Here is a 56,238-nt window from a genome sequence, read left to right on the forward strand (position 1 = left end):
CGTGCGAGGTTGCGCCGACTCGGCAGTTACTCCGCGTCCTTGGCCTGGGCGGCCAGCGCGCGGGCAGCGGCGTCGCGGCCCTCACGCACGTAGCGCTTGGCGGCGGGCTCGGCCGAGGAGCTCTCCAGCCACGCGTCGGCCTTCTCGAGCAGCGCCGGCGAGGCGGCGTACTTCGGGAAGAGGCCGGCGAGCGCGACCGACGCCTTGTGCGTGCCGAGGTGCTCCCAGATGGACTCGGCCGCCTCGAAGTAGCGGTCGACGTACGGCGCGAGGAGGTCGTCCTGTCGCGGCTGCTGGAAGGCCAGCGAGATCTCGCGCGAGGTCTCGTTCGGCGTGCCGGTGCTGACCATGACCGCCTCCCACGCCGCCGCCTTCGCGTGGGCGTCGGGCCGCGAGGCGCGGGCGGCGGCCGCCTTCTCCTGGCCGGCGATCGTGTTGTCGCGCTCGAGCTCGGCGGCGATCTCGGCCTCACCGAAGGCGCCGGCGCGAGCCAGGCCCACGATGAGCGACCAGCGCATGTCCTGGTCGACCTCGAGGCCGTCGAACGTCAGGCTGCCGTCCAGCATCGCCTTCAGGTCGGCGACGGCACCGTCGGTGTGGGCGGCGCCCGCGAAGGCCCGCACGAACGTGAGCTGGTGGTCGCTCGCCGGCGCAGCGCCGTCGATGAGGGCGCGCAGGCCCGACTCCCACCGGTCCGCGAGCGCTGCACGCTTCGCCGGCGCCGAGTACGTCGACACGGCCAGCGCCGTGTTGGTCGGGATGCGGGTGACGCCCCACGCGTCGGTCTCCTGGCCGATGTTGGCCAGCACGAGCTCGACGTAGTCGCTGACCGCCAGCTCCGCGTCCCGGGTCATGTCCCACGCGGCGCTCCAGATGAGGGCGCGGGCCAGTGAGTCGGAGATCTTGCCGAGGCTGGTCAGCGCCGTGCTGAGCGAGCGCTCGTCGAGGCGGATCTTCGCGTAGGTGTGGTCGCTGTCGTTGAGGAGCAGCAGGTCGGGCTGCGCCTTGCCGACGAGCTCCTTGATCTCGGTGAGCTCGCCCTCGACGTCGACCTCGACGTAGTCGGTGCGGGTGATCGCGCCGTCCGCGCCGGACGCCGAGTAGAGGCCGATGCCGACGCGGTGACGCCGCAGCGTCGGCCAGTCCTGGTGCGCGGTCTGCCGGATCGCCAGCGACTCGTAGGTCCCGTCGGCGGCCAGGGTGAACTCCGGCGTCAGCGTGTTGACGCCGGCGGTCTGCAGCCACTCCTGCGCCCACCCCTGCAGCTCACGCCCCGAGGCGGCCTCGAGGTGGCGGAGCAGGTCGGAGAACGAGGCGTTGCCGTACTCGAACTCCTTGAAGTAGGTGCGCAGGCCCGCGAGGAACGGGTCGAGGCCGACCCAGGCCACGAGCTGCTTGAGCACCGACGCGCCCTTGGCGTAGGTGATCATGTCGAAGTTGACCTCGACCGCCTGCAGGTCGTAGTTGTCTGCGGCGATCGGGTGGGTGGTCGGGAGCTGGTCCTGCGTGTAGCCGGTGATCTTGCGGGCGTTGGCGAAGCCGGTCCACGAGTCGGTGAACTCGGTCGCCTCGACCTCGGCGTGGTAGCAGGCCCACTCGGCGAACGACTCGTTGAGCCAGAGGTCGTCCCACCACGTCATCGTGACGAGGTCGCCGAACCACATGTGCGCCATCTCGTGGAGGATCACGCTCGCGCGGAACTCGTAGAACGAGCGCGGCTGGCGCGAGCGGGGGAGGTACTCGTCGCGCAGCGTGACGGCGCCGGCGTTCTCCATCGCGCCCATGTTGTACTCCGGCACGTAGAGCTGGTCGTACTTGCCGAACGGGTAGGGGTAGTCGAACGTCTCCTCGAAGAACTCGAAGCCCTGCTTGGTGAGCTTCACGATCTCGTCGCGGTCGAGGTAGGGGACCAGGGACTGGCGGCAGTAGTGGCCGAGCTCGATCGGGCCGTTCTTGCCCTCGTAGGTGTCGAAGACGCCGTGGTACTCGCCGGCGATGATCGCGGTGATGTACGTCGACATGCGCTTCGTCGGCGCGAAGTGCCAGACGGCCGAGCCGTCGCCCACGGTCTCCGGGGTGGGCGTGGCGGAGTTGGACACGACCGTCCAGCTCTCGGGCGCGGTGACGTGGAAGGTGAAGGGGGCCTTCAGGTCCGGCTGCTCGAAGGTGGTGAAGACGCGGCGGGCGTCCGGCACCTCGAACTGGGTGTAGGTGTAGACGCGGTCGTCGGCGGGGTCGGTGAAGCGGTGCAGACCCTCGCCGGTGTGGCTGTAGGCGCAGTCGGCCTTGACGACGAGCACGTTCTCCGCGGCGAGGTCGGGCAGCGTGATCCGGCTGTCGGCGTACGCCGTGGCGGGGTCGAGCGAGGTGCCGTTCAGCGTGATCTCGTGGACGGTGGCGCCCACGAGGTCGGCGAACGTCGTCGCTCCGGGTGTGGTCGCCGTGAAGATGAGGGTGGTCGTCGAGGCGAAGGTGGTGGGACCGGTGGTGAGGTCCAGCTGGACGTCGTAGGAGGTGACGTCGAGGAGGGCGGCGCGTTCGGCGGCCTCGGCCCGGGTGAGGTTCGTTCCTGGCATGACGCGCATCCTTGCACGCGCGCGAAAGGGTATTTTCCGGGCCCCTGGAACCGGATCCGTGCTGCGCGGGCAAACTACAAGATTGTAGTTCTCCCGTCGGCGTGTCGCGTTGACATTTCTTTCCCTAGAGTGCTCGCGTGCCACTCCAGTCACATCGGTATCAGCGCTCACTCCAGACCCTGGCGATCCTGCTCGCCGGGGTGCTGATGGCGTTCGCGCTGCCGGCGGGACCGGGCATGGCGGCGCAGACCGATGCGGGTGCGCCGGCCTCGCAGGTGATCTGCCAGGGCTTCGACAACTGCCAGAGCCGCGGCTACTCCCACCAGGGGTACAAGACGGCCAAGAGCAAGATGTACTGGAACATGTACTCGGGCATCAACTGCACCAACTACGTGGCCTATCGGATGATCCGCAACGGTGGCTCGGCCACCCGCCCGCCCCAGCTCAAGACCGGCAGGGGCAACGCGGAGTACTGGGGGCCGTCCTTCGGCTACAGCTCGACGCCGATGGTCGGCTCGATCGCGTGGTGGAAGGCGAACGTCCCCGGCGCGGGCTCCGCCGGCCACGTCGCCTACGTCGAGCAGGTCGTCAGCGCCACCGAGATCGTGATCTCGGAGTCCAACTACGGCAGTGAGTTCTCCTGGCGCCGCATCACCACGAAGGGGCCGTGGCCGTCGGGGTTCATCCACTACCGCGACGTCCCGGTCAAGGCGACCGTGGCCCCGACCGTCGTCGGCGCCGCCAAGGTCGGCGTCGCACTGCGCGCGACGTCGGGCACGTGGACGCCCGCGGGCACCTACGCCTACCAGTGGTACGCCGCCGGGGTCGCCGTACCCGGTGCGACCGCCACCACGTTCACGCCGGGAGCGGCCCAGCTCGGCAAGGCGATCCAGGTGCGGGTCACGGCCGCTCGGGCGTCGTACGTCTCCGGTGTGGTGATGAGCGCCGCCACCGCTGCCACCGCGCCCGGCACCCAGACGGTCGTCACCGCGCCGAGCATCCAGGGCACCGCCCAGGTCGACCAGACGCTCAGCGTCGACCCCGGCTCCTACGCGCCGAAGCCCGGCAGCCTGGCCGTCCAGTGGCTCGCCGACGGCGTCGCGATCCCCGGTGCGACCACCACGACCTTCAAGCCCGGCCAGGACATGGCCAACAAGCGGCTCAGCGTGAGCGTGACGACCGCGACCGCCGGCTACACGACGCTCGCGACGGCCTCCGCGCCGACCGACCCTGTGCTGGCGCCCGACATCGAGATCACCCAGCCCGGCGGCGTCCAGGGTGCCGCACTGGTCGGCCAGACGCTGACCGCGGACCCCGGCCAGCTCGAGCCGAAGGACGCTGCGGCGACCTACGTCTGGATGCGCGACGGGCAACCGATGCCGGCGTTCACGGGGCCGACGTACGTCGTCAAGCCGCTCGACATCGGTGCGCAGCTCTCGGTCCGGGTGCAGCTCACCCGGTCCGGCTACCGGAGCAAGGCGCTGGTGCTCGGGCCGGTCCACGGGGTGAAGGCGCCGTCCGCGCTCCAGGTCAAGGTCGCCAACGGGACCGCGCGGCAGGCGTTGGTCAAGGTCGTCGTCACCTCGCCGGACCCGCACCAGCCCGCCGGTCGGGTCTGGATCAAGTTCCAGGGCAAGCGGCACCTGGTGCAGCTCGTCCGCGGTGTCGGCAAGGTCCGTCTCACCGGGCTGAGGCCGGGTGCGCGCACGATGGTCGCCCTCTATGTCGGCGACGCGCGCACCACCACGGTCAAGCAGAGTCTCAAGGTCACGGTGAAGGGCGCGCGTCCGGTCAAGAAGCGTCACTGACCACCTCGCGGCATAAGTGTCGGCGGGCCGGTGTTGGGTTAAGACATGACCAACGCTGACTTCTGGTTCGATCCCGCATGCCCGTTCGCCTGGATCACCTCGCGGTGGATCCTCGAGGTCGAGAAGGTGCGCGACATCCAGGTGACCTGGCACATCATGAGCCTGGCCTACCTCAATCAGGACAAGGACATCCCCCAGGAATACCGCGACTTCCTCAAGGACGCCTGGGGTCCCGTCCGTGTGCTCGCCGCCGTCGAGCAGGAGCACGGCAAGGACGCGCTGCTACCGCTCTACACGGCGCTCGGCGCCGCCCGGCACCTCGACAAGCAGGAGTTCACCCGCGAGGTCATCGCCGACGCCCTGGCGACCGCCGGGCTGGAGCGCGAGCTGGCCGACGCGATGGACGACTCGTCCTACGACGAGTGGATCAAGAAGTCCCACCACCTCGGCATGGACCAGGTCGGCAACGAGGTCGGCACCCCGACCATCGCGTTCGAGGGCCAGGCCTTCTTCGGGCCGGTCATCTCCAAGGCGCCGAAGGGCGAGGCCGCGGGACGGCTCTGGGACGGCTTCGTCATGGTGGCGGAGTTCCCCTACGTCTACGAGCTCAAGCGGGCCCGCACGCACGACCTCGACTTCAGCTGATGCCTGTCGACCAGATGGGGGTGCTCGCCCTGCAGCGAGCGCTCACGCAGGCGGCCGCGCTCCTCGACGAGGTGCGGCCCGAGGATCTCGAGCTCCCCACGCCGTGCGCCGACTGGGACGTGCGCGACCTGGCCAACCACCTGATCGCGCAGCCGCGGATCTTCGTGACGATGCTGCAGGGCGCTCCGCCGGGGTGGAACGGGCGGGAGGACTACTCGGCCCGACTGGGCGAGGAGCTGACCACCCGAGGCAACGCGCTGATCAACCTGTGGCGCGAGGTGGGGGACGCGGCCATGCTCGACCCGGACTGGCAGGCGGCGGAGATCGCCGTGCACACCTGGGACCTCGCGACGGCGCTCGGGCGCTCGACGGACGACCTCGACGAGGCCCTCGCCGAACGCTCGGTGGTGACGATGGACCGCATCCTGGGGCCGATCCGGAAGGGGCGGGCGTTCAAGGACGCGCGTCAGGCGCCACCGGGATCGAACGCCTACGAGCACCTCGCGGCGTACGCCGGCCGCGAGGTGCCCTGGCGTCCGCCGTCCGCCGCGCCGTCCGCCGCGGAGGCTTCCGGGACCTGACACGCCCGGGCGCTGGACTAGACCAGTTCTGTGACTGGTGTGACGCATGATGTTGGACTATGCGTCCCACGAGCTCACGTGTCACGCCGTGGAGGGTGCGTGCCTGTCGGCGGTCGGTGATGGCCGCCCTCGCACTGGCACTCGCCCCACCCGTCGTCCTCCTCGGTCCGTCCGCCTCCGCGCCCGCCGGAGCCGCTGGTGCTGCCGCGGCGACCGCCACGACCGTCCGGCTCCGGCCGGTCGCCGGTGGTGTGTCGCAGGCGACGCTGGCGCTGCGCCGCCGGACGACCACGTTCCGAACGACGGGCTACTCGATGGCGGGGGTGACCTGGACGGGCGTGCGTGCACCGGGTCGCGTCGCGGTCCGGTGGCCCGACGGCCACGGAGGATGGGTCCGCTGGCGGACCCTGCCGCGGCAGGCCGACCTGCCCGGTGCGAGAGAGCAGCGTGCGACCCGCGGCACCCAGCCCGTCTGGACCGGTCGGCACCGGCAGCTCCAGGTGGAGGTGCTCGGGCACCGTCCCCGGGGGCTGCGACTGTCACTCATCGACACCGGCCCGACGGAGCAGGGTGAGATGGCGTCCGCGCAGCCGTCGGCCGCGCGGGGCGCGGTCGCAGCCAGCACAGCCCGTCGTGCGACACGCGCTCCGCAGCCCGCCCTGCTCAGCCGGCGGGCCTGGGGAGCCGACCCCTCGTGGCGCAACGGCCAGCCGTCGTACATCCGGCAGATCAAGCAGGTCCACATCCACCACACGGCGACCGCGAACGACTATGCGCCGGGGGACGTGCCGGGGCTGCTGCGGGGCATGTACTACTACCACACCCACTCGCTGGGCTGGTTCGACATCGCCTACAACTTCCTGGTCGACCGGTTCGGCCGGACGTGGGTCGGGCGAAGCGGCGGCGCGGACCGCGCGGTGCGCGGCGCTCACACGCTGGGCTTCAACCACGAGTCCGTCGGGATCGCCCTGATCGGCCGGTTCGGCAATCAGCGGCCCACCGCCTCCGCGATGAAGGCCGTCGTCGACCTGGCGGCCTGGAAGCTGGACATGTACGGCGGCCACCCGCGCCGCACGGTCGTCGTCCGGTCCGAGGGCAGCGACCGATTCCCGACGGGTGCGTGGGTGCGCCTGCCGACCATCGACGGTCACCGCGACACCAACGAGACCAGCTGTCCCGGCACGAAGCTCTACGACCTGCTGCCGAGGCTGCGCAACCGCGTCGGCAAGCGGGTCAACCGCTACGACCCCTGACCGGTCGTCCGATGGCCCGTCCTCACTAGGATCCGCCTATGAGCTCTGTACTGTCCGCCGTCGCCTGGCCGTACGCCAACGGTCCGCGCCACATCGGCCACGTGGCCGGCTTCGGCGTGCCCTCCGACGTGTTCAGCCGCTACATGCGGATGGCAGGACACGACGTGCTCATGGTCTCGGGGTCCGACGAGCACGGCACGCCGATCCTGATCGCGGCCGACGAGGTCGGGGTGACCCCCCAGGAGCTGGTCGACCGCAACCACCGGCTGATCATCGAGGACCTGGTCGGGCTCGGCCTGACGTACGACCTCTACACCCGCACGACGACGCGCAACCACCACGCGGTCGTCCAGGAGCTGTTCCTCGGCGTCTACGAGAACGGCTACTTCGTCGAGCGGACGGCGTACGGCGCGATCAGCCCGTCCACCGGGCGCACCCTGCCCGACCGCTACATCGAGGGCACCTGCCCGATCTGCGGCTACGACGGCGCCCGCGGCGACCAGTGCGACAACTGCGGCAACCAGCTCGACCCGCAGGACCTGATCAACCCGCGCTCGAAGATCAACGGCGAGACGCCTGAGTTCATCGAGACGAGCCACTTCTTCCTCGACCTCCCCGCGCTGGCCGACGCGCTCGGGAAGTGGCTCGACGAGCGCGAGCGGACCGGCCTGTGGCGGCCCAACGTCATCAGGTTCTCCAAGAACATCCTCGACGAGATCCGTCCGCGGGCGATGACGCGCGACATCGACTGGGGCATCGCGGTGCCCCTCGACGGCTGGCGCGAGAACCCCACGAAGAAGCTCTACGTCTGGTTCGACGCCGTCATCGGCTACCTCTCGGCGTCGGTCGAGTGGGCCCGGCGGTCGGGCGACCCGGACGCGTGGCGCAAGTGGTGGAACGCCTCGGCCGACCAGGCGGAGAGCGCGCTGTCCTACTACTTCATGGGCAAGGACAACATCACCTTCCACAGCCAGATCTGGCCGGCTGAGCTGCTGGCGTACAACGGTCAGGGATCGAAGGGCGGCTCGCCGCGCGAGCTCGGCGAGCTCAACCTGCCGACCGAGGTGGTCTCGAGCGAGTTCCTGACCATGGAGGGCAAGAAGTTCTCCTCCTCGCGCAAGATCGTGATCTACGTCCGTGACCTGCTGGAGCGCTACCAGCCCGACGCGTTCCGCTACTTCGTGGCCACGGCCGGCCCCGAGAGCCAGGACAGCGACTTCACCTGGGCGGAGTTCGTCCGGCGTACCAACGACGAGCTTGTCGCGGGCTGGGGCAACCTGGTCAACCGCACCGCCAACCTGGTCGCGAAGAACTTCGGCGAGATCCCGGAGCTCGGCGCGCCGACCGACGACGACCAGGCGGTGCTCGACCTCGTCGAGGGCGCGTTCGACAGCGTCGGCGACCTCATCGGCCGGCACCAGCAGAAGCGGGCGATCGGCGAGGCGATGCGCGTCGTCGGCGAGGTCAACAAGTACGTCTCCGACACCGAGCCGTGGAAGATCAAGGACGACGAGGCCCGGCTCGGCACCGTCCTGCACGTGATGACGCAGTGCGTGGCCGACCTCAACATCATCCTCTCGCCGTTCCTCCCGTTCTCCGCGAACGCGGTCGACCGGGCGCTCGGCGGACGAGGTGAGGTGGCGCCGCTGCCACGGATCGACGAGGTCGAGGACCTCGACGGTGGACCGGGCTACCCGATCATCACCGGCGACTACAGCGGCTTCCCCGACTGGCGGCGTCACCCGGTCGTTGCCGGCACGCCCGTCGCGAAGCCGACGCCGGTCTTCACGAAGCTCGACCCGTCCGTGGTCGACGAGGAGCTGGCCCGCCTCGGCACCTGAGCGGGACGTCATACGAGCTGGTGGCTCTGACAGCCACCTCGTATGACGTCAGGTGCGGGTGACCTCCAGGCCGAGCCAGGTCGCGAGGGAGTCGATCTCCGCCTCGACGGCGTCGCCGGTCTCCGCCGGCCACGCGCCGTCCTCGTGCACCGCGAAGACGCGCAGCAGACCGGCCTTCCGGTCCGCCTTGGCGTCGAGCTTCCCGACCAGCCGGTCGCCGTACAGGATGGGGAGGGCGAAGTAGCCCCACCGCCGCTTCGCCGCCGGCTTGTACATCTCCAGGACGTATTCGAAGCCGAACAGGTCGAGCGCACGGGCTCGGTCGTAGACGAGCCTGTCGTACGGCGACAGCAGCGCCGTCCTGCCCTCGACCGGCTCGCCCATCGGGTCCGGTGCGTCCAGCGCCGCCAGCGCGTCCGGGTCGACCTGCCACTCGCCGTCGACGCCGTCGACGGTCACCGCCTCGCCGAGGCGGCCCGCGCCGAGCTCCTCGCCGTTGGCCTTGGACGTCGCACGGGCGATGCCGAGCGAGCCGAACCGCCTCCGGTCGAGCTCGACGCGCGCGACCTCGTAGTCGGGGACCTCGAGGTCGGGCGGGTAGACCCGCTCGGCCAGGTCGTAGACGCGCAGCCTCTCCTCGCGTCCCGCGATCGCGACGTCCCCGATCCGGGTGAGCATCTCGAGGAGCCGGTTGACGGATCTGTCGTCGTTCCACCCGCTCGAGGTCCACGGCACCTGGCAGGTGTCGGGGATCCCGGCGGCGGTGAGTGGTCCTTCTGCGTCCAGCCGGGCGAGCACGTCGGCCCGGAAGCCCTCGTTGGCCGCCAGCCACTCGACGGCCGTCGGGTGCATCTCCCGTGGGGCAGTGGCCAGCACCAGGCCGATGTCGTCCATCGGCCGCACGAACGAGGAGTGCTCGACCACCGAGCGCTCGGTCTCCAGTGCGAAGGTCAGGTCGGAGTGCTCGTACTCCTCCCCGAGCCGGGACCACAGCACGAGGTCCACGCTGGGCGCGATCGCCGCCGTCGGGTCGACCTGCACGAGGGTCAGCTCGTCGACGACCTCGGCGACCGAGAGCTCGCGCCGAGCGTCGAGCAGCTGCGCGCGAACGGCGATCCTGCGCGCCTCCTCGCCGCTGAGCCGGCGCATCAGAGCCGAGCGAGGGCCGTCTTCAGCGGATCCAGCCCGAGCGAGCCGAGATCGAGTGCGGCGGTGTGGAACGCCTTGAGGTCGAAGGCGGCGCCGTGCCGCGCCATGGCGTCGGCGCGTGCCTCGAGCCAGATCCGCTCACCCACCTTGTACGACGGCGCCTGACCCGGCCAGCCGAGGTAACGGTTGACCTCGAACCGCAGCGAGCCGTCGTCCATGCGCGAGTGCGCCCGCATGAACTCGTAGACCTTGTCGGCGTCCCAGACCTCGCCCGGCCGCCACCCGTAAGGGTTGTCGGCCGGGACCGTCAGCCCGAGGTGCACGCCGATGTCCACGATGACGCGCGCGGCACGGAAGCCCTGCATGTCGAGGAAGCCCAGCCGGTCACCCGGGTCGGCGAAGTAGCCCAGCTCGTCCATCAGCCGCTCGGAGTAGAGCGCCCAGCCCTCGCCGTGGCCGCTCACCCAGCACATCAGCCGCTGCCAGCGGTTGAGCAGGTCGGCGCGGTGCACCGCCTGCGCACACTGCAGGTGATGGCCGGGCACGCCCTCGTGGAAGACGGTGGTGGTCTCGCGCCAGGTCGAGTAGATCCGGTGGTCGTCGGTGAACGAGAACCACATCGTGCCGGGCCGGGAGAAGTCCTCCGAGGGGGGCGTGTACCAAGCGCCGCCGTCGTTGATCGGCGCGACCTTGCATGCCAGCGTGCGGATCGGCTCGGCGATGTCGAAGTGGACGCCGTCGAAGGTGCGCAGGATGTCGTCGGACTTCGCCTGCATCCACTCCTGGAAGGCCTCCCGGCTGCCGCAGTCGCGCGCAGGGTCCGCGTCGAGCGCGGCCACGGCGTCGGCGACAGTCCCCCCGGGCACGATCCGCTGGGCGGTCGCGGCCATGTCGTCCTCGATGCGCTTGAGCTCCTCCCAGCCCCACGCGTAGGTCTCCTCGAGGTCGACGGCGGCGCCCAGGAAGCCGCGCGAGGCGAGCGCGTACTGCTCACGCCCGACACCGTCGGCCTCGCGTCCGCGTGGTGCCAGGTCGGCCTCGAGGAAGCGCCCGAACTCGGCGTACGCCGCCGAGGCCAGCTCGGCGCGAGCACTCACCCGCTCGCGCAGTGCCTCCGGCGCCTTGCCGGCCAACGTCAGGAAGTAGTTGCCGCCGGCGCCCTGCTGGCCGGTCCAGCCGCGGATCTGGTCGGCGTGCTCGACGTACTGCCGGCGGGCGGCCAGGCGGCCCGCGGCCGCCTCCTCGAGCAGGGTGCGCCGGTAGCCGTCGAGGGCCGCCGGGACCCCGGCGAGGCGGGCGTCGATCGCCTCCCAGTCGTCGGCCGTGGCGGTCGGCATCAGGTCGAAGGCCTCGCGCAGGGCGTGGGTGGCGCCGGCGATCACGGAGAGCTCGTAGCGGGCCAGCCCGGCGTCGACCCGCTCGACCTCGAGCCCGGTGCGCTCGAGGAAGGCGTCGCGAGCGACCGCCTCCCGCCCGTCGCTCGGCGTCAGACCCGTGACGTCGGCGAGTGCCTCCCGGGCGAGGGCCTCGCGGGCGGCGAAGCCGTCGGGGGAGAGGTCGGGCAGCTCGTGGTCGTGGCCGGCGATCCCGACCTGCGTCGCGGTGAGCGGATCGAGAGCGGCGTAGTCCTCGACGAACTGGTCGGTGCGGGTGTCGACAGGTCGGGTCACCCTGCCGACCCTAGGACACGGCGCGTCCGTCGTGCGCGGTCAATATCCTCCCCGCCCGACCCGCGGCCCTTCTTCGCGCACGAGCGTCATGACCCGGGTGCCCGGGTGTCTCTCATGTGGGCAGGACGGGCGAGCCTGCAGCCCGCCTCCTTCGCGGAGGATCGCCCGGCCCTCGACCGACCCTTCGACCGACCAGGAGCGAACACATGTACCCAACGCACCCCTTCCTCAGGTCCAGCCTCAGGTCCAGCCTCAGGTCCGGCCCCAGGACGGGCCCGGCGCGTGCACTCCTGGCCGCCGTCACGCTCGCCGCGTCGCTGGGCGCGGTCGCTGCCACTCCGGAGCCCGCGCGCGCCGCCGGGAGCTGCGTCAGCTACAACTACGGCTACGGCGGATATGCGACCTGTGTCGGCCGCATCCAGGTGCTGCTCAACGCGTTCCGTCCGCAGATCGGGAGTCCGTACGCGAAGCTCGCCGTCGACAACTCCTTCGGCCCGGCGACGCGCGCAGCCGTCATCGCCTTCCAACGGTTCTGGAGGCTGACGCCCGACGGGATCGTGGGTCCCCGGACCTGGAACGAGCTGTGCTCGCCCCACATGGGCCCCGGCCCGATCAGCTGGTACCCGTACTCGGCCGCCCGGGCCGCCGGCTGCGCGATCTGAGCGCCGCTCAGTCGGGTGCGAATCCGCCGTCGTCCTCGTCCTGGGCGTGGAGCACCTCGCGGGCGACCTCGAGCACGCTGACGCCGGCCTGGGTGGCCGCGTCGTGGAGGATGGCCTCGCCGGTCTCGAGATCGACGTCGCGGTCGATGGCGATGACCGCAGCGGCTGCCTCGATCACTCCGGTCTCCCGCACTCGCTGGGGTGCTGCCTCGGCCTCACGACGGGTGGTGAAGGACAGGTCGGCGTTGGTGATCGCTCCGGCGGGCCAGGCGCCGAAGACGTCGGCCAGCTCCTCGTGGTGCCCGACGAAGGCACGGCGCGACGCGGCGTAGAGGTTCACCGTCCCGATGACGCCTTCCGCGTCCATGACGGGGAGGGTCAGCGTCGTGCGTACGGCGCGAGCGGCGGTCGCCTGTGCGAACAGCCGCCATCGCTCCTCGTCCAGCGCGTCCGACTCTTCGAACTCGCGGACCTGCTCGTGACGGCCGGCGTCGACGCACGGGCCGCCCGCGGCGTACTGGATGGCGTCGAGCATCGCGACCTCGGGCGCCGAGGCCACCACGGTGAAGGTGAGCTGGGGGTCCGTGCGGGCGATGCTCACGCCGACCAGGTCAGGCACGACCTCCTTCGCGCGGGCGGCGAGCGCCAAGAGCTGTTGCAGGCGTACGCCGGCGTCGGCCGGCGACTCGAGCTCGCGCAGGGCCTCGACGGTCTGCGGCAGTGGCTCCATGGGTGTCACAGCTGCGGTCTCCTCTCTCCGGGGCTTGGAGATGAGGTACCCGATCCGGCGCGTAGGTCTCGGTCGTGTCAGCGCGGCAGGCCGCTGGCGCGCCACGCGCCGCGACCGTGCGGGAGTGTACGGCCGGGTGCTGCCCGTACGCCGCGAGCGGGGCTGGCCCACTCCGACCTGGGCGGCTCAGGCGCTGCCTCGCCGCCCCCGAGGGAGGCGAACACCGCGACGATCGCAGCGATCTCCTCGGGCGTGGCGTCGGGGTTGACGATCCGGAGGAGGGGCGTCGTCTCAGCGGAGTCGCTCATCGTCCTTTGCCTCTCGGGTGCAGGTGGTCTGGCGTGTCGAGTCGGTGCATCCTCGCGGCTCGCTGCGCTCGCGCGCGAGGATGCGCCGACTCGACGCGACGCGAGAAGAAGCAGGCACCAGCCCGCTTCCGCTCGCTGCGCTCGCTACAGCGGGATGTTGCCATGCTTCTTCGGCGGCAGGGTCTCGCGCTTGGTGCGCAGCAGGCGCAGGGCGCGGGTGACCTCGGCGCGCGTCTCGTGCGGCGGGATGACCGCGTCGACGTACCCGCGCTCGGCGGCGATGTAGGGGTTGGCGAGGGTGGTCTCGTAGTCGTCGATCAGCTCCGCGCGCTTGGCCTCGACGTCGCCGCCCTCGTCGGCCACCTTCTTGAGGGTGCGGCGGTGGACGATGTTCGCGGCGCCCTGGGCGCCCATGACCGCGATCTGCGCAGTGGGCCAGGCCAGGTTGATGTCGGCGCCGAGGTGCTTGGAGCCCATCACGTCGTAGGCGCCGCCGTAGGCCTTGCGGGTGATGACGGTGACCAGCGGGACGGTGGCCTCGGCGTAGGCGTAGATCAGCTTGGCGCCCCGGCGGATGATGCCGTTCCACTCCTGGTCGGTGCCGGGCAGGAAGCCGGGCACGTCGACGAAGGTCAGCACCGGGATGTTGAAGGCGTCGCAGAATCGGACGAACCGGGCCGCCTTCTCGCTCGCGTCGATGTCGAGCGTGCCGGCGAACTGCATGGGCTGGTTGGCGACCACGCCGACCGAGCGGCCCTCGACCCGGCCGAAGCCGACGATGATGTTGGGCGCGAACAGCGCCTGGACCTCGAGGAAGTCCCCGTCGTCGACCACGGCGGCGATGACGTCGTGCATGTCGTAGGGCTGGTTCGGGCTGTCCGGGATGATCGTGTCCAGGGTCCGGTCGAGGTCGGTGAACTCCAGCCCGGTGGGGGCGTCGAAGGACGGCGCCTCGTCGAGGTTGTTCTGGGGCAGGAACGAGAGCAGCGCCTTGACGTACTCGATCGCGTCCTCCTCGTCGGAGCCCATGTAGTGGGCGTTGCCCGACTTGGTGTTGTGCGTCCGCGCGCCGCCGAGGTCCTCCATCGAGACGTCCTCGCCGGTGACGGTCTTGATGACGTCGGGGCCGGTGATGAACATCGCCGAGGTCTGGTCGACCATGATCGTGAAGTCGGTGACCGCGGGGGAGTAGACGTGCCCGCCGGCGCAGTTGCCCATGATCATGCTGATCTGCGGGATGACGCCGGAGGCGTGCACGTTGCGGCGGAAGATCTCGCCGTAAAGGCCGAGCGAGACCACGCCCTCCTGGATGCGAGCGCCCGCGCCCTCGTTGATGCCGATGATCGGGGAGCCGGTCTTGATGGCCAGGTCCATCACCTTGGTGATCTTCTCGCCGTAGACCTCGCCCAGCGAGCCGCCGAAGACCGTGAAGTCCTGGGAGAACACGCACACCTGGCGGCCGTCGATGGTGCCGTAGCCGGTCACCACGCCGTCGCCGTAGGGGCGGGTCTTCTCCAGCCCGAACGCCGTGGACCGGTGCCGGGCGAGCTCGTCGAGCTCCTGGAAGGAGCCCTCGTCGAAGAGCATCTCGATCCGCTCACGCGCGGTCTTGCGGCCCTTGGCGTGCTGCTTTTCCACCGCCTTCGCCGAGCCGGCGTGGACCGCCTCGTCGATGCGCAGGTCCAGGTCGGCCAGCTTGCCGGCCGTCGTGTGGAGGTCGGGCGTGGTCCCGTCGGGCTGTGCTGAGGAAGGGGCAGTCACAAACGGGCACACTAGTCCCCGTGACCGAGGACACGAATGGCCGAGCACCCCTGGATTCTGTGAGGATCGCCACGGCGTCCGATGTGCAGGACGGCGACTTCGTCGTCGAGATCCTGCCGGAGGCCCCCTCCACCAACGCGGTGCTCGCCGACCGCGCGCGCGACGGAGCGCCGGAGCGGCTGGTGATCGTGACCGAGCACCAGACGTCCGGGCGGGGTCGTCTCGACCGGACCTGGGAGACGCCGCTGCACTCCGCGCTCACGTTCTCGGCCCTGCTGCGGCCGCCGGTCGAGCAGGTGCCGCCCCACCGCTGGCCGTGGCTGCCGCTGGTCGCCGGGCTGGCGGTGACCTCCGTCCTGCGCGAGGAGGGGTACGCCGTCGGCCTGAAGTGGCCGAACGACGTGCTGCTGCGCACGAGCTCGGGCGAGGAGCGGAAGGTCTGCGGGATCCTCGTCGAGCGGATCGAGACCCCGGACGGTCCTGCGGCTGTGGTGGGGATCGGGCTCAACACCTCGCTCACTCCGGAGGAGCTGCCCGTGCCGGCCGCCACCTCGCTGGAGATCGAGTCGGGCGGCCCGGTCGACCGCACCACGCTGCTGCTGCACCTGCTGCGCGGCCTGTTCGGCCACTACGTGGACTGGGTCGCCGATCCCGACGGGCTCCGCCCGGCGTACGCCGCCGCGAGCGTGACCCTCGGCCGGCAGGTGCGTGCCGAGCTTCCCGACGGGCAGACCCTGGTCGGCACTGCGACGGCGATCGACGAGACCGGGCGTCTGGTCATCGCGACCGAGCAGGGCGAGCAGGCCGTCGGGGCGGGTGACGTGGTTCACCTTCGCCCGGTGCAGTAGTGACATGATGCGGCCGTGGGGATCTCGAGCAAGCTCCTGAACGAGGGCGAGACGGTCGTCCTCCACACCCGCACGCACGCGAAGGCGCTGGTGCTCCCGCTGCTGGCACTGCTCGTCGTGCTGGCCGTCGGGGCCGTCGCTCAGGTCGAGCTTCCCGGGGGTGTCGCACTGGCGGCGTGGGTGCTGGTCGCCATCGGCGTCGTCTGGTTCGTCCTCCGGCCGGTGCTCGTCTGGGCGACCGCCACCTACACCGTGACCACCCGTCGCCTCATCACGCGTCGCGGCGTGCTCACCCGCCGCGGTCACGACATCCCGTTGAGCCGGATCAGCGACGTCGCCTCCGAGCGCGATCTGCTCGACCGGATGCTCGGGTGCGGCACCCTGATCGTCAGCGACGCGAGCACCCACGGGCAGGTCGTCCTCCACGACATCCCGCAGGTCGAGGAGGCGCAGCGGACCATCCACGAGCTCCTCGACTCCACCGAGGACCGCGCAGCGCGCGACGAAGGCGTCTGAGCCGGTGCCCGAGTCCGCCGACGGCGTGCGCTACACCGCGTCCGAGGTCGCCGAGCGCACCGGCGTCACCCTCGAGCAGGCCAAGAAGCTGTGGCGCGCGCTCGGCTTCCCCGAGGCCGGGGACGAGGCGTTCTTCACCGACAGCGACCTGGCCGCGCTCACCACGCTCACCGACATCCTGGCGACCGGGATCATCGACTTCGACCTCGCCGTGAACCTCACTCGCGGCGTCGGCCTGACCATGGCCCGGCTCTCCGACTGGGAGGTCTCCGCCATGGTGCACCATCTCGAGCTGCTCGGCCGCGCCGCCGACCGGCCGGATCTGCCCGGGGTCGCGGCAGCGGTCACCGACGAGTTCAACCAGCGCTTCGAGGGTCTGCTCACCTACGCGTGGCGGCGCCACATGAGTGCGGCGCTGGCCAGGCTCGAGGCGTCGGACGCCGACGACGTCGGCACCACGCAGGTGACGGTCGGCTTCGCCGACATCGTGTCGTTCACGGCGCTCTCGAACACGCTCACGCAGGAGAAGATCGGCGACCTCGTGGAGCTCTTCGAGTCCCGCTGCGCCGACGTGATCGCAGTGCAGCAGGGGCGGGTGATCAAGAGCCTCGGCGACTCGGTCCTCTTCGTGAACGACGACCCGATCCGGGCCTACGACACCGCCGAGGGGATCATCAACGTCATCGGTCGCGACCCGCGGATGCCGGACGTCCGCCTGGGCCTCGCGACCGGCTCGGTGGTGACCCGGCTGGGCGACGTGTTCGGACCGCCGGTCAACATGGCGGCCCGCCTCACGGCCGTCGCGCGACGCAACCGGATCATCATCGACGAGACGATGGCAGGCCTGCTCCCGGTCGACCAGTTCGAGACGCGCAGGCTGCCCGCGCGTCCGGTCCGGGGCTTCGGGATCGTGGAGCCGGTCGCCGTGCGGCGGAACTGACCGATTCCTGCCCTCGCTTTGCGTTGGCATGAAGTTGCCAGTGGCAGGAAGGGGCAAACGGCGCTCCGCGGCTCCGTGGCCTGCCTACATTTTGCTTGTGATCCAGGTTCAGGACATCCGAGTCGACCCCGAGACCCGCCGAGTGTGGCGTGGCGAGGAGGAGGTCAGGATGTCGCGCAAGGAGTACGACCTCCTGTACAAGCTCATCTGCAACGCAGGCACGATCGTCAGCCGCGACGAGCTCATGCAGGACGTGTGGGCGACGCGGTTCTGGACCTCCTCCAAGACCATCGACGTCCACCTGGGCTGGGTCCGCCGCAAGATCGGCGACGACAGCCGCCACCCGCACCTGATCACCACCGTGCGCGGGAAGGGCCTCCGTTTCGAGCTCGGCTCCGTCGCGGTCCTCTGAGCGCCGCCCGGCACACCGCGCTGGACGACGCTGACGGCCGCGCCGATACCCTGTGCGGGTGTCAGCCCCCACGCTCGCCGTCATCGGCGGTGGCCAGCTCGCTCGGATGATGGCGCAGCCGGCGATCGCGCTCGGTCTGCCGTTGCGACTGCTCGCCGAGGCCGAGGGTGTCTCCGCAGCGCAGGTCATCGCCGACCACACCGTCGGCGACTACCGCGACCTCGACACCCTGCTCAAGGTGACCGACGGGTGCGCCGCGGTCACGTTCGACCACGAGCACGTGCCGACCGAGCACCTGCACGCGCTCGAGCGGGCCGGGGTCGCGGTGCGTCCTGGCCCGCAGGCCCTCGTCTTCGCCCAGGACAAGGCGCTGATGCGGGAGCGGCTCGGCGGGCTCGGCGTGCCCTGTCCCCGCAACGCGGTCGTCACCTCGGTCGAGGAGGTCGAGGCCTTCGGGTTCCCGTGCGTCCTCAAGACCACCCGGGGTGGGTACGACGGCAAGGGCGTCTGGGTCGTCCGGTCGGCCGCGGATGCCGTCGAGCCGTTCGAGGTCGCCTCGAAGGCCGCCCCCCAGAACGGTACGCGGATCCTCGCCGAGGAGCTCGTCGACTTCCGACGCGAGCTCTCGGCGATCGTCGCCCGCTCGCCGAGCGGACAGGCGGCGGCATATCCGGTCGTGCAGACCACCCAGCGCGGCGGCATCTGCCACGAGGTGGTCGCGCCGGCGCCCGACCTCTCCGACGAGCTCGCGGGGCAGGCCCAGTCGATCGCGCTGAAGGTCGCCGGCGAGCTGGGCGTCACGGGCATCCTGGCGGTCGAGCTCTTCGAGACCGTCGACGGGCGGATCCTGGTCAACGAGCTCGCGATGCGCCCGCACAACACCGGCCACTGGACGCAGGACGGCGCCGAGACGTCGCAGTTCGAGAACCACCTGCGAGCCGTGATGGACCTGCCTCTCGGGTCGCCCGCTCCGCGCCAGCGCTGGACGGTGATGGTCAACATCCTTGGTGGGTCCGACCCGGACGCCGGCCGGCTCTACGACGGCTTCCCGCACGCCCTCGCCCGCGACCCGCACCTGCGGGTCCACCTCTACGGCAAGGACCTGCGACCCGGCCGGAAGGTCGGTCACGTCAACACCTACGGCGACGACCTCGAGGACTGCCTCGAGCGCGCGCGGCACGCCGCCGCGTGGTTCGCCGGCGACCTCGGCAACGAAAGCGAGTGACATGAGCGCACAGGTCGGGATCGTCATGGGATCCGACTCGGACTGGCCGGTGATGAAGGCCGCCGCGGAGGCACTCGAGGAGTTCGGCGTCGGCTACGAGGCCGACGTCGTGTCGGCGCACCGGATGCCCGAGGAGATGATCGACTACGGCAAGCAGGCGCACGAGCGCGGTCTGTCGGTCCTCATCGCCGGCGCCGGGGGTGCCGCACACCTGCCGGGCATGCTCGCCTCGGTCACGCCGCTGCCGGTGATCGGCGTCCCGGTGCCGCTGAAGTACCTCGACGGCATGGACTCGCTGCTCTCGATCGTGCAGATGCCGGCCGGCGTCCCGGTCGCGACCGTCTCGATCGGCAACGCCCGCAACGCGGGCCTGCTCGCCGTACGGATCCTCGGTGCCACGGACCCGGCGCTGCAGGCGAAGGTCGTCGAGTTCCAGGCCTCGCTCAAGGCCGCGGCGCACGCCAAGGGTGAGGTCGTACGCCGCGCAGCGACCCCCTCCTGACGGCGGCCCACATGACTGGCCGGGGCCGGGTTACCGGAGGTGCATGACGACCACCCCAGCACCCCCGACCGAGCCGGGCACGGAGCCCTACCCGGGTGGCATCCCCGAGCCGGGGCCGGACATCCCCGACCCGTTCCCGGGGAGCACGCCGACGCCTGAGCCGCAGCCGGACATGCCGCCCGCCGAGCCGCCGGACTGACCTGGCGGGACTCTCGTCAGGGTCGCTTCGCCCACTCGATGGCGGGGCAGGTGTCCATCACCATCCGCACCCCGGCGGCCGACGTACGCGCGAAGGCGTCCTCGTCGACCACGCCGAGCTGGAACCACACGGCCTTGGCGCCGATCTTCACGGCCTCGTCGGCGAACTGGCCCGCGGCCTCCGAGCGTCGGAAGACGTCGACCACGTCGACGGCGAACGGCACGTCCGCGAGTGTCGGGTAGGCCCGCTCGCCGAGCACCTCGAGCGTGCCCGAGGCGGCGTCGGGGTGGATCGGCACGATCCGCTTGCCGCGCTGCTGGAGCAGGGCGGCGATCGAGTACGCCGTCCGGCGCGGGTCCCCGGACAGGCCGACGACCGCCCACGTCTCGCACTCGTCGAGCATGAAGTCGATTGCCTCGGGGTCGAGCCACGGCGTCATGCCGTCAACGGTAGCGGCGTCCAGAAGGGGTCGACCGCCCCCCAGGGGCTCCTCGGCCGAGGGCCCGAGGCTCCTGCCGGGAGGCGGTCGGTGAGGGCCGGCTACTCGCAAGTAGAATTTGACGCCATGAGCGTTGACTACCCGCTGTTCGCCCTCTCCGAGGAGCACCAGGAGATCCGCAAGGCGATCCGCGAGCTCTGCGATGCCAAGATCGCGCCGTTCGCGGCGGCCGTCGACGAGGAGGCGCGCTACCCGCAGGAGGCGCACGACGCGCTGGTGGCTGGCGACTTCTTCGCCCCGCACGTGCCGGAGGAGTACGGCGGCGTCGGCGCCGACGCGCTCGCCACGGTGCTGGTCATCGAGGAGATCGCGCGCGCCGACGTGTCGGCCTCGCTCATCCCCGCGGTCAACAAGCTCGGCTCGCTGCCGGTGCAGCTCGGCGGCTCGGAGGAGCTCAAGAAGAAGTACCTCGGCAAGCTGGCGGCCGGCGAGGGCGGCTTCTCCTACTGCCTGTCCGAGCCCGATGCGGGCTCCGATGCCGCCGCCCAGAAGACCCGGGCGGTCCGCGACGGCGACGAGTGGGTCCTCAACGGGGTCAAGCGGTGGATCTCGAACGCGGGCGTCTCGGAGTTCTACACCGTGCTCGCGGTGACCGACCCTGAGAAGCGCTCGAAGGGGATCAGCGCGTTCGTGGTGGAGAAGTCCGATCCCGGGGTGTCGTTCGGCGCCCCGGAGAAGAAGCTGGGCATCAAGGGATCACCGACCCGTGAGGTCTACCTCGACAACGTGCGGATCCCGGCCGACCGGATCATCGGCGAGGAGGGCCGTGGCTTCGAGTACGCGATGAACACCCTCGACCACACCCGCATCACCATCGCCGCCCAGGCGGTCGGGGTCGCCCAGGGCGCGCTCGACTACGCGCTGGGCTACGTCAAGGAGCGCAAGCAGTTCGGCACGCCGATCGCCGAGTTCCAGGGCCTGCAGTTCATGATCGCGGACATGGGCATGAAGATCGAGGCGGCCCGTCAGATGACGTACGCCGCCGCCGGCCGCTCCGAGCGCGGCGACGCCGACCTGACGTTCTTCGGTGCGGCCGCGAAGGCGTTCGCCTCCGACGTGGCCATGGAGGTCACCACCAACGCCGTGCAGCTGCTGGGTGGCTACGGCTACACCCGCGACTACCCGGTCGAGCGGATGATGCGCGACGCCAAGATCACCCAGATCTACGAGGGCACCAACCAGGTCCAGCGGATCGTGATGGCACGCCAGCTCCTCGCCGGGGTGCAGTCCAACATCTGACCTCGCGCGAAGGACGGGAACGCGCCTCGGGGAGCGATCGGGACAGCGCCGGGCGCTACCTGCCGGGCGATACCTGCCGGACGAACGGGTCGGCCGAGTGCTCCACCGTCTCCGGTACGGCGTCTCGGGGAGGCCGCGACGGACCTACCTCAGCGCGTCTGGCGGGGCCCGGTCTCGTCCGTGATCGACGAGCCTGACCCAGGACCCTGCCGGACGACCCCGTCGCCGCCGGCCACGTAGCCGCAGGTCAGGCGGCTGCCACCGCCGGCGCACCGACCGGGACCGCCGTGTGGACAGGCCTGTCCGCGCAGACGATCCGCAGGTCGGGCATGCGGGCTGCCCGGAAAGCACCGCGCGCGATGCAGCCGCCGACGGACAGGACCGTGCAGGCGAGTCCCAGTCCGCTGGTGGCGGCGACCGCCTGGGCGTCCGGGAGCGTCAGGGCAGCCCAGGCGCCGAGCGCCGCGGACATCACGTGGACGATGCCCCAGATCGCGCTCAGCTGCGCGAAGAGCCCGCGCAGCGTTGGCGCATCGGGCACCCCGGCGAAGTAGTCGGCCGCGAGTCGCATCATCAGCGGCCGACGCGCGAAGGCGGAGCCGAGGAAGACGAGGCCCTGGGCGGCGCAGAGGACCGCCGGGACGAGGAGGTAGAGGCTCACCGAGGAGACGGCGAGCCCCGCGCCGGTGCGCGCCAGGAAGAGCCCGAACGCGAGCCAGCAGGTCGCGGGGACGCGGACCCCCAGTGCGAGGCGACCGCCGATGCAGGCGGTCCGCCATCCGAAGACCGCCAGGAGGCCCATCATCGGGTGGCCGGCGGAGACCAGCACGTAGAGCAGCAGGCCGGGCACGAGGACGACCTCGCCCAGCAGCAGGAGGCCTCGGGCCACCGTGGCCGGCAGCCGACCGAGGTGGACGAGGGTCGGCTCAGCGGGCGAGGCAGGGCGCACAGTCGATGTCCGGCATCAGGTCGTTCCTTCGAGTCGGGCAGGGCACTCGGGTCCCGTGGTCCGCCGCAACGGTAACCCGGTGACCGAAGCCGTGTGCCCGGTTCGCACAACTCGCCGGCGACGACCCGGGCATCGGGCGACGACGCACCGGCCCGGCCTGCGGGGGGCAGACCGGGCCGGTGCGTCGAGGGTTGCTACTGCACGACCTCGGGCTCGAGCAGGTGCGGCGCGATCAGCGGCTCCGAGTCCGGGATGGCGTCGTTGAACGGCGCATTGCTCCGGCCGTAGCTGCGGTGGAGGGCCATGTAGACGACACCGATGACGACGACGACCGCTGCGGAGAGCAGCACGAGGTAGTTGTCGTACCAGGCGGCGTCAGGAGTGCGCGGCCACGCCATGTTCACCATGGCGCCGACGCCGTACACGAGCGCCGCGATGTTGACGGGCAGGCCCCACTTGCCGAGGCGGTAGGCCCCCGACGGCTCCCAGCCCTTCAGACGGGCCCGCAGGGCCGCGAACACGACCATCTGGAAGCCCAGGTAGATCCCGAAGGCGGCGAAGCTGACGATCTTGGTCACGGCGTCGGTGCTGACGCGGGAGAGCAGGACGATCAGGGCCGGGACCACGCCGGCGAGGATCAGCGCGTAGGGCGGAACGGCCCGCTTGGCCGAGAACCGCTTGAACAGCGAGGAGCCGAGGATCATGTCGTCGCGCCCGTAGGAGTACGCCAGCCGGCTGGCCGCGGCCTGCAGCGACATCGCGCACGACAGGAACGAGATGAGGACGACGCAGAGCACGAGGCGTGATCCGACCGACCCGAACGCCTCGACGAGCACGGTGTTGATCGGGTCGGGGTCGCTGCCGTCCAGGACCGCGCCGATGTTGGCGACCGACATCGTGAAGGCCAGGCAGACGAACGTCGCCGCGGCACCGCCGATGTAGATCGTGCGACGCATCGCCTTGGGGATCAGCCTGCCCGGGTTCGGGACCTCCTCGGCCACGTCGCCGCAGGCCTCGAACCCGTAGTACTGGTAGATGCCGATGAGGCTCGCTGCCAGGAACGCCGAGACGTAGCTGCCGTGGGGCGCGGCACCGAAGCTGTCGAAGATGACCCCGACGCCGTGGTGGCGGTGGGCGATGAGCAGCCAGCCTCCGACCGCGAGGGCGCCGACGATCTCGGCGGTGAAGCCGATCACCGCAGCCATCGCGAGCACGCGGGTGCCGAGGAAGTTGATCAGGGTGGCCAGCAGGATCGTGGCGAGACCGCAGATGATGACGGTGTCGGTGCTCGCCTCGATGCCGAGCACGGGTGCGACGTAGAAGCCGGCGGTGTAGGTGACCGAGGCGATCGTCGTGAGCAGCGCCAGCAGGTAGACCCAGCCGGTCATCCAGGCCCACTTCTTGCCCCACAGGCGCCGCGCCCACGGGTAGACGCCGCCGGCGACCGGGAACTGCGCCACGATCTCGCTGAACACGAGGGCGACGAGAAGCTGTCCGACGCCCACGATGAGCAGGCTCCAGATCATCGGCGGACCGGCGAGAGCCAGCGAGACCGCGAAGACGGTGTAGATGCCGACGACCGGAGACAGGTAGGTGAAGCCCAGCGAGAAGTTGGCCCAAGGGCTCATGTCGCGGCGGAACTCCGACGTGTAGCCCAGCGACGCGAGGTGTGCGTCGTCGTGCTCGGAGTGATGCATGTGGTGCCTCCGGATGTGACGTAGGTCAAACGAATGACGGGAAACCTACACACCTAGATGTTTTTATGACAAGACTTGACCCGACATCTTTTGCCGGACTGCCTGATCGCCCGGCACTGCCCACGGCCCTACCCTTGGTGCGCCCGCGACTTTTCGAGGAGACGTCATCGACAACCTTGCGCTGATCGCGCCGCTGGCCTCGGCCAACCGTGCCGACGAGCTCGCGGCCCGGTTGACCGAGGCGATCCACCTCGGCCTGCTCGCCGACGGCGAGCAGCTTCCTCCTGAGACCGAGTTCGCCCATCAGCTGGGCGTCGCGACGATGACGCTGCGCGACTCCATCTCGACGCTCCGCGACCGGGGGCTGGTGGAGACCCGGCGCGGACGCAACGGCGGCACCTTCATCAAGCGCTCGCTCGAGCCGGCGCCCGAGCCCGACCTCGAGCGGCTCGCGAGGATCAGTGTGGCGGCCCTGCGCGACCTGGCGGACGAGCAGCTCGCGATCACCGGGCTCTCGGCTCGGCTCGCCGCCCAGCGGGCGGCGCCCCAGAGCGTGCGCCGCATCCTGGGGATGGTCGACCAGATCTCGACGGCGGCCAGCCGTGGCGCCCGCATCAAGGCCGACTCGCGCTTCCACATCGAGGTCGCCATCGCGACCCGCTCCGAGCGCCTCGTGCGCCGCGAGGTCGCCCTGCAGGCCGAGACGGTCGGCATGCTCTGGCTCCCGCACCTGGAAGGGGCCGAAGCCTCGGAGATCGTGACCGAGCACCACGAGATCGCGGAGGCCATCGCCGCGGAGGAGGCCGAGGCGGCCCAGCACGCCGCCGAGCGGCACGTCCGGGCGAACCTGCGCCGGCTGACCACCGCACACCTGCGCCTGATCGAGGACGACACGCTGGAGGAGGCGCGATGACGGACGTCGGAATGACCGCGGTGAACGAGGCTTTCGGCCGGGCCCTCGACGCGGTCAACGCCTACCTGAACCACTGGCTCGAGCCCTTGGGCCTCCTGGCCGACGAGGTGTCCGCTGCGATCGAGCCGGCATCGGTCGGCTCGCTCCGGGACGAGGACCTCGCCGGCCTGGCGGAGGGGATGATCCGGCAGCTCGAGGCCTCGCCGGACGTCATCGGCCACGGCTTCGTCGCCGCGCCCGACGTGATGAGCGGCCTCGAGCACTACCTGTTGTGGTTCCAGCGACGGACGAACGGGATCCGCCGGCTCAAGCTCAACCTCTCCGCGACCGACCCCGACCTCTACGACTACCTCGACACCGACTGGTTCGCGGGTGCGCGGCGGCGGGTCGGGCCGGTGCTCTACGGCCCGTACGTCGACTATGCCGGCGCCGACTTCCTGGTGCTCACCATCGCCGTCCCGGTGATGGTCGGCGAGCGCTTCGTCGGTGTCGCCGGTGCCGACCTCGACCCGGACGCCGTCGAGAGCGCGCTCGTGATGCGGCTGCGGAACCTCCCGGGTGACGCCGTCATCGTCACCGAGGACCGGTCCGTCGTCGCGTCCGGCTCGGCACGGTGGATGCCGGGGGAGCGGCTTGCGGCGCACCCCTCGAGCGAGCCCGACGGCTGGCTGGCACAGGCCGCGCTCGCTCCCTGGTCGGGCTGGTCGCTGGCGCTGGCGGCCCCGGCGTAGCGCGGACCAGGGGTCCGTCGAGATTCGTTCCGAGTGACCCTTGACACTAAAAGTCTAAAGTTAGAGGATTCAGGCCAGCCACGAAGGAGGCCTGATGACCACGACCATTTCGGAGCTCGGACCGCGCCTGTCGGTCACGGACCCGGCGTTCTCGATCACCTCGGACGAGGTCAAGCAGCTGCGCGAGCAGAGCTGGTACGCCACGACCGAGTACGGCATCGCCGTGCTGCGCTACGAGGAGGTCAGTCGCCTCCTCAAGCACCCGAAGCTCAAGCAGGGCAGCGCCGCCTGGCCGGCCCACAACGGCGTCGTCGAGGGTCCGTTCGCCGCCTGGTTCGACTCCTGGGTCCTCAACAAGGAGGGCGAGGAGCACCACCGGCTGCGCCGGCTGATGAACCCGGCCTTCTCGCACAAGCTCATCGGCGGACTGGTGCCGCGCTTCCAGGCGCTGGCGGCCGAGCTCATCGACGCCTTCGCCGCCAAGGGGGAGTGCGACTTCACGGCTGAGTTCGCCGAGCCGTACGCGGCCCGCGTCATCGCGATCATGCTCGGCCTGCCCGAGGAGGAGTGGGAGATCATCGCCCGCGAGTCGGCCACCCTCGGCCTGGCCATGGGCGTCACGCTCAAGCAGGACCTGCCGGAGATCGAGAAGGCGCTCGAGCGGCTCTACGAGTACGCCGACGCCCTCATCGCCGACCGCCTGCAGAACCCCGGCGACGACTTCATGTCGGTCCTCGTCCGGGCTCAGCGTGACGACGACAGCCTGAGCGAGCAGGAGCTGCGCGACGCGGTGGTCCTGCTGATCTTCGGCGGCTACGACACGACCCGCAACCAGCTCGGTCTGGCGATGCAGACCTTCATGCAGCACCCGGACCAGTGGGACCTGCTGGCGTCGGACCCGTCGCTCGGCGGCAAGGCGGTCGAGGAGGTCATGCGAGTCAACCCGACCGTGCGCTGGGTGACCCGTGAGGCGAAGGAGACCTTCGAGTTCCAGGGCCTGACCATCGAGGCGGGGACCACCATCCACCTCTACAGCGAGTCCGCCGGCACCGACCCGCGCGTCTTCGGCGAGCCGTCGTTCGACATCACCGCCGAGCGCCGGCCGCACTACGGCTTCGGCGGCGGCGCGCACCACTGCCTCGGCCACTTCGTGGCCCGAAGCGACATGAGCGAGGCGCTGCCGCTGCTCGCTCGGCGGCTGCGCGACCCCCGGCCGCTGCCCGGCGACCGCTGGCTCCCCGACTCGGGCAACACCGGCCCGATCACGCTGCCGATCAGCTTCACCCCGGCCCCCTGACCACCTGACATCCCCCTGACACGCGAAGGAGAGATCCCGTGAAGATCACCGTCGACATGGCCCGCTGCGAGGACCACGGCCAGTGCGCCATCGCCGCCCCGGTCGCCTTCCGGATGAACGACGACGGTCGCCTCGAGCACGACGGCGAGGTGAGCGACGCCTACGCCGCCGAGATCGAGGAGGCGGCCGACGTGTGCCCCGTCCAGGCCATCCTGATCGGTGACTGACATGGGCGATGTCGCTGCGGGCGACGGCCACGTCGTCGTCGTGGGCGCCTCGCTCGGTGGCCTGCGAGCGGCGGAGCAGCTGCGGGCCGCGGGCCACGTCGGCCCCGTCACCGTCGTCGGAGAGGAGCCGTGGGCGCCGTACAACCGTCCGCCCCTGTCGAAGGAGATCCTCGCCGACGAGGGCGACGACGACGCGGAGCGGCTGCATGCACGCCTGGCGTTCCGCCGCCGCGCCTCGGTCGGCGACGTCGAGTTCGTGCTCGGCCGCCGCGCGGTCGCCAGCGATCTCGGCGCTCGCACCGTCACCCTCGACGACGGCACGGTCGTGCCGTGGGACGGCCTGGTGGTCGCCACCGGCCTCCGGGCCCGACGTCTGCCCGTGCCGGGGCCGCAGGCCGGCCGCCACGTGGTGCGGACCCTCGCCGACGCGTGCGGGCTGCGTGGTGCGGTACGCCGGCACGGCGCCGCCGTCGTCATCGGCGGTGGCTTCGTCGGCTGCGAGACGGCCGCCTCCCTGCACAAGCTGGGCCTGGACGTCACGGTCGTCCTCCCCGAGCGGGTCGCGTTCGAGCGAGCTCTCGGCGCCGAGCTCGGGGGTGCCGTCCAGCGCCACCTCGAAGCAGCCGGCATCCGCTTCGTGACGGGCGCGAGCATCGCGGCGTACACCGGCGACGACGAGGTCGACGGCGTCACGCTCGGGGACGGCACATCGCTCGTCGCGGGCCTGGTCGTCGAGGCCGTCGGGTCCCAGTGCAACACCGAGTGGCTCGCCGGCAACGGTCTCGACCTGAGTGACGGAGTGCTCTGCGACAACGACCTGCGGGTCGTCGGCGCGGAGTGGACCGTGGCGGTCGGGGACGTCGCCAGGTTCCCCAACCCGCTCGTCGACGCGACCCCGCGTCGGGTGGAGCACTGGTCGATGCCGACCGACACCGCCAAGCGCGCGGCCGCCTCCCTGGTCGCCGACCTCGGTGGCGTGGCGGCCGGGCCCCTCGAGCCGTTCGCGCCGACCCCGTCGTTCTGGAGCGACCTGCTCGACCTGCGCCTGCAGGCGTACGGCTCACCGAGCCTGGGCGACGAGGTCGAGCTCGAGGAGGGCGACCTCGGCCGTCTGGCCGACGGCGTCGTCCTCAGCCACCTGCGCGACGGGCGACTCGTCGGCACCGTCGCCGTCAACCTCGCACCCGCCCGCCTTCGGCCCTTGCGTGACCGGTTCGCCGCACCTGCGCTGACCCACTGACCACTCCGAGAGGAACCCTCATGCCCACCGCTCTCGACCAGCACCGCGAGCTCAACTCCCGACCCGGCGCGCTCGACCACGTCAAGCAGGCGATCGCCGACAACGGCGTGGAGTACATCTACTACCAGGCGGTGACCATCACCGGCCGCGTCGTCGGCAAGGTCGTCCCGGCCCAGCACGTCGACCGGATCGCCGTCCGCGGCGTCAACCAGCACCGTACGGCGATCGCCAACCTGCAGAGCGACCGCGCGGGGCGGCTTCTCGGCGGTGGCACCGAGGCGGCCGAGTACACGGCGATCCCCGACCTGGACACCTTCGCCGTGCTCCCGTGGGACACCAAGGTCGCCCGGTTCTTCTGCCGGCTCTACGAGCCCGACCACCGACCGCAGGACGCCGGCGCGGCCCTCGCCACGGACGCCCGGGGCCTCCTGCACCGGATCCACGAGGAGTTCACCGCCCGCACCGGGCTCGAGCTGCGCACCGGCACCGAGCCGGAGATGACCTGGGAGGGCCCGGGTCTCGAGGCGCAGTTCCGCCCGGGCTCGAGCCCGGCGTACCACATCGAGCACCTCGAGCGTTACCGCGCGATCTACCAGAAGGTGATCGGCTACGCGGGCGCACTCGGCCTCGACATGATCGAGGGTGACTACGAGGACGGCGGCCAGCTCGAGCTGAACTGGATGTACGACCACGCCGACCTGACCGCCGACCGGCTCGTCACCTACCGCCAGATCTGCAAGCAGGTCGCGCGCGAGCTCGACATCGAGTGCAGCTTCATGCCGAAGCCGGGCACGGGCTACATGGGCAACGGGTGCCACCACAACTTCAGCCTGTGGCGCGACGGCGTGAACGTGCTCGAGGAGCCGGGCCGCGCCGACCTGCACCTGACCGACGAGGGGCAGCACGCCCTGGGCGGCCTGCTCACCCACACGCCGGGCGCGATGCTGGTCATGGGCCCGACGGTCAACTCCTACAAGCGCTACTGGGACGCCGGGCAGTTCGCGCCCTCGCGCATCGACTGGGGCCTGGACAACAAGACCTGCACGGTGCGGCTCTCAGCCAACGGCCGGCTGGAGTACAAGCTGCCCGACGCCTCGGTCAACCCGTACCTGTCGCACGCGGTCATGATCGCCGCCATCGACGACGGCCTGAAGAACGAGACCACGCCGGGCGCCCCGACGGTCGGGTCGAGCTACCTGTCGACCGCGCCGGAGCTGTTCGGCAAGCTGCCGCTCAGCCTGGGCGAGGCCATCGAGGCGTTCCAGGCCGACGGCTTCCTGCGCGACTCCCTCGGGGCAGAGCTCGCCGACCTGCTCGTCGAGTACAAGTCGGACGAGTGGGCCCGGTTCAACAGCGCCGTCACGTCCTGGGAGCGCGACATCTACTGGGCGGACCTCCCGTGACCGGGGTGCTCCGACTCGCCTGCATCGACGCCGACGCGCCGCCGCTGTTCGGCCTCGCGGACGCGTCCGGCACACGGCATGGGTTCGAGCCGGCCGTGGCCGAGCTGGTCGCCGACGAGCTCGGGGCGCGGGTCGAGTGGGCGGTCATGTCGTGGGGCGAGATGCTGCCCGCCGTACGCCGCCACGACGTCGACGCGGTCCTCTGCGGCCAGGGGATCATCCCCTCGCGGCTCGAGCAGGTCGACTTCACCGCGCCGTACGGGATCTTCCACGAAGGCGTCCTGTGCCGGCGTGGTGAGGCGGTCCACGACCCCTCGGGGCTCGTCGGCCGGCGGATCGCCGCCATCGCGGGGTCGGCCAACGAGCGGCTCGCGAACTCGTTCGAGGGTGCGGTCGTCGTGCCCTTCTCCGGCGAGTCCGACGACGTGTACGGCGACATGCTGGCCGCGCTGCGCTCCGGTGACGTCTTCGGCGTGGTCGACGACGACGTGGTCTTCGTCCCGCTCGGCGACAGCGACCCCACGTTCGAGCTCGGGTTCGTCGTCAAGACCTTCAACCCGTGGGGCATCGGCGTCGCGAAGGACCGACCCGAGCTGCGGGCAGCCCTCGACACGGCACTCGCGAACGTGATCTCGGACGGGCGCCACCGCAAGGTCTGGGAGGCGTGGCTGCCGACGCTGGAGTACCCGTTCTGATGCGGCCGCTGATCGCGATCCCCGGACGGCGCAGCGCCTACGTCCAGGTGCTGCGCTTCTCCGGCACGATCATGTCCGAGGCGATGTGCGAGGCCGTCTGGGCCGCGGGCGGCGAGCCCCTGGTGCTGCACGGCCCCGACGCCGACCCGACCGCCGAGCTCAAGGACCGCCTCGCGCGGTTCGACGGCGTGGTCATGCCCGGTGGCGGCGACGTGGACCCCGCTCACTACGGGCAGGACCCGGTGGCGGAGTCTGAGGCACCGGTGTCGCACGACGACGACCTCGACCTCGGGGTCGTCGCCGCCGTGCTCGCACTCGGGACGCCCACGCTGGCGATCTGCCGAGGGATGCAGATCGTCAACATCGCCCTCGGCGGCACGCTCGTGCAGCACCTCGCCGCGGGCGACGTCGAGCACCGGGGCGCGGTGCACGAGGTGTCCGTCACCCCTGGCAGCCGCCTGCGCGACGTCACCCGACGCGAGCGGATCGCCGTGTCGTCGTACCACCACCAGGCGATCGACCGCACGGGCGTCGGCCTCACCGTCGTCGCCCGCGCCGACGACGGCTGCATCGAGGCGATCGAGCACCCCTCCGGGCTCCTCGGAGTGCAGTGGCACCCCGAGGACCTGCACACGACCAACCCGACCGACGCCGTGCTCTTCACCGACCTGGTGGAGCGCGCGGCCAAGCACCGCGCCGACCGCTGAGCCGAGCACGAGAGAAGGACGACTGACATGACCCAGACCCCGCCGTACCAGGTCACCGACCCCGCCACCGGAGAGGTGGTCGGCACCTATCCCTTCGCCACCGACGTGGAGGTCGAGCAGGCGCTCGCGGCCTCGACCGCCGCCTACGAGGAGTGGCGGTCACGGCCGGTCGCGGAGCGCGTGGCGATCGTGAAGCGGATCGCGCGCCTCTTCGCCGAGCGGGCCGACGAGCTCGGTGCCCTCATCACCACCGAGATGGGCAAGCGACCCGAGGACGCCGCGGGCGAGGCGGCGTTCTGTGCGGAGATCTTCGACTACTACGCCGACCAGGGGCCCGCGCTCCTGGCCGACCAACCGCTCCCGGGCCACCCGGGCGGACGGATCCAGAGCGTCCCGATCGGCCCGCTCCTGGGCGTCATGCCGTGGAACTACCCCTATTACCAGGTCGCACGCTTCGCCGCGCCGAACCTGGTCGCCGGCAACACCGTCGTGCTCAAGCACGCCGAGAACTGCCCGACGTCGGCGATGGCCATCGCGCGGCTCTTCGCCGACGCAGGCGTCCCTGACGGGGTCTACCGCAACCTCTTCGCCACCCACGAGCAGGTCGCCGCGATGATCGCCGACCCGCGCGTGCGCGGCGTCTCCCTGACCGGCTCGGAGCGTGCCGGCACGGCGGTCGCGGAGACCGCGGGACGGCACCTGAAGAAGGTCGTGCTCGAGCTGGGCGGGTCCGACCCCTACATCGTCCTCGACACCGAGGACGTCGCCGTGGCCGCGGACCTCGCCTGGGCGACGCGGATGTCCAACATGGGCCAGGCCTGCAACTCCAACAAGCGGATGATCGTGATGGAGGACGTGTACGACGAGTTCGTCGGCGCGCTCGTCGAGCGTGCCGCTGCGATGACGCCACGCACCGAGGCCGACGCCGACACCGAGTTCTCGCCGATGGTCTCCCGCAAGGCGGCCGAGGCGCTTCTGGCGCAGGTGCAGGACGCCGTCGACAAGGGCGCCACGCTGCACGTCGGCGCCGAGCTCAAGGAGAACGCCTGGTTCACGCCGGCGGTGCTGACGGGCGTCGTGCCGGGGATGCGGGCCTACGGGGAGGAGCTCTTCGGGCCGGTCGCGGTCGTCTACGAGGTCGCCTCGGACGAGGAGGCGGTCGCGCTGGCGAACGATGTCGACTTCGGGCTCGGCGCAGCGGTCTGGTCGACCGACGAGGAGCGGGCCGTCCGTGTGGCGGACCGGCTGGAGGTCGGCATGGCGAACGTCAACACCCCTGCCGGAGAGGGCGCCGACGTGCCGTTCGGCGGGACCAAGCGATCGGGCTTCGGCCGTGAGCTGGGGCCGCTGGGCATCGGCGAGTTCGTCAACAGGCGGCTCTTCTACGTGCAGCGGTGACGCGGATGACCGACCACGTCCCCGGGGACGCGGCCGTCGTGGCCCGCGCCGAGGTGGAGCCGGACCGGCCGCTCGCACGGGCGGCCGGGCGGCCCCACGTCGCCGTACTGGTGTCGCTGAACTTCCCCGACCTCACCGAGCCCGTGGCAGAGCTCGTCCGGCGGTTCACCCGCAACGCGCTGGCGGCGCTGACGGCCGCCGGCGCGTCGTACTCGCTGGTCGACTCGTCGCTGCCGCGCGCCCTGGACGCCGCGCGTGCCGCCCGCGCGGACGCCGACGCGCTGCTCATCCTCGGCGGCGGCGACATCGCAGCCGCCTGCTACGGCGGCCCGGACGGGCCGGTGGCCAACTCGTACGGCGTCGACGAGGCCGCCGACCGGGGCAGCCTCGAGCTGATCCGTGCGTACGTCGACGCGCGGCGCCCCGTGCTCGGCATCTGCCGCGGCTCGCAGCTCGTCAACGTCGCGCACGGCGGCACGATCCTGCCCGACATCGACGACCACCGGCTGCACCGAGGCGGCCCGGGGGAGCCGATGTTCCTCGACGAGAAGATCGAGGTGCTCGAGGGCTCGCGGCTCGCCGCCATCGTCGGCGCCGGGCCGCTGGTCGTCAGGTCAGGCCACCACCAGGCCGTCGACCGCGTGGGCGACGGCCTCGTCGTCGCCGCCCGCGCGCTCGACGGGATCGTCGAGGCGATCGAGCACCCCACGCGATGGATCGTCGGCGTCCAGTTCCACCCCGAGGACGACGACGGGGGCGACCGCGACCTCGGTCTGCTCGTCGGCGCGCTGCTGGCGGCTGCCCGCTGACCCTCGCCGCCAGGTGTTGATTCCTCTCGAAACCCAATGTGTTGTGTACAGTGCCCGAGCAATCAGTCGACGCCACTCGGGAGGCACACAGATGCGACTCATCAGCAAGATCAGCCTGGCCGTCGCCTGTTCGGTCATCCCCGCCGCTCCGGCGCTCGCGCTCGGAGGGGGGTCCGGCGGGTTCACCAACCCCGTGAAGAACAGCGACGGTTCCGCGGCGTTCATCAACGGGGCATGGGCCTTCGACACGTGGTCGCCCAGCCCTGCCCACCCCGGCTTCCACTACTCCGGCACCCTCAAGGACACGAAGGCCGACGGGGACTGGGTGTACACCCGCGGCAAGGTCGATGGCTATGGCTGGGGAGGCGGCGCGTCTGCGGAGAACCATGCCGGAAGCGGGCAGTCGATCCACGTGGCCCAGAAGGTCTGGGGCGCAGATCCGCCGAGCGAGGCGAAGATGGAGGTCTGCCGCCATCGGGCGGGCATCTACCCGAACATCTGCGTCGAGTCCGCCTGGAAGCGTCCCAGGTGAGGCTCGACTCCTCGGCTGAGGTCCGCGCCGGCGCGTCACATCAGGCAAGGGGCGATCTGGCGCTGCGCCGTGTCCAGTTCGCGTTCGGTGCCGCACGACCCGTGCTCGGGCCGGTCGATCTGTCGATCCCGGCAGGCTCACGGCTGGCACTCGTCGGGCCCAGCGGCTCGGGCAAGTCGACGCTCCTTCAGGTCCTCGCGGGGATCCAGCAACCGACGGCGGGCTCGGTGGAGTTCGCAGGCGCCCCGTTCGGCAGCCTCGACCAGGACGCACGTGCCCGGATCCGGCTCGCGCGGTTCGGGCTGGTGTTCCAGTTCGCCGAGCTCGTGCCCGAGCTCGACCTCGCCGAGAACGTCGAGCTTCCCTTGCGGATCCTCGGCAGGCGCGTCGAGCGGGCCCGCATCGCCGAGCTGCTGGACCGGCTCGGCATCGCTCGGGTGGCCAAGCGGGTGCCGTCCCAGGTCTCCGGAGGCGAGCGGCAGCGTGCCGCGATCGCTCGGGCGATGGTGCACGACCCGGCAGTCGTCCTGGCAGACGAGCCGACCGGGGCGCTGGACGGCGAGAACGGCCGCGCGGTCCTCGCGCTGCTGCTGGAGTGCAGCAACGAAGCTGGCGCGACCCTCGTCGTGGTGACCCACGACCAGTCCGTCGCGGACCGGCTCGATCGCGTGGTCGAGCTGCGCGACGGCCGAGTCGTCGCGTGAGGGAGCGCCGAGTCGGCTGGTCGCTGGGCTGGCGCTGGTTCGCGCGCCCTCCGGCGCCGAACCGGGGCCTGCGATGGCGCCGCATGGTCGCCGCCGGTGTCGCGACCTGGGTCGCGCTCCTCGGGGCCACGCTGTGGCAGGCCAACGACGACCGCGCGGAGCGCGGCCGCGCCCAGGAGCCCCGACCGGCCGTCGGCGCGCACCACAGCTTCGAGGCGTTTCAGACGGACACGCCGTACGACGGCGACGTCTGGACGACGATCCACGTGGGCGCACTGCAGGACGGCGCGGATCCGGCGACGGTCACTCCGCCCGGCGTACCAGCGTTCCTCGCGCCCGGGACGACCTACGTCTCGCCGGCCGTACGACGAGCCATGGCCCGTGACCCGCTGGCAGTCGGACGTGTGCCCGGACGGATCATCGGCACGATCGCCGAATCGGGCCTGCAGTCCCCGGACCAGCTGCTCGTCTACTCGGCTGGGACGCCGGGCCCGTTGTGGCGGCGAGCGACCGGGTGGGGCTCGCCGGTCGTCGAGGTCCCCCGGGGAAGCATTCCGAGCGGTCCGTTGCTCGGCCTCGTCGCCCTGCTGGTCGGCGTCCCCTCGATCCTGCTGGCGCGCGCCACATCGCGGATGTCCGCGGTCTCGCGGCAGCGATCGCTCGCCGCCTCCCATCTCATCGGCGTCCCGATTCGGACGCTCGCGACGGCCGCGGCCTTGGATGCGTCACTCTGCGCCGTCACCGGGTTCGTCGGGGGTAGCGCCGTCGCGATCGCCAGCGTGCTCGCTGTGCACCGCACCCGACTGCTCGGCATCGAGTGGTTCCCGCCCGCGTCGGTCGTCTCGCCGCCGGTGGCGCTGATGGTCGGTCTCGTGCTGATCGGGCTCATCAGCCGCGAAGCGGCGCGCTCGACGCGGCGTGACCTGCAGACTCCGCTCTCGGCGCGCGCGGGCGGTCCGCGCCCGACGCGACCTCGGCGGATCGTCCCGATGCTGCTCGGGGTCGCCGGTCTGGCGGGGATGGTGTTCGCGTACGTCGTGCTCGGCGTTCACCTCCGGAACGGGCCGGCGATCGTGTACTTCTACGCCGGCGGTGCGCTGGCCACGCTCGGCGCCTTCAGCGCGATGCCGGTGGTCCTCCAGCTCTGGAGCCGACGCCCGCGACGTCGGGAGCCGCGTTCCACCGAGTCGTTCCTGGCGGTCCGTCGGCTGTCCTGGCAGCGCGATGCGCTCGCCGCCGCCTGTATCGGATTCACGGTCGTCGGGCTGTGCTGCCTCGTGGGTGCAGCGGCCCTCGCCGATCTCGACAACCTCTCGGTCCCATCCGCAGCCGGCGACGAGTGGGACGTCCAAGTCGCCCATGACACCGACCTTGCGCCGACGCTGGCCGTCCCTCACGCGCCTCGCATGCTGGACGTGTCAGGCGCCGCGGAGGGCGCCGAGGGGGTGCACCACACCCTCGTCGCCGACTGCTCGACACTTGCGCGGATCATCGAGCTCACCTCACCCGGACTCGGTGATCGGTTCACTCGGCAGTGCCACCCCGGTCGGACCTTCCGCGTCGCTTCCCACGGCGCGCCGAACGTGACGCGGGTGGTCCTCCCCGGTGGTGCCGACTCGATCCTCGGGCATTCGGACGTCGTGGCAGCCGACCCGACCGGGGTCACGTTGCCGGCCGGGCAGAGGGACATCCTGGTGTTCCCCGGGGCGACGGACGCGCAGGTCGACGCCTACGTCAGTCGCGTCATGGCGGTGGCGCCGGAGGTGCAGGTCTCCGACCTCGAGGCCGACGCCTTCGCGCCGATGGTCACGCCGACGCGCCGCCTGATGCTCGGCTGCACGATCGGCGGGATGCTGACCGCCGGCGCCCTTCTCGTCCTGTGCGCCCTGGACCAACGCCGACTCTCGCGGATGGACGACGCCCGCCTCGTCGCGCTCGGTGCCACTCGGCGGCTCACGGCCCGCGCCCATGCCGAGACGTTCGCGCGTGCCGCCGCTGTCGCGCTCGGTGTGGGTCTCCTCGTGGGCGGCCTGGACGGCACCGTGTATGACCGCGTCGGCGGTCTGGCCGCCGGTCCGGGTGGCACGGGCGTCATCCTCGCGCTCGTCGCCGTCGCGGTGGCCACCGCCGCGGTGGTGCTGACCTGGCTCATGGCCCTGCCCGAGCACCGCGGCGCGCTCGGCGAGGAGCTCCGCCGCGAGTGATGAGCGAGCCACCGGCGACCGGGTGTGGAAACCCGGTCGCCGGCCGGCGGCCCCGTCGCTAGGCTCGGTGCCCCACGTCCCGCCAGGAGGCCTCCGTGTCGCACCTCGACGCCATCACGATCCACGCCGGTCAGCCGGCGCGGCTGGCCGAGTTCTGGTCGGCCGTGCTCGACCTGCCGATCGACCCTGGTGACGCGGCGGCGATCGCCGGGGGGACCCTGCCTGCCGACGAGTCGGTCCTCCTCGGCAGTCGCGACGGACTCCACGTATGGATCAGCCCGGCCGACGAGCTCGCGCCGGCCGGTGGTCGGCTCCACCTCGACGTCCGGCTGGGCGACGCCGGCGAGCTCGACCGCCTCGTGCGGCTCGGCGCCCGACACCGGTGGGACGACCCCGAGGGCCGCTGGACGGTCTACGAGGATCCCGAGGGGAACGTGTTCTGCGCCGTCCCTCCGCCTGCGACAGCCGAGGGCTGAACGGCAGCGGCGCGAGACACCCTCACCGCATCACGCGCCTCAGCACGCCGAACCGGAGCAGCGTCGTGACCGCGTTGGCGACGACGAGCACCGTGAGCTCGGCCGTCCGGCCGGGGTCCGGACTGGCCGCGTGCAGCAGCGCGAGCGACCCACTGGTCAGGGCGAGCCCGACCCCGAAGGCGGCCAGGCCGGCAACATGGTGGCGCACGACTCCCCGGCGTGCGCTGACGCCGAACGTGAGGCGGCGGTTGGCGGCCGTGTTGGCGACCGCGGTCATCAGCAGAGCGACGAGGTTGGCGGCCTGAGGACCGAACGGCAGCCGGAGGCCCAGGTAGAGCACCAGGTAGGCCAACGTGCTGAAGATCCCGATCGCCGCGAACATGACGATCTGCGCCGGCAGGGCGGGATCGGCCGGCCGGGGACGGCCGAGGCGGCCGACCGCGATCCGGCCCGAGGCGAGCCCGGTCAGCAGGCGTCGTACGCCGCGGAGGTCGTCGATCGCGGTGGAGACGATGTCCACCCGCGAGTCGGGGTCGTCGACCCAGTCGACCGGCACCTCGTGGATGCGCAGCCCCGCCTCCTCGGCGAGCACCAGCAGCTCGGTGTCGAAGAACCAGTCGCCGTCCTCCACGAGCGGCAGGAGCCGCTTCGCCACGTCGCGCCGGATCGCCTTGAAGCCGCACTGGGCGTCGCTGAACGAGGCGGACAGGACACCGCGGAGCAGGAGGTTGTAGCAGCGCGAGATCAGCTCGCGCTTCGGGCCTCGCACGACCCGGCTGCCCTTCGCCAGGCGGGTGCCGATCGCGAGATCGGAGTGGCCGCTGAGCAGCGGGGCCACCAAGGGCTCGATCGCGGTGAGGTCGGTCGACAGGTCCACGTCCATGTAGCCGACCACCGCCGCCGTCGAGGAGGACCAGGCCGCCTTCAGCGCACGCCCTCGGCCCTTCTCCTCGAGGCGGAGCGCCCGCACGCCGGGGAGCTCGGCGGCCAGCTCCTCGGCGATCCTCCAGGTGCCGTCGGTGCTGGCGTTGTCGGCGATCACGATCCGGCACGGGTAGGGGAGGTGGCCGCGGAGGTAGGCGTCGAGCCGTCGTACGGACCGGGCCAGCGTGCGCTCCTCGTTGTAGACGGGGATCACGAACTCGACGGAGGTGTCGACCCGGACGTCGTGGCCCGGACCGGCATCGACCCACGCCTCGCGGTCCGACCCGGGCTCGCGGAGGGTGGTCATGCGTTCACTCCCGTCGCCGCGGCGGTGCTCGAGGTGCCCGACGTGGCCGACTGGGTGAGGTCGTAGACCGTGACGCCGTCGACCGTCTGCGCGGTGAAGTTCTCGCTGACCCACGTCGCGATCTGCGAGGACTCGGTCGTCGAGCCACTCTGGCCGCCGCGCATGCCGCCCATCGCGCCGCCCTGCCCGTCGCCGACGAAGTAGTGGATCCTCCCGTCGGCGACGTACTGCTCGAACTGCTCGAGCGTCGGGCTCGCCGCGGTGCCGTTGAAACCGCCGAGCGCCATCACGGCGTCACCGGTGGCGAGCTGGTAGCTGGCCGCGTTCTGTGCGCCGGTCGTCGCCGCGACCCAGGTGTAGCCGCCCGCATCGGCGGTCAGCATCGACTCGAGCTGGGACGAGACGCTGGAGCCACCGAGGATGCCGCCCGTGGCGCCACCGTTCTGTCCGCCCGGCGCGCCCCCCGGGGCACCGTTCGGAGCGCCGTTGGGCATGCCGCCGCGCGGTGCGAAGCCGCCGCCCGGAGCACCGCCGGGACCGCCGCCCGGACCGCCGCCCGGACCGCCGGCCGGACCGCCGGCCGGACCGCCGGCCGAGGTCACCGGGCCCGCCGTCACGATCGAGCCGGTGTGCGGGGTGATGACCGTGTCGACGGCGTACGACGCCGGGCCGGCGAGACCGGCCACGAGCACCGCGCCGAGCACGCTCACGGTCAGCGCACGGGAGAGCCGGTCGACGACCACGAGGGCCGCGGCCGCCGCCAGGCCGAGGACCAGGACGAGCCAGCGCAGTGAGTCGTAGGGCTGCTGCCCGGACTGCCCGAGGAGCGTGAAGGCCCAGGCCGTCGAGGCCAGCATGGCGGCCGCGAGGACGATGCGGGCCGCGACGAGACGCCGCTCGCGCCAGACGGCGACCCACCCGAGGACGGCGGTGCCGGCGATCCACGGCGCGAGCGCGACCGTGTAGTAGTCGTGGTAGATGCCCGCCATGAACGAGAAGACCGCGGCCGTCGTGAGCATCGCGATGCCGTGGAGCAGCAGTGCGGCCCGCAGCCGGTCGGTGCGCGGGGCGAGGCCGCGGAAGGCGACGCCCGCGACGAGCAGCAGCACCGCAGCGGGCATCAGCCAGCTCACCATGCCGCCGGAGACGCCCTGGAAGAGGCGCAGCAGGCCGACACCGCTGCTGAAGCCGCCGTTGCCGAGTCCGCCGGCTTCGGCGCCTGTGATGCGGCCGAGGCCGTTGTAGCCGATGACGAGCTCGAGGATCGAGTTGTCGGTGGAGCCGTCGATGTACGGGCGTGAGGAGGCGGGCACCATCTCGACGATCGCGATCCACCAGCCCGCGCTGGCGACCATCGCGGCGAACGCCCCGACGAGGTGGACGAGCCGGCGGCGGGCCGAGGTCGGTGCCGCGAGCAGGTAGACGAGCGCGAAGGCCGGCAGCACCAGGAACGCCTGCAGCATCTTGGTGAGGAAGGCGAGCCCGACGAGCACTCCGGCCAGGACGAGCCAGCGACCGCGGGCGGCCTCGGCCGCCCGCAGGGTCGCGTAGCCCGCGGTGACGAGCAGGAAGAGAAGGAGCGCGTCGGGGTTGTTGAAGCGGAACATCAGAGCGGCCGACGGCGTGAGCGCCGTCGCGGCGCCGGCCACCAGCCCGGCGGCCCGCCCTCCGGTGCGCTGCACCGTGGCGTAGACGACGCCGACCGTCGCGACGCCGAGGAGGGCCTCCGGGACCAGGATGCTCCACGAGCTGAGCCCGAACACGCGGATGGACAGGTCCATGAGCCACAGCGAGGCCGGTGGCTTGTCGACGGTGATCGAGTTGCCGGCGTCCAGCGACCCGAAGAAGAACGCCTTCCAGCTCTCCGAGCCCGCCTGCGCGGCCGCCGAGTAGAACGAGTTCGCGTAGCCGGACTCCGAGAGCGTCCACAGGTAGAGCACGGCTGTGGCGCCGAGCAGGGTGAGCAGCGGGACGTGGCGGCGCCACGCGGACCGACGCTCCGGTCCGGCGGTCGGCGCCTCTGCCTGGGCGGGAGGTGTGAGGAGTGTCGTCATGACGTCGAGGCTGGCGGGACGGACTGTGCCACCGGTTCCGTCGTCCTGTGGTTCGTCTGTGCATGCCTGATCACGGCGACGGGAGCGTTTCACGGGCATGCTCCCGGCGCACCGGAAGGCATGACCGTCTCCTGGACCGACTTCATCGCCGCCCTGGTCACGGCCTGCGTCATCGCGCTCGTGATCGTCGTGCTCGGCACGGTCGCCTTCCGTGTCGCCGCCCGCTACTGGTCGCGCGGCGGCATGCTCGCCAAGTCGGTGCGGGCGCCGTTCCGCACGTTCGCGGGGGTGGTCGCCGTCGCGGTGGCGGTCTCCCGGACGCCGTACGGCGCCTGGGAGTGGTGGCCCGTCGTCCAGCACACGCTGCGCATCGCGGTCATCGCGTCGGGCGCGTGGCTGCTCGGGGCGATGCTCATCTACATCGAGGACGTCAGCCTGCGCCGTCACCGCACGGACGTCCCGGACAACCTCAGCGCGCGGCGGGTGCGCACGCAGGTCCTGCTGCTGCGCCGCCTGACCGTGGTCGCCGTGGTGCTGCTCGCGATCGCGATCGCGCTGTTCACCTTCCCGGGCGTCAGGACCTTCGGCGCCAGCCTGCTCGCCTCAGCCGGGGTCATCTCGGTGATCGTCGGCATCGCCGCGCAGTCGTCGCTCGCCAACGTCTTCGCCGGCATGACCATCGCGTTCAGCGACGCGCTGCGGATCGACGACGCGATCATCGTGGAGAACGAGTGGGGCTGGGTCGAGGAGATCACCCTGACGTACGTCGTCGTGCGGCTGTGGGACGACCGGCGGCTCATCCTGCCGTCGACGTACTTCACCCAGAACCCGTTCCAGAACTGGACCCGGCACGCCTCGGAGCTGCTCGGGGCTGTCGAGCTCGACGTCGACTGGCGGGTGGACACCCAGGCGATGCGCGCGGCTCTCGACCGCATCCTCGAGGACACCGACCTGTGGGACGGCCGTGTGAAGGTGCTGCAGGTGACCGACGCCCTGGCCGGCTACGTGCGGGTGCGGGTGCTGGTCACCGCGAAGGACGCGCCGACGCTCTTCGACCTGCGCTGCCACGTCCGTGAGCAGCTGGTCGGCTGGCTGCAGCGCCACGACGAGGACGGACTTCCGCGGCAGCGCACGGAGCTGGTCGAGTCGAGCAGCCACCCCTACCTGCGCCAGCGCTCCACGGGCACGGGCCTGTTCACCGGGGACCCCGAGGCGGAGGGCCGGGCGGCCCGTGCCGGCGGAGGACAGCAGCCGGAGACCTGACCCACGGCCGGCGCCGGTGCGTCGGCTAGCGTGCGCGACATGGTCGACACCATCCAGATCCGCACGCCGGACGGCACCGCCGAGGCGTACCTCGCCGGCTCCGGCCCGGGCGTCCTGTTCTACATGGACGCGATCGGGCTGCGGCCGCGGATCGCCGAGATGGTCGAGGAGATCGCCTCGTGGGGCTACACCGTGCTCGCCCCGAACGTGTTCTACCGCGACGGCTCCGCCGCGGACCTGGCACCGACGCAGGACCTCCGGATCCCGGAGAACCGCGCGGCGTTCTTCCAGGGCGGTGTCATGGACCGGGTCCACGGGCTGACCCCGGACAAGGCCGAGTCGGACGCCGCCGCGTGGGTCGCGACCCTGGCGGAGCACGCGGCGGACGGGCCGATCGGAACCAGCGGCTACTGCATGGGCGCTCGCCTGGCGCTGCGGACCGCCGGGTGGCACAGCGACAGGGTCAGGGCCGTGGGTGGTTTCCACGGCGGCGGCCTGGTCACCGACGCGCCGGACAGCCCGCACCTCTCGATCGCCGCGTCCACGGCGTCGTACGCCCTCTTGCACGCGGACAAGGACAAGGGCCTGACTCCTGAGGACGTCGCCGTGCTCGAGGCGGCGCTCATCGAGTCAGGTCGCCCGCACGTCAACGAGATCGTGCCGGGCGCTCCGCACGGCTACACGATGAGCGACACCTCGACCTGGAACGCCGAGGGGGCGCGGCGAGCGTCGGTCGAGCTGCGTGCGCTCCTGGACCGCGAGGTGCGCTCGGCGGGGTGACCCCGCCGATCGGCGCTCGGCCCTGTGCCGTGATTCCGAGTCACGTGGTGACTCAGATCAGCGGCACTGACGCCAGGAGCCCGCCACGCCCGGGCTATGCCCTGAACAGCCGCCGCCACCACGAGCGCCTGTCGGCGCGGCGCGGTCGGTGGGCCCGTTCCCATTCCCGCTTGGTCAGGAGCTTCCCGGCCTTGCGCTGCTTCGCCACACACTCCGTGTGAGCGTGGCGGCGGTGCTCACGATCGCCCTCGGGGAACAGGAGCGTGTTCGGATTCATCGCCAGCAGGCGACGGTGGCAGATCAGACACGTGTAGGTCTTCGCTCGACTGCTCTGCGCGGGCCGCATCTCCCACCAGCGCGCCTCGTCCTTCATTGAGGAAGGCTATCGGCCCGCTAGGACCAGCTACCGCACCTCGCCGGGTGACCGGTGAAGGCGAACATGCTGAGGACGACATTGGCGCGATCCGCTCTACGGTCCGGGTCGTCCGACTCGATCAGCAGCACCAGAGCTCAGGATCCACGGGCCCAGTCTGACCGGGGTCGGCCCAAGTCAGTCCCAAACCGACTTCAAGTACGCCGCGCGACCCTGTGGTCACACCCCCACCACAGGAGAAGAAATGAACATCCGCACCACCGCAGCCCTGACCGCCACGATCCTCGCCGGCCTCACCGCGGTCGCCGCGCCGGCCACCGCGGGGACAGTGACCAGCATCGACAAGAGCCTGTTCGACGCGACCCCGACCCTGACGGCTGGGTCGATGTCGGTCTCAGGCGCCACGGCCGGCGAGCTCGGCAGCACGCTCGAGCTCACCGCCACCGCTGTCGACGGCTCCCTTCCGACCGGCCGGGACTGCGAGCCCGTCACCGTCCAGGCCACGCTGCGCCCGAACGCCGACGAGGCCTATCGCATCGCGACGACCGGCGAGGCCTGCGGTCTCGGCACGGCCGGCGAGTTCAACCTCAACGCCTACTTCGACAAGAAGCAGGTCGACTACACCGGTCCGGAGCACAAGACGAAGGTCGTCGGTGACGGCCTGATCGCAGCGGCGAACCACTTCTACGGTGCCCAGGCGGCCGTGACGTTCACCGTTCGCTGACGGGTCGGACGTCCTGGCCCGGCTGTCACATGTCGGCGTACCGCTTCGCCTGTGCGAGCCGTTCGGCGAGGTGCTCGGCGCTCGCCGGGTGAGCGGGTCCGCCGCCGTCGCCGTACGGCCCGACGTACGCCGGCTCGTCCCGCTGGAAGCGCCAGCCCTCGGCGAGGGGGCCGGCGTCGTACGCGTCGTAGCCGAGGCTGTCGAACAGCCGGACCACGGTCTCCTTCGCCTCGGCGTCGTCGCCGGCGATCGGCAGCCAGGTGCGCTCGTCGGACCCGGACGGCCGGCCGAGTGCCGCCAGGTGCTCGAAGTAGATGTTGTTGAAGCCCTTCACGACGTGGGACTCGCGCAGGTGCTGCTGGAGCAGCTCCGAGGTGGTGGTCTCCTCGCGGTCGAGCTCGGCGATCTGCCCGTCGCGCTGCGGGTAGTAGTTGTTGGTGTCGATCACGACCTTGCCGGCGAGCGGTCCGGCGGGCACCTGGCCGTAGTTCTTCAGCGGGATGGTGACGACGACCACGTCGCCGGCCGCGGCGGCGTCCTCGGCCGTGGCCGCCCGGACGTTCGGGCCCAGGCCGGCGACGAGGTCGGCCAGCGTCTCCGGCCCGCGACTGTTGCTGATCACGACGTCGTGACCGGCGTCGGCGGCGAGACGCGCCACGGTGCTGCCGATGTGTCCTGCTCCGATGATCCCGATCGTTGTCATGCCCTGTGCAACCCGGTCGGGTCGGCGATCCATTCCGGCTAGGACAGCTCCTCGTCCTCGTCGTCGGGGTCGACCAGCTCCTCGCGCCGCTCGGAGTCGAGGAAGGTCTCGCGTTCGTCGGTCTCCTCGGCCTCCAGCGTCTCCACCGCGTCACCCTCCCAGATGCCGTCGGCGGGGTCGACGGTCGTCTCCGGCTCGAACTCCTCAGGCTGGCTGGTCATGCAGTCGAAACTACTCGCTCCGCGAGGACCTGGCCGGAAAGATTCGAGGCAGGTCGGATGCCCGACCGGTGAACGCCGGCGCTCTCTTCTCGAGGAACGCGGCCACACCCTCCTTGCCGTCGGCGATCGAGGTGTGGAACATCGCCAGCGAGTCGGACAGGTGCGCCTCGAGCGGGTCGGCGGCGGCGCTGTTGCGGTAGAGCAGCTGCTTGGCCAGCCCGAGCGCCACCGGGGAGCGACCGACGACGAACGACCGCGCCAGCTCCTGCGCCGCGGGCAGCAGGTCGTCGGGCTCGTGCAGCGAGCGGACCAGCCGGCCGTCGTACGCCTGCTGCGCGGTGAGGATGTCGGCGGAGTAGATCCACTCGAGCGCCTGCTGCATCCCGACGATCCGGGGCAGGAACCAGGTCGAGCAGGCCTCCGGCACGATGCCGAGGCGACCGAAGACGAAGCCGATGCGGGCGGTGGTGGACGCCAGCCTCAGGTCCATCGCCAGGGTCATGGTCGCGCCGATCCCGACGGCCGGGCCGTTGATCGCGGCGATCACCGGCTTGGGCAGCGCGTGGATGGCGAGGGTGACGCGGCCGCCGGTGTCGCGTACGCCGTCGGCGTACGCCGGGTCGTCCCACCCGCTGGCGCAGTGCTCCCGGATCGACTCCGGTGTCGGCTGCTGCGTCTCGTCCAGGCCGAAGACGTTGCCTTCCCGCGACAGGTCCATGCCCGCGCAGAACGCGCGTCCGGCCCCCGTCACCACGACCGCTCGCACGTCGTCGGAGCGGGCGTCCGTGAGGAAGAACCGCTCGAGCTCGCGCGCCATCGTCACGTCGAAGGCGTTGAGCGCCTCCGGGCGGTCGAGGGTCAGCGTCGCGATGCCGTCCGCGTCGACCTCGACCATGAGGGTCTCGTACGTCATCCGGTGACCGACTTGGGCAGCCCCGACGGCGTGCACAGGCTCTTCGGGATGTCGCCGGTCTTGTCCGCTGTGACGTAGCCGAACATCCGCTTGGCGCGGGTCTGGTCCCAGTGGATGTACATGTCGGAGATCGGTACGCCGCAGGTCAGTGCGGAGCCGTTCGACACGGACTTGAACGCCCACGCGAACTTGGCGATGTCGATCGTGCCCATGTCCTTGCCGACGGCGATGCCCGACGCGGCGGACTTGAGCCCGTTGAGCTTGAACGGGTTGAGCAGCGTGCCGGGCGTCGCGACCTTCTTGCCGATCTGGCCGATGACCTCCGACTGGGCCTCCCCGCGGCCGAGGTCGCCGAGCTTCTGCGCGTGCCGGGAGCGGGCGTAGGCGAGCGCCTTGACGCCGTCAGCCGGCTGGCAGCCCTTCTTCACGTGCAGGTTGGCGAGCGGGTCGTTCATGTTCGTCGTGGGGCAGATCGTGATGCCGCCGACGCCGTCGACGAGGTTGACCAGCCCGCCCATGCCGATCTCGACGTAGCCGTCGATGCGGATGCCGGTGTCCTGCTCGATCGTCTTCACCAGGAGCTTCGGCCCGCCGTACGCGAAGGCCGCGTTGATCTTCGTGCTGCCGTGACCGGGGATCGGGACGTAGGAGTCGCGCGGGATGGTCATCAGGAGGTTGGGCCCGCTGCCGGTGTGGAGCAGCTTGATGGTGTCGGTGCGCTGCCCCACGTCGTTGCCGGTGTGGAGCTTCTTGCGCTGGGCGGCCGACAGGCCCTTGCGGGAGTCGCTGGCCACGATGAGGTACGTGGTGCCGGGCTGGTCGGCCGGTCGCGCACCGTTCGGCTCCCAGGCGACCCGCGTCATGGCGTTCGGGAAGGACAGGCCGACCCAGACGATGCTGACGATCCATGCCAGGAGGAGCACGTAGACGATGCGGCGGACGGTCTTGAAGCTCGGGCGGCGACCGCCACCGCCGCCGGTGCGGCTCTCCCCGGGAGGGGGTGCCAGTGGGGGAGCGGTCGGCGGCTGGGCTGCCCGCTGGTCGTAGGTGCGGCGGACCTGGGTGGGGGCCGGCTGGGCCGCAGCGGGCTGGGCGGTCCGACCCTGGGAGCGCGGCTGCACGGGCATCGCCCGGGTCGCTTCCGCCTTCTCGGGGTTGCCCGACCGTCCGCGCGCTCCGTAGAGCCAGTCGAAGTCGGGGCCCTCGCCAGGGTTGCCGGGTCGTTCTGCCATGGCGACGAAGGTACCGGGCATGTCCCAGAGTGCCACGGTCGCGGGCGCGGGCGCGTGTCGCTCCTGCCTGTGAACGATGTGACTGGTGATACTGACGAGGCCACCGTTTGAGCAGAGAGTCCCCGATGTCTGAGCCCGTCGCGTCCACCCGAACCAGCTGCGCCGAGCGCGCGGCGCGCGTCCGTTACCGGCGTGCCGTCGCCCTGCTCGTCATGACGCTGGTCCTGCCGGGCTCCGCCCAGCTGGTCGCCGGCAACGCCCGCGTCGGCCGGATCGCGCTCCGCACGTGGGCCGGGCTGCTCCTGCTCGCCGCCGGCACGCTGGTCACCAGCGTGCTCGACCACGAGCGTGCCATCCGGACCTTCGCCGACCCGTCGGTCCTCGAGATGCTGCGGCTGGGGCTGATGGCGCTCGCCGTCGCCTGGGCCGCACTCCTCGTGGACGCCTGGCGGATCGGCCAGCCGCTCTCCCTGTCGATCAGCCACCGGCGCATGCTGCTCGGGGTCAACGGCGGCATGTGCCTCGTCGTCGCGGGTGTGCTGCTCTTCGGGTCGCACACGGTCGGCGTGATGCGCAGCACGGTGCTTGCGACGTTCGCGGGCAACGAGGTCGTCGGGGCGCACGACGGGCGCTTCAACGTGCTGCTGATCGGCGGCGACAGCGACGGCGGCAAGACCCGCTGGGGACTGCGGACCGACTCGATGACGATCGCCTCGATCGACGCCCGGACCGGCAAGACGGTCCTCGTCGGCCTGCCCCGCAACATGTCGAACTTCCCGTTCCTCAAGGGGTCGGTGCTGGCCAAGCAGTTCCCGCACGGCTACGACTGCGACGGCTGCTACCTGAACTCGCTGAGCACCTGGGCCGGCGACCACCCGCAGCTCTTCGCGGGCTACGACGACCCGGGCATCGAGGCCACCATCGAGGGCATCGAGGGGATCACCGGTCTCGACATCAACTACTGGGCGATGGTCAACCTGTCCGGCTTCCAGGGCCTGGTCGACGCCGTCGGCGGCGTGACGCTCAACGTGCGCGAGGCGATCCCCGTGGGCATCCCGGGCGACAAGTTCTACACGCACCTCAAGCCGGGCGTGCGCAAGCTCAACGGCTGGGAGACCCTCTGGTACGCCCGTGCCCGGCACGACTCCGACGACTACTCGCGGATGGCGCGTCAGAAGTGCGTCATGAGCGCGATGCTCGCGCAGGTGAGCCCCCAGACCGTGCTGGCGCACTTCGACCAGATCGCCAAGGCGGGCTCGGCCATGGTCTCCACGAGCATCCCGGCGAGCGAGGTCGGCACGTTCGTGAACCTGGCCCTGAAGGCCAAGAGCCAGAAGATCGTGTCCGTCTCGCTGGTCCCGCCCGCGATCGTCACCGCCCACCCCGACATCCCCAAGGTCCGCCAGATGATCGCGACCGCGATCGACCGTGCCGAGGGCAAGCGGACCGCGAAGGCAGCGGCACCGAAGAAGGCGTCGTCGGCACCGGCCTCCGGCGGCTCAGCATCCGGTGGCCCGTCCGCGGGCCAGCGGCCGCAGCCCCAGGTCGTCACCGGCGGCTCGATCGGCTCCCTCAAGACCGGGTACGCAGCCAACCAGTCCGACGACCTCGCCTCGGCCTGCTGACGTCCGCCCCTCTAGGGTGGCCCGCGTGACAGACCAGGGCGACCGACCGCGGATCCTCGCTGTCGTCGTCACCTACAACAGGCTCGCCCTGCTGCAACGTCTCCTCGAGCGTCTCGACACCGTCGCCGGTGTCGACGAGGTGCTCGTCGTCGACAACGCCTCGACCGACGGCACGTCGGAGTGGCTGGCATCGCTGGAACCGGGCGCCGAGGGCGCAGACGGTCACCCCGAGCGTCGCGTCGTCGCCCGCACCCTGGCCCGCAACACCGGTGGAGCGGGTGGCTTCGCCGAAGGTGTGGCCTGGGCCGTCGAGCGGGGCGCCGACCTGGTCTGGCTGATGGACGACGACGGCGTGCCCGCCGCGGACTGCCTCGCCCGCCTCCTCGCGGTTCCCGACCACGACTTCTGGGGGCCTGTCGTGGTCGACGAGGCCGACCCGAGGCGACTGGTCTTCCCGATCCGGCTTCCCGGCGGCACCCGGGTGGTCCACGACGTCGAGGCCGTGGAGAGCGCGGCCCGGCGCGCCGGACCCGACGGACTCGTCGAGGGCATCGTCATCCCGTTCAACGGTGTCCTGGTGACCCGCGAGCTGGTCGAGCGGATCGGGGTGCCGCGCGCGGACTTCTTCATCTGGGGCGACGACCACGAGTACCGGCTCCGGGCGGAGGCGGCCGGCGCGCGCATCGCGACGGTGGCCGCGGCACGGTTCCTGCACCCGTCGGTGGGCAGCCTCGGCACGCCGATGATGTTCGGCCGCACGACGTACAACAACAGCCCGAGCGACCTGAAGCACTACTGCATGGCCCGCAACAACCTGGTCAACCAGCGCGACTACAACGGGTGGCCCCACGCCCTCGCGTTCGTCGCGAAGACGGTGTGGTTCTACACGTTCACGCGGCCGTCAGCCCGTCGCCTGCGCCTCAGCGCGCGGGCGATGTACGCCGGCCTGCGGGGTGACTTCACGGGGCACGAGAGGTTCCTGACGTGAGCGACCACCTGACGCGCGGCGGCGAGACGGTCGCCATCGTCGTCGTCACCTACAACCGGGCCGACCTGCTGGTGAACCTCCTCGACGGGCTCGCCGGCCTCCAGCGGCCGGCGGACGCCGTGATCGTCGTCGACAACGCGAGCACCGACCACACCGCCGGCGTCCTGGCCGAGTGCTCGCTCCCCGGCCTGCGGGTGGTCACCACTTCGGAGAACCTCGGGGGAGCGGGCGGCTTCCGCGCAGGGATGAAGGCCGCGTACGACGGCGGCTTCGACCGCATCTGGCTGATGGACGACGACGTCGTGCCCGCGCCCGACTGCCTCACCGTGCTGCTCGCCACCGACGAGGACTGCGTGATGTCCGTGCGCGAGAACACGGACGGCGGCCTCATCGAGCTCGCGGCGACGCGCTTCGACCTGCGCAACCCGCTGGCGATCAAGCCGAAGACCGCGAGCGTGATGAGCACCTACCCCGATCGCGCGAGCATGCCGGAGCGGGTCGAGCTCGAGAACGTCGCGTTCGAGGGTTTCATGGTTCGCCGACGCGTGGTCGAGACCATCGGGCTGCCGGACGCCTCGTTCTTCATCTTCTACGACGACGTCGACTACGCCCTGCGCGCCCGCCGCGCGGGCTGGCGGATCTGGGCGATCCGCGACGCGCGGCTGGTGCGGCAGCTCGACTTCAGCCAGCAGCACGACCTGAGCAGCTGGAAGGGGTTCTACATGTACCGCAACCTCTTCGTCGTCCACCTGCGCTACGGAGACAACGCGCTCGTGCGTGCCAAGCCGTGGGCGATCGCCGTGGTGGTCACGCTCGTCGCCCTGCTGCGCGGGCGTCGCGGCGAGGCGCGCAATGTGATCCGCGCCCTACGGTCGGCGCGGGGAATGCGGAGCCTTCCCCAGACCTCCGTAGACTGACCGACCGTGTCAACCGAACTCCCTGATCTCCTCGTCGTCGGCTCCGGATTCTTCGGCCTCACCATCGCCGAGCGAGTCGCCTCCGAGCTCGACAAGAAGGTGCTCATCCTCGAGCGCCGGCCCCACCTCGGCGGCAACGCGTACAGCGAGCGCGAGCCCGAGACGGGCATCGAGGTGCACAAGTACGGCGCCCACCTGTTCCACACCAGCAACGAGCGGGTGTGGGAGTACGTCAACCGGTTCACGACGTTCACGAGCTACCAGCACCGGGTGTTCGGCAAGTACGACGGCCAGGTCTACTCCCTGCCGATGAACCTCAACCTCATCAACGTCTTCTTCGGCAAGAGCCACACGCCCGACGAGGCGCGGGCGCTGATCGCCGAGCAGTCCAGCGAGATCCGCACCGAGGACGCGCAGAACCTCGAGGAGAAGGCGATCTCGCTCATCGGGCGCCCGCTCTACGAGGCGTTCATCAAGGGCTACACCGCCAAGCAGTGGCAGACGGACCCGAAGGAGCTGAGCCCGGACATCATCACGAGGCTCCCGGTCCGCTACAACTTCGACAACCGCTACTTCAACGACGTCCACGAGGGCCTGCCGACCGACGGCTACACCGCGTGGCTGGAGCGGATGGCCGACCACCCCAACATCGAGGTCCGCGTCGGGTGTGACTTCTTCGACGTCGCCTCGGAGTACAAGGGCAAGGTGCCGATCGTCTACACCGGACCGGTCGACGAGTACTTCGGCAACAGCGAGGGTCGCCTCTCGTGGCGCACCGTCGACCTCGAGGCCGAGGTCGTCGACGTGGACGACTTCCAGGGCTGCTCGGTCATGAACTACAACGACCCGGACGTCGCGTGGACGCGGATCCACGAGTTCAAGCACTTCCACCCCGAGCGCACCTACCTGCCGGGGAAGACCGTGATCGTGCACGAGTACAGCCGCGCCGCCGACGAGGACGACGAGCCGTACTACCCGATCAACACCGCGGAGGACCGCGCCAAGCTGCTGCGCTACCGCGAGCTCGCCAAGGAGGAGCCGATGGTGCTCTTCGGCGGGCGGCTGGGCACCTATCAGTATCTCGACATGCACATGGCCATCGGCTCAGCGCTCTCGATGTACGACAACAAGATCAAGCCACACTTCACCGACGGCGCGCCGTTCGCGTCGGGAGGGATCGCCGAATGACCGCCGTCACCACCGCGACCGAGGCGGTCGACGCCGCCACCGTGACCCGGCTCCTGCAACGCCAGATCATGCCGGTGGAGCGCGAGCTCGACGCGATCGCGCTCTACGTCGACCTCGAAGAGGCCAAGCTCGACGCGAGCAAGTACGAGATCGGCGGCAACAAGTCCGCCAAGGACCTCAACAACGCCGCGATCCGGCAGTCGACGTCGACCGGCCGCACGGTCCACCCCGACCAGATCGTCTCCCGTACGGCGTTCCGCGTGCCGGCGGGGGAGAAGGTCTCCTTCGGCAGCTACTTCAACGCCTTCCCGGCGAGCTACTGGCGCCGTTGGACCGTCGTGACCGACGTGACGCTGACGCTCACGATCTCCGGCGAGGGCACCAGTGTCGTCATCAACAAGTCGACCGCCGACGGGCGCTCGCAGAAGGTCGACGCCGCGACCGTCGAGGGTGACACCTCGACGCTGACCTTCGACCTGTCCCTCAAGCCGTTCGTCGACGGCGGCTGGTACTGGTACGACGTCGTCGCCGGCTCGTCCGACGCCGTCGTCGAGTCCGCCGAGTGGACGGCCGAGGTGCCGGCCGAGCGGGCCGACCACGGCACCGTCGACGTGGCGATCACGACGATGAACCGCCCCGACTTCTGCGCCAAGCTGCTCCAGCAGTTCGGCACGGAGGAGCTGCTGCCCTACCTCGACACCGTCTTCGTGATGGAGCAGGGCACCGAGAAGGTCGCCGACAGCGAGTTCTTCGCGGACGCCGAGAAGTCGCTGCAGGGCCGGCTGCGCCTGATCGAGCAGGGCAACCTGGGCGGCTCCGGCGGCTACGCCCGAGGACAGCTGGAGTCGGTGCGCAAGGGCACCTCGACGTACACGCTCTTGATGGACGACGACGTCGTGTGCGAGCCGGAGGGCGTGATCCGCGCGGTCACCTTCGGTGACCTCTGCCGCCGCCCCACCCTCGTCGGCGGGCACATGTTCAGCCTGTACGCGAAGAGCCGGCTGCACAGCTTCGGCGAGATCGTCCAGCCGTGGCGGTTCTGGTGGCAGACCCCGCTCGACGGCTACAGCGACTGGGACCTGGCCGCCCGCAACATCCGCTCGTCGCGGTGGCTGCACAAGCGCGTCGACGTCGACTTCAACGGCTGGTTCATGTGCCTCATCCCGCGTGAGGTCATCGCCGAGATCGGCCTGTCGCTTCCGCTGTTCATCAAGTGGGACGACTCGGAGTACGGGCTGCGTGCCAAGGAGGCCGGATACCCGACCGTCACGTTCCCCGGGGCCGCCGTGTGGCACGTCCCGTGGGGCGACAAGAACGACGCCGTCGACTGGCAGGCGTACTTCCACCTCCGCAACCGGTTCGTCGCGGCGCTCCTGCACTCGCCCTACCCCAAGGGCGGCCGGATGCTGCGGGAGAGCCTCAACCACCAGATCGCGCACCTGGTCTCGATGCAGTACTCCACCGCCGAGCTGCGCCTGATGGCCCTCGAGGACGTCCTCGCCGGCCCGGAGGCGCTGCACGGGATGCTCGCGACCAAGCTCGGCGAGGTCAACGCCTTCCGCAAGCAGTTCAGCGACGCCCAGCTGCACGCCGACCGCGAGGACTTCCCGCCGGTGCGGCGCACCAAGCCCCCGCGCAAGGGCAAGGACATCGTCGAGGTGCCCGGCCGGCTCGCCTCGTTGATCAGCGCGGGTGTCGCGCCGCTTCGTCACGCGGTCAAGCAGCCCCGCGAGCTGTCGCGCGAGTTCCCCGAGGCCGAGATCCGCGCGATGGACGCCAAGTGGTGGAAGCTGGCGTCGTACGACTCCGCCGTGGTCTCGATGAACGACGGGTCGTCGACCGCGCTCTACCGGCGCGACCTCCCCGCGTTCCGCGACCTGATGAAGCGGACGATCGCCATTCACGAGCGTTACCGGCGCGAGTGGCCGGCTTTGGCGCAGCGCTACCGTGCTGCGCTGAGCGAGATCACCGCGCCGGAAGCATGGGAGGAGACTTTCCGGCCGTGGACCGAGGGATCGGGGGACAACGATGACTGACGCACCTGTCGAAGCGCGGCCGCGCACGGTCCGGCACGTCGAGGGCGACCTCATCCCGCCCTCGTCCAACCAGGGCCTGCTGGAGGTCTTCCGCCGGCACTACCTCCTGAACCTGCTCGTGAGGCGGGAGCTCGCGGCCCGGTACGAGGGCTCGTTCCTGGGCTTCGTCTGGTCCTACATCAACCCGCTCAGCCAGTTCTTCATCTACTGGTTCGTCATGGGCAAGCTGATGGGCGCCCACCAGAACATCCCGAACTACCCGATCCACATCTTCTCGGCGCTGATCGTGGTCCACTTCTTCACCGAGACCTTCGGGGCCGGCACGCGCTCGATCGTGCGCAACAAGGCGCTGCTGACCAAGCAGGCGATGCCACGGGAGATGTTCCCCGTGTCCGCGATGCTCGTCTCGCTCGTGCACGTCGGGCCACAGCTCGTCATCCTGATCGTGTTCGCCATCGGGAGCGGCTGGGCGCCGGACCCCGTCGGGGTGGCGGCGATGTTCGAGTCGCTGTTCATCGCGATGGTGCTCGGGACTGCGCTGGCGCTGCTGTTCAGCGTCGCCAACGTGTTCTTCCGTGACTTCGGTAGCTTCGTCGGCATCGCCACGAACTACGTCCGCTGGGGCGTGCCGATGGTCTACTCCTACGAGATGGTCTCCAACAGCCTCAGCCACTGGGCGACGGTCCTCTACCTGTCGGACCCGATCGCGACCGGCGTGCTGCTGATCCAGCGTGCGTTCTGGGTGGGGACCGTGGACGACCCGAAGCATCCCTCGGTGACGGCGATGCCCGACCACCTGCTCCTCATCGGGCTGGGGGTGCTCGTCGCGAGCGCCGTCCTGCTCGTCATCGCGCAGCTGGTGTTCAACAAGTTCGAGAAGAAGATCCCGGAGCGGCTCTGATGGCGGCTGATACTGCGATCCTGGTGGACGAGGCCACCAAGGTCTTCACCCTGCGATACCACAAGACGTTCAAGCAGATGACGGTCGCGATGATGCGCGGCCAGGACCTCACGAACACGTTCACGGCGGTCGACAACGTCAGCCTCGAGATCAAGCAGGGCGAGTCCGTCGGCCTGATGGGTCTCAACGGCTCCGGCAAGTCGACGCTGCTCAAGCTGATCAACGGCACGATGCGCCCCGACAAGGGCACCGTGCTCACGCGGGGCCGCATCGCCGGCCTGATCGCGACAGGTGCCGGGTTCCACCCGCAGCTGTCCGGGCGGGAGAACATCTACCTCAACGCCGCCATCATGGGGATGAGCGAGAAGGAGACGGCCCGCCGCTACGACGAGATCGTCGACTTCGCGGACATCGGCAAGTTCCTCGAGGCCCCGGTCGGCACGTACTCGAGCGGTATGTACGCGCGGCTGGGCTTCTCGGTCGCCGTCCACGTCGACTCGGACATCTTCCTGGCCGACGAGGTCCTGGCCGTCGGCGACAAGCCCTTCAAGAAGAAGTGCCTGGACAAGATGGAGGAGATCCGGCAGAGCGGGGTCACCATCGTCTACGTCAGCCACGCGGCCGGATCGGTCGCGCGCATGTGCGAGCGCGTCATCGTGCTGGAGCAGGGCAAGCTGGGCTTCGACGGCGAGGCCATGGACGGCATCCGCTACGTCAAGTACGACGACGACCTGCCGGTCGATGCGCTCTCGGCCGGCGACGGCGAGCTCGGCGCCGACATCTGAGCGACTCCGACCTCCGGTCGACATCGGCCCGTTCTCCCCTCGGGGAGGGCGGGCCGTCGGCATTTCCCGAACTACGCCGATGTAATTTTACTATAATCTCAAGAACACCGGCGTGTCGAGTAGAAATTACACGATTGTAGTTACTCGGAATCGCTTCCCAAGCGGTGTGACTGATGTGAAAGTTGAGCCCTCGTGTGACTCTTCCCCGCACACCTGGAGCCCTGAATGCACCCGCAGAAGTCGCGTTTCGTCGCCCTGTGCCAGCAGACGCTGGTGCTCGGTGCCGTGTTCGCCGCCCTTGTCCCGGCCGCGAACGTCGTCAGCCTCGACGTCGTTCGTGAGCAGCCGGCGCCCAGCACCATCCCGGCGACGACCGCCGTCGACAGCGAGCACGTCGCGATGGCGGCGTACGCCGCCGTGGCCGACCAGGCCACTCCGGTGGCCACCGGTCGGGCGAGCGCGACGCTGCACGAGTTCCCGCTGACCGCGGCCGCCGGCGTGACCGGTGCCGTCGCGCGTACGACGGCGGGCTCTGTGCACGCCGTCGCCGCCGTGGCGCGGACGGGTTCGACCGGCCTCCACGCGACGACGATCGCCGACACCACGACCGACACCACGACGATCACCAGCGAGCCGCAGGACGTCAGCGGCTACGGCACGGTCGGGGTCACCTGGGAGCACGGCCAGGACATCGGCGAGGGTGACATCAGCTTCACGCTCCGCACGCAGACCGACGGCGAGTGGAGCGACTGGCAGAAGCTCGACTACCACGACGAGCACGGCCCGGACGCCGGCACCGTCGAGGCGCGCAACGAGCGTCCCGGCACCGACGAGGCGCTCGTCGGCCACGTCGACCAGGTGCAGGTGCGCGCCGAGGTGAAGTCCGAGGACGTGCCGGCAGACATGAAGCTCGCCGTCATCGACCCGGGCAAGGTCAACGCCACCAAGGCCGAGACGC

55 protein-coding genes (1 of these 55 running past the window's edge) are annotated in these 56,238 nt (G+C 70.8%); 39 read left to right on the forward strand and 16 right to left on the reverse strand.

Features of this window, described 5'->3' with window-relative positions; translation table 11 throughout:
* Window positions 1–26: 26 nt before the first annotated feature.
* Window positions 27–2,576, reverse strand: coding sequence for an aminopeptidase N (gene pepN, locus ABD205_RS18215; RefSeq protein ID WP_344047279.1), 2,550 nt, complete (start codon window positions 2,574–2,576; stop codon window positions 27–29).
* A gap of 137 nt (window positions 2,577–2,713) precedes the next feature.
* Between pepN and ABD205_RS18220 the strand changes: the two genes are divergently transcribed.
* The 5 genes from ABD205_RS18220 (at window position 2,714) to metG (ending at window position 8,704) form a co-directional block, all read left to right on the forward strand.
* Window positions 2,714–4,384, forward strand: coding sequence for a CHAP domain-containing protein (locus ABD205_RS18220; RefSeq protein ID WP_344047281.1), 1,671 nt, complete (start codon window positions 2,714–2,716; stop codon window positions 4,382–4,384).
* 45 nt (window positions 4,385–4,429) lie between these two features.
* Window positions 4,430–5,029 (forward strand): mycothiol-dependent nitroreductase Rv2466c family protein, encoded by a 600-nt coding sequence (locus ABD205_RS18225; RefSeq protein ID WP_344047283.1) that lies wholly within the window; start codon window positions 4,430–4,432, stop codon window positions 5,027–5,029.
* On the forward strand, window positions 5,029–5,610 hold the full coding sequence (locus tag ABD205_RS18230; RefSeq protein WP_344047285.1) for a maleylpyruvate isomerase family mycothiol-dependent enzyme: 582 nt from the start codon (window positions 5,029–5,031) through the stop codon (window positions 5,608–5,610). The genes ABD205_RS18225 and ABD205_RS18230 overlap by 1 nt, the downstream gene beginning before the upstream one ends.
* A 119-nt stretch (window positions 5,611–5,729) precedes the next feature.
* Window positions 5,730–6,863 (forward strand): N-acetylmuramoyl-L-alanine amidase, encoded by a 1,134-nt coding sequence (locus tag ABD205_RS18235; RefSeq protein ID WP_344047287.1) that lies wholly within the window; start codon window positions 5,730–5,732, stop codon window positions 6,861–6,863.
* Window positions 6,864–6,901: 38 nt separating this feature from the next.
* The gene (metG, locus tag ABD205_RS18240; protein WP_344047289.1) at window positions 6,902–8,704 is read left to right on the forward strand and encodes a methionine--tRNA ligase; all 1,803 of its coding nucleotides are present in this window, start codon (window positions 6,902–6,904) and stop codon (window positions 8,702–8,704) included.
* Between the two features lie 48 nt (window positions 8,705–8,752).
* Here metG and ABD205_RS18245 read toward each other — a convergent pair whose 3' ends face one another.
* On the reverse strand, window positions 8,753–9,853 hold the full coding sequence (locus ABD205_RS18245; protein WP_344047291.1) for a DNA glycosylase AlkZ-like family protein: 1,101 nt from the start codon (window positions 9,851–9,853) through the stop codon (window positions 8,753–8,755).
* Complete coding sequence (locus ABD205_RS18250) at window positions 9,853–11,523, reverse strand: DUF885 domain-containing protein (protein WP_344047293.1); 1,671 nt, start codon at window positions 11,521–11,523, stop codon at window positions 9,853–9,855. Before ABD205_RS18250 ends, ABD205_RS18245 begins: the two co-directional genes overlap by 1 nt.
* A 206-nt stretch (window positions 11,524–11,729) precedes the next feature.
* Here ABD205_RS18250 and ABD205_RS18255 point away from each other — a divergent pair, with 206 nt between their 5' ends.
* Window positions 11,730–12,185, forward strand: a complete 456-nt coding sequence (locus ABD205_RS18255; RefSeq protein ID WP_344047295.1) for a peptidoglycan-binding domain-containing protein — start codon at window positions 11,730–11,732, stop codon at window positions 12,183–12,185.
* A gap of 7 nt (window positions 12,186–12,192) precedes the next feature.
* Here the strand turns inward: ABD205_RS18255 and ABD205_RS18260 are convergent, their stop codons facing one another.
* The 3 genes from ABD205_RS18260 to ABD205_RS18270 all read right to left on the reverse strand — a co-directional run bounded on the left by ABD205_RS18260 (window position 12,193) and on the right by ABD205_RS18270 (window position 14,984).
* A complete protein-coding gene (locus ABD205_RS18260) occupies window positions 12,193–12,924 on the reverse strand; it encodes a hypothetical protein (protein ID WP_344047297.1) in 732 nt (243 codons plus the stop codon).
* Between the two features lie 68 nt (window positions 12,925–12,992).
* Entirely contained in the window at window positions 12,993–13,223 is a 231-nt protein-coding gene (locus tag ABD205_RS18265; protein ID WP_344047298.1) for an acyl-CoA carboxylase subunit epsilon, read from the reverse strand.
* A 144-nt stretch (window positions 13,224–13,367) separates the two neighbouring features.
* Complete coding sequence (locus ABD205_RS18270; protein ID WP_344047299.1) at window positions 13,368–14,984, reverse strand: acyl-CoA carboxylase subunit beta; 1,617 nt, start codon at window positions 14,982–14,984, stop codon at window positions 13,368–13,370.
* Between the two features lie 59 nt (window positions 14,985–15,043).
* Between ABD205_RS18270 and ABD205_RS18275 the strand changes: the two genes are divergently transcribed.
* The 7 genes from ABD205_RS18275 (at window position 15,044) to ABD205_RS18305 (ending at window position 19,626) form a co-directional block, all read left to right on the forward strand.
* Window positions 15,044–15,832, forward strand: a complete 789-nt coding sequence (locus ABD205_RS18275; RefSeq protein WP_344047300.1) for a biotin--[acetyl-CoA-carboxylase] ligase — start codon at window positions 15,044–15,046, stop codon at window positions 15,830–15,832.
* A gap of 15 nt (window positions 15,833–15,847) precedes the next feature.
* Window positions 15,848–16,348: a PH domain-containing protein gene (locus tag ABD205_RS18280; protein WP_344047302.1), complete on the forward strand. Its 501-nt coding sequence runs from the start codon at window positions 15,848–15,850 to the stop codon at window positions 16,346–16,348.
* 4 nt (window positions 16,349–16,352) lie between these two features.
* Window positions 16,353–17,288, forward strand: a complete 936-nt coding sequence (locus ABD205_RS18285; RefSeq protein WP_344047304.1) for an adenylate/guanylate cyclase domain-containing protein — start codon at window positions 16,353–16,355, stop codon at window positions 17,286–17,288.
* Between the two features lie 169 nt (window positions 17,289–17,457).
* Window positions 17,458–17,700, forward strand: a complete 243-nt coding sequence (locus tag ABD205_RS18290; RefSeq protein ID WP_344047306.1) for a winged helix-turn-helix domain-containing protein — start codon at window positions 17,458–17,460, stop codon at window positions 17,698–17,700.
* 58 nt (window positions 17,701–17,758) lie between these two features.
* Complete coding sequence (locus ABD205_RS18295; RefSeq protein ID WP_425573073.1) at window positions 17,759–18,925, forward strand: 5-(carboxyamino)imidazole ribonucleotide synthase; 1,167 nt, start codon at window positions 17,759–17,761, stop codon at window positions 18,923–18,925.
* Window position 18,926: 1 nt separating this feature from the next.
* Window positions 18,927–19,427: a 5-(carboxyamino)imidazole ribonucleotide mutase gene (gene purE, locus ABD205_RS18300; protein WP_344047310.1), complete on the forward strand. Its 501-nt coding sequence runs from the start codon at window positions 18,927–18,929 to the stop codon at window positions 19,425–19,427.
* Window positions 19,428–19,470: 43 nt separating this feature from the next.
* A complete protein-coding gene (locus ABD205_RS18305) occupies window positions 19,471–19,626 on the forward strand; it encodes a hypothetical protein (protein ID WP_344047311.1) in 156 nt (51 codons plus the stop codon).
* A gap of 16 nt (window positions 19,627–19,642) precedes the next feature.
* Here the strand turns inward: ABD205_RS18305 and ABD205_RS18310 are convergent, their stop codons facing one another.
* Complete coding sequence (locus ABD205_RS18310; protein ID WP_344047313.1) at window positions 19,643–20,065, reverse strand: CoA-binding protein; 423 nt, start codon at window positions 20,063–20,065, stop codon at window positions 19,643–19,645.
* Between the two features lie 126 nt (window positions 20,066–20,191).
* Here ABD205_RS18310 and ABD205_RS18315 point away from each other — a divergent pair, with 126 nt between their 5' ends.
* Window positions 20,192–21,364: an acyl-CoA dehydrogenase family protein gene (locus tag ABD205_RS18315; protein WP_344047315.1), complete on the forward strand. Its 1,173-nt coding sequence runs from the start codon at window positions 20,192–20,194 to the stop codon at window positions 21,362–21,364.
* 247 nt (window positions 21,365–21,611) lie between these two features.
* Here ABD205_RS18315 and ABD205_RS18320 read toward each other — a convergent pair whose 3' ends face one another.
* Both ABD205_RS18320 and ABD205_RS18325 read right to left on the reverse strand, forming a co-directional pair.
* A complete protein-coding gene (locus tag ABD205_RS18320; RefSeq protein WP_344047317.1) occupies window positions 21,612–22,313 on the reverse strand; it encodes a DUF3159 domain-containing protein in 702 nt (233 codons plus the stop codon).
* Window positions 22,314–22,507: 194 nt separating this feature from the next.
* Window positions 22,508–24,010, reverse strand: coding sequence for an APC family permease (locus ABD205_RS18325; RefSeq protein ID WP_344047319.1), 1,503 nt, complete (start codon window positions 24,008–24,010; stop codon window positions 22,508–22,510).
* Window positions 24,011–24,203: 193 nt separating this feature from the next.
* Between ABD205_RS18325 and ABD205_RS18330 the strand changes: the two genes are divergently transcribed.
* From ABD205_RS18330 to ABD205_RS18395, 14 genes are all read left to right on the forward strand, one after another.
* Entirely contained in the window at window positions 24,204–24,923 is a 720-nt protein-coding gene (locus ABD205_RS18330; RefSeq protein WP_344047547.1) for a FadR/GntR family transcriptional regulator, read from the forward strand.
* The gene (locus tag ABD205_RS18335; protein ID WP_344047321.1) at window positions 24,920–25,654 is read left to right on the forward strand and encodes a cache domain-containing protein; all 735 of its coding nucleotides are present in this window, start codon (window positions 24,920–24,922) and stop codon (window positions 25,652–25,654) included. The genes ABD205_RS18330 and ABD205_RS18335 overlap by 4 nt, the downstream gene beginning before the upstream one ends.
* A 94-nt stretch (window positions 25,655–25,748) precedes the next feature.
* Window positions 25,749–26,951 carry a cytochrome P450 gene (locus ABD205_RS18340; protein WP_344047323.1) on the forward strand — a complete coding sequence of 401 codons (1,203 nt, stop codon included), beginning with the start codon at window positions 25,749–25,751 and terminating at the stop codon, window positions 26,949–26,951.
* Window positions 26,952–26,989: 38 nt separating this feature from the next.
* Window positions 26,990–27,178 carry a ferredoxin gene (locus ABD205_RS18345; protein ID WP_344047325.1) on the forward strand — a complete coding sequence of 63 codons (189 nt, stop codon included), beginning with the start codon at window positions 26,990–26,992 and terminating at the stop codon, window positions 27,176–27,178.
* 1 nt (window position 27,179) lies between these two features.
* Entirely contained in the window at window positions 27,180–28,418 is a 1,239-nt protein-coding gene (locus tag ABD205_RS18350) for an NAD(P)/FAD-dependent oxidoreductase (RefSeq protein ID WP_344047326.1), read from the forward strand.
* Between the two features lie 20 nt (window positions 28,419–28,438).
* Window positions 28,439–29,821, forward strand: coding sequence for a glutamine synthetase family protein (locus ABD205_RS18355; protein ID WP_344047328.1), 1,383 nt, complete (start codon window positions 28,439–28,441; stop codon window positions 29,819–29,821).
* Entirely contained in the window at window positions 29,818–30,516 is a 699-nt protein-coding gene (locus ABD205_RS18360) for a substrate-binding periplasmic protein (RefSeq protein ID WP_344047330.1), read from the forward strand. The genes ABD205_RS18355 and ABD205_RS18360 overlap by 4 nt, the downstream gene beginning before the upstream one ends.
* Entirely contained in the window at window positions 30,486–31,223 is a 738-nt protein-coding gene (locus tag ABD205_RS18365; RefSeq protein WP_344047332.1) for a gamma-glutamyl-gamma-aminobutyrate hydrolase family protein, read from the forward strand. The genes ABD205_RS18360 and ABD205_RS18365 overlap by 31 nt, the downstream gene beginning before the upstream one ends.
* Window positions 31,224–31,250: 27 nt before the next feature.
* Window positions 31,251–32,621: an NAD-dependent succinate-semialdehyde dehydrogenase gene (locus ABD205_RS18370; protein WP_344047333.1), complete on the forward strand. Its 1,371-nt coding sequence runs from the start codon at window positions 31,251–31,253 to the stop codon at window positions 32,619–32,621.
* Between the two features lie 5 nt (window positions 32,622–32,626).
* Window positions 32,627–33,430: a gamma-glutamyl-gamma-aminobutyrate hydrolase family protein gene (locus ABD205_RS18375; protein ID WP_344047334.1), complete on the forward strand. Its 804-nt coding sequence runs from the start codon at window positions 32,627–32,629 to the stop codon at window positions 33,428–33,430.
* A gap of 91 nt (window positions 33,431–33,521) precedes the next feature.
* Window positions 33,522–33,962, forward strand: coding sequence for a hypothetical protein (locus ABD205_RS18380; RefSeq protein ID WP_344047335.1), 441 nt, complete (start codon window positions 33,522–33,524; stop codon window positions 33,960–33,962).
* A 56-nt stretch (window positions 33,963–34,018) separates the two neighbouring features.
* Entirely contained in the window at window positions 34,019–34,666 is a 648-nt protein-coding gene (locus ABD205_RS18385) for an ABC transporter ATP-binding protein (RefSeq protein ID WP_344047549.1), read from the forward strand.
* Window positions 34,663–36,870: a hypothetical protein gene (locus tag ABD205_RS18390; protein WP_344047337.1), complete on the forward strand. Its 2,208-nt coding sequence runs from the start codon at window positions 34,663–34,665 to the stop codon at window positions 36,868–36,870. The genes ABD205_RS18385 and ABD205_RS18390 overlap by 4 nt, the downstream gene beginning before the upstream one ends.
* A 95-nt stretch (window positions 36,871–36,965) precedes the next feature.
* Complete coding sequence (locus tag ABD205_RS18395) at window positions 36,966–37,346, forward strand: VOC family protein (protein WP_344047339.1); 381 nt, start codon at window positions 36,966–36,968, stop codon at window positions 37,344–37,346.
* A 22-nt stretch (window positions 37,347–37,368) separates the two neighbouring features.
* Here ABD205_RS18395 and ABD205_RS18400 read toward each other — a convergent pair whose 3' ends face one another.
* A complete protein-coding gene (locus ABD205_RS18400; protein WP_344047341.1) occupies window positions 37,369–38,577 on the reverse strand; it encodes a bifunctional glycosyltransferase family 2/GtrA family protein in 1,209 nt (402 codons plus the stop codon).
* Window positions 38,574–40,631: an ArnT family glycosyltransferase gene (locus ABD205_RS18405; protein ID WP_344047343.1), complete on the reverse strand. Its 2,058-nt coding sequence runs from the start codon at window positions 40,629–40,631 to the stop codon at window positions 38,574–38,576. Before ABD205_RS18405 ends, ABD205_RS18400 begins: the two co-directional genes overlap by 4 nt.
* Window positions 40,632–40,751: 120 nt before the next feature.
* Here ABD205_RS18405 and ABD205_RS18410 point away from each other — a divergent pair, with 120 nt between their 5' ends.
* Together ABD205_RS18410 and ABD205_RS18415 are read left to right on the forward strand one after the other, a co-directional pair.
* On the forward strand, window positions 40,752–41,894 hold the full coding sequence (locus ABD205_RS18410; RefSeq protein WP_344047345.1) for a mechanosensitive ion channel family protein: 1,143 nt from the start codon (window positions 40,752–40,754) through the stop codon (window positions 41,892–41,894).
* A gap of 39 nt (window positions 41,895–41,933) precedes the next feature.
* The gene (locus ABD205_RS18415) at window positions 41,934–42,674 is read left to right on the forward strand and encodes a dienelactone hydrolase family protein (RefSeq protein ID WP_344047347.1); all 741 of its coding nucleotides are present in this window, start codon (window positions 41,934–41,936) and stop codon (window positions 42,672–42,674) included.
* Between the two features lie 94 nt (window positions 42,675–42,768).
* On the opposite strand, the gene ABD205_RS18420 is transcribed toward ABD205_RS18415, so the two are convergent.
* Window positions 42,769–43,047, reverse strand: a complete 279-nt coding sequence (locus ABD205_RS18420; protein WP_344047349.1) for a hypothetical protein — start codon at window positions 43,045–43,047, stop codon at window positions 42,769–42,771.
* Between the two features lie 244 nt (window positions 43,048–43,291).
* Here ABD205_RS18420 and ABD205_RS18425 point away from each other — a divergent pair, with 244 nt between their 5' ends.
* Window positions 43,292–43,771, forward strand: a complete 480-nt coding sequence (locus ABD205_RS18425; protein WP_344047351.1) for a hypothetical protein — start codon at window positions 43,292–43,294, stop codon at window positions 43,769–43,771.
* Between the two features lie 25 nt (window positions 43,772–43,796).
* On the opposite strand, the gene ABD205_RS18430 is transcribed toward ABD205_RS18425, so the two are convergent.
* From ABD205_RS18430 to ABD205_RS18445, 4 genes are read right to left on the reverse strand one after another with little or no spacing between them, the layout of a single operon-like run.
* Entirely contained in the window at window positions 43,797–44,474 is a 678-nt protein-coding gene (locus tag ABD205_RS18430; protein WP_344047353.1) for an NADPH-dependent F420 reductase, read from the reverse strand.
* 38 nt (window positions 44,475–44,512) lie between these two features.
* Window positions 44,513–44,695 carry a hypothetical protein gene (locus ABD205_RS18435; RefSeq protein WP_344047355.1) on the reverse strand — a complete coding sequence of 61 codons (183 nt, stop codon included), beginning with the start codon at window positions 44,693–44,695 and terminating at the stop codon, window positions 44,513–44,515.
* Window positions 44,696–44,705: 10 nt separating this feature from the next.
* A complete protein-coding gene (locus ABD205_RS18440; protein ID WP_344047356.1) occupies window positions 44,706–45,608 on the reverse strand; it encodes a crotonase/enoyl-CoA hydratase family protein in 903 nt (300 codons plus the stop codon).
* Window positions 45,605–46,840: an LCP family protein gene (locus ABD205_RS18445; protein WP_344047357.1), complete on the reverse strand. Its 1,236-nt coding sequence runs from the start codon at window positions 46,838–46,840 to the stop codon at window positions 45,605–45,607. Before ABD205_RS18445 ends, ABD205_RS18440 begins: the two co-directional genes overlap by 4 nt.
* 125 nt (window positions 46,841–46,965) lie before the next feature.
* Here ABD205_RS18445 and ABD205_RS18450 point away from each other — a divergent pair, with 125 nt between their 5' ends.
* The 8 genes from ABD205_RS18450 to ABD205_RS18485 form a co-directional block, all read left to right on the forward strand.
* Window positions 46,966–48,465 carry an LCP family protein gene (locus ABD205_RS18450; RefSeq protein ID WP_344047359.1) on the forward strand — a complete coding sequence of 500 codons (1,500 nt, stop codon included), beginning with the start codon at window positions 46,966–46,968 and terminating at the stop codon, window positions 48,463–48,465.
* Window positions 48,466–48,490: 25 nt separating this feature from the next.
* The gene (locus tag ABD205_RS18455; protein WP_344047360.1) at window positions 48,491–49,453 is read left to right on the forward strand and encodes a glycosyltransferase family 2 protein; all 963 of its coding nucleotides are present in this window, start codon (window positions 48,491–48,493) and stop codon (window positions 49,451–49,453) included.
* Window positions 49,450–50,370, forward strand: a complete 921-nt coding sequence (locus tag ABD205_RS18460) for a glycosyltransferase family 2 protein (protein ID WP_344047361.1) — start codon at window positions 49,450–49,452, stop codon at window positions 50,368–50,370. The genes ABD205_RS18455 and ABD205_RS18460 overlap by 4 nt, the downstream gene beginning before the upstream one ends.
* A gap of 6 nt (window positions 50,371–50,376) precedes the next feature.
* On the forward strand, window positions 50,377–51,558 hold the full coding sequence (gene glf, locus ABD205_RS18465; protein WP_344047363.1) for a UDP-galactopyranose mutase: 1,182 nt from the start codon (window positions 50,377–50,379) through the stop codon (window positions 51,556–51,558).
* Entirely contained in the window at window positions 51,555–53,594 is a 2,040-nt protein-coding gene (locus ABD205_RS18470) for a glycosyltransferase (RefSeq protein ID WP_344047365.1), read from the forward strand. Before glf ends, ABD205_RS18470 begins: the two co-directional genes overlap by 4 nt.
* The gene (locus ABD205_RS18475; protein ID WP_344047366.1) at window positions 53,587–54,495 is read left to right on the forward strand and encodes an ABC transporter permease; all 909 of its coding nucleotides are present in this window, start codon (window positions 53,587–53,589) and stop codon (window positions 54,493–54,495) included. The genes ABD205_RS18470 and ABD205_RS18475 overlap by 8 nt, the downstream gene beginning before the upstream one ends.
* Window positions 54,495–55,280: an ABC transporter ATP-binding protein gene (locus tag ABD205_RS18480; RefSeq protein ID WP_344047367.1), complete on the forward strand. Its 786-nt coding sequence runs from the start codon at window positions 54,495–54,497 to the stop codon at window positions 55,278–55,280. The genes ABD205_RS18475 and ABD205_RS18480 overlap by 1 nt, the downstream gene beginning before the upstream one ends.
* Before the next feature lie 225 nt (window positions 55,281–55,505).
* Window positions 55,506–56,238 carry the 5' portion of an FG-GAP-like repeat-containing protein gene (locus ABD205_RS18485; RefSeq protein WP_344047368.1) on the forward strand. The gene runs 2,309 nt beyond the window's last position, so only the first 733 of its 3,042 coding nucleotides appear in the window; it begins with the start codon at window positions 55,506–55,508; its stop codon lies beyond the right edge, outside the window.

Origin of the sequence: Nocardioides panacihumi, from assembly GCF_039530925.1 — a bacterium.
GTDB classification, from domain to species: domain Bacteria; phylum Actinomycetota; class Actinomycetes; order Propionibacteriales; family Nocardioidaceae; genus Nocardioides; species Nocardioides panacihumi.

What these genes read in the sequence shown, in the direction of transcription:
- ABD205_RS18355 (WP_344047328.1), top strand. Translation starts at nt 28,439, where the DNA reads ATGCCCACCGCTCTCGACCAGCACCGCGAGCTCAACTCCCGACCCGGC.
- ABD205_RS18405 (WP_344047343.1), bottom strand. Translation starts at nt 40,631, where the DNA reads ATGACGACACTCCTCACACCTCCCGCCCAGGCAGAGGCGCCGACCGCC.
- ABD205_RS18425 (WP_344047351.1), top strand. Translation starts at nt 43,292, where the DNA reads ATGAACATCCGCACCACCGCAGCCCTGACCGCCACGATCCTCGCCGGC.
- ABD205_RS18415 (WP_344047347.1), top strand. Translation starts at nt 41,934, where the DNA reads ATGGTCGACACCATCCAGATCCGCACGCCGGACGGCACCGCCGAGGCG.
- ABD205_RS18430 (WP_344047353.1), bottom strand. Translation starts at nt 44,474, where the DNA reads ATGACAACGATCGGGATCATCGGAGCAGGACACATCGGCAGCACCGTG.
- ABD205_RS18340 (WP_344047323.1), top strand. Translation starts at nt 25,749, where the DNA reads ATGACCACGACCATTTCGGAGCTCGGACCGCGCCTGTCGGTCACGGAC.
- ABD205_RS18380 (WP_344047335.1), top strand. Translation starts at nt 33,522, where the DNA reads ATGCGACTCATCAGCAAGATCAGCCTGGCCGTCGCCTGTTCGGTCATC.
- ABD205_RS18410 (WP_344047345.1), top strand. Translation starts at nt 40,752, where the DNA reads ATGACCGTCTCCTGGACCGACTTCATCGCCGCCCTGGTCACGGCCTGC.
- ABD205_RS18265 (WP_344047298.1), bottom strand. Translation starts at nt 13,223, where the DNA reads ATGAGCGACTCCGCTGAGACGACGCCCCTCCTCCGGATCGTCAACCCC.
- purE (WP_344047310.1), top strand. Translation starts at nt 18,927, where the DNA reads ATGAGCGCACAGGTCGGGATCGTCATGGGATCCGACTCGGACTGGCCG.
- metG (WP_344047289.1), top strand. Translation starts at nt 6,902, where the DNA reads ATGAGCTCTGTACTGTCCGCCGTCGCCTGGCCGTACGCCAACGGTCCG.
- ABD205_RS18350 (WP_344047326.1), top strand. Translation starts at nt 27,180, where the DNA reads ATGGGCGATGTCGCTGCGGGCGACGGCCACGTCGTCGTCGTGGGCGCC.
- ABD205_RS18470 (WP_344047365.1), top strand. Translation starts at nt 51,555, where the DNA reads ATGACCGCCGTCACCACCGCGACCGAGGCGGTCGACGCCGCCACCGTG.
- pepN (WP_344047279.1), bottom strand. Translation starts at nt 2,576, where the DNA reads ATGCCAGGAACGAACCTCACCCGGGCCGAGGCCGCCGAACGCGCCGCC.
- ABD205_RS18335 (WP_344047321.1), top strand. Translation starts at nt 24,920, where the DNA reads ATGACGGACGTCGGAATGACCGCGGTGAACGAGGCTTTCGGCCGGGCC.
- ABD205_RS18245 (WP_344047291.1), bottom strand. Translation starts at nt 9,853, where the DNA reads ATGCGCCGGCTCAGCGGCGAGGAGGCGCGCAGGATCGCCGTTCGCGCG.
- ABD205_RS18325 (WP_344047319.1), bottom strand. Translation starts at nt 24,010, where the DNA reads ATGCATCACTCCGAGCACGACGACGCACACCTCGCGTCGCTGGGCTAC.
- ABD205_RS18255 (WP_344047295.1), top strand. Translation starts at nt 11,730, where the DNA reads ATGTACCCAACGCACCCCTTCCTCAGGTCCAGCCTCAGGTCCAGCCTC.
- ABD205_RS18225 (WP_344047283.1), top strand. Translation starts at nt 4,430, where the DNA reads ATGACCAACGCTGACTTCTGGTTCGATCCCGCATGCCCGTTCGCCTGG.
- ABD205_RS18475 (WP_344047366.1), top strand. Translation starts at nt 53,587, where the DNA reads ATGACTGACGCACCTGTCGAAGCGCGGCCGCGCACGGTCCGGCACGTC.
- ABD205_RS18450 (WP_344047359.1), top strand. Translation starts at nt 46,966, where the DNA reads ATGTCTGAGCCCGTCGCGTCCACCCGAACCAGCTGCGCCGAGCGCGCG.
- ABD205_RS18370 (WP_344047333.1), top strand. Translation starts at nt 31,251, where the DNA reads ATGACCCAGACCCCGCCGTACCAGGTCACCGACCCCGCCACCGGAGAG.
- ABD205_RS18480 (WP_344047367.1), top strand. Translation starts at nt 54,495, where the DNA reads ATGGCGGCTGATACTGCGATCCTGGTGGACGAGGCCACCAAGGTCTTC.
- ABD205_RS18440 (WP_344047356.1), bottom strand. Translation starts at nt 45,608, where the DNA reads ATGACGTACGAGACCCTCATGGTCGAGGTCGACGCGGACGGCATCGCG.
- ABD205_RS18235 (WP_344047287.1), top strand. Translation starts at nt 5,730, where the DNA reads ATGGCCGCCCTCGCACTGGCACTCGCCCCACCCGTCGTCCTCCTCGGT.
- ABD205_RS18310 (WP_344047313.1), bottom strand. Translation starts at nt 20,065, where the DNA reads ATGACGCCGTGGCTCGACCCCGAGGCAATCGACTTCATGCTCGACGAG.
- ABD205_RS18315 (WP_344047315.1), top strand. Translation starts at nt 20,192, where the DNA reads ATGAGCGTTGACTACCCGCTGTTCGCCCTCTCCGAGGAGCACCAGGAG.
- ABD205_RS18400 (WP_344047341.1), bottom strand. Translation starts at nt 38,577, where the DNA reads ATGACCACCCTCCGCGAGCCCGGGTCGGACCGCGAGGCGTGGGTCGAT.
- ABD205_RS18435 (WP_344047355.1), bottom strand. Translation starts at nt 44,695, where the DNA reads ATGACCAGCCAGCCTGAGGAGTTCGAGCCGGAGACGACCGTCGACCCC.
- ABD205_RS18290 (WP_344047306.1), top strand. Translation starts at nt 17,458, where the DNA reads ATGTCGCGCAAGGAGTACGACCTCCTGTACAAGCTCATCTGCAACGCA.
- ABD205_RS18420 (WP_344047349.1), bottom strand. Translation starts at nt 43,047, where the DNA reads ATGAAGGACGAGGCGCGCTGGTGGGAGATGCGGCCCGCGCAGAGCAGT.
- ABD205_RS18305 (WP_344047311.1), top strand. Translation starts at nt 19,471, where the DNA reads ATGACGACCACCCCAGCACCCCCGACCGAGCCGGGCACGGAGCCCTAC.
- ABD205_RS18375 (WP_344047334.1), top strand. Translation starts at nt 32,627, where the DNA reads ATGACCGACCACGTCCCCGGGGACGCGGCCGTCGTGGCCCGCGCCGAG.
- ABD205_RS18445 (WP_344047357.1), bottom strand. Translation starts at nt 46,840, where the DNA reads ATGGCAGAACGACCCGGCAACCCTGGCGAGGGCCCCGACTTCGACTGG.
- ABD205_RS18230 (WP_344047285.1), top strand. Translation starts at nt 5,029, where the DNA reads ATGCCTGTCGACCAGATGGGGGTGCTCGCCCTGCAGCGAGCGCTCACG.